Source organism: Tsukamurella sp. M9C (assembly GCF_020169415.1).
Taxonomy (GTDB): domain Bacteria; phylum Actinomycetota; class Actinomycetes; order Mycobacteriales; family Mycobacteriaceae; genus Tsukamurella.
On record NZ_JAIULG010000002.1, the window covers coordinates 114,367 to 169,319 of the forward strand.

Here is a 54,953-nt window from a genome sequence, read left to right on the forward strand (position 1 = left end):
CGAGGCCGTCCGCGCCGCGGGCCTCGACCCGCAGACCGACTTGATCCCCGTCGTCCCCGGCGCGCACTACCTGTGCGGCGGCGTGGTCACCGACCTGCACGGCGCGACCGGCGTCCCCGGTCTGTACGCCGCGGGCGAGGTGGCCCGCACCGGCCTGCACGGTGCGAACCGCCTCGCCTCCAACAGCCTGCTCGAGGCGCTCGTGATGGGCCTGCGGGTGGCGACCGCCGCGCAGACGGCGCCCGCGCTGCCGGGCGGCCCCGTCCGCGAGATCGCGCCGCCGCACGCCCGTGCGGAGCGGGACGCCCTGCAGGACGCCATGACCCGATCCTGCGGCGTCCGGCGCACCGTCGACGGCCTGTTCGGCCTGACCGCGCTGCTGGCGGATCCCGCCTTCGTCGCGGACGCGCCCGCGGTATCGTCCCGGGACCGGGAGGACGCCGTGCTGACCGCGGTCGCCCGGCGGATGGCGGGGCAGGCCCTGGCCAGGCAGGAATCCGTGACCGAGGTAGTGGAGGTACGTCCGTGACCGAGCTGACGCTGGAGCCCGACCGCGCCGAGGTGGTGCGGCTCATCCGCACCGCCCTCGACGAGGACCTCCGCTACGGCCCGGACGTGACCAGCGAGGCCACCGTGCCCGCGGGCGCGACCACGCTCGCCAAGGTCATCAGCCGCGAGCACGGGGTGCTGGCCGGCATCCCCGTCGCGGAATGGGTGCTCGACGAGGTGGTCGGCCCCGGCAACTACCGGGTACCCGCGAAGATCGCCGACGGCACCGTCATTGCGCCGGGCGACGTGGCGATGGCCATCGAAGGCCCGACGCTCGCCCTGCTCACGGCCGAGCGCACCCTGCTCAATGTCGTCACCCACCTCTCCGGCATCGCGACCGCGACGGCCGCCTGGGTCGCCGAGGTCGAGGGCACCGGCGCGAAGATCCGCGACAGCCGCAAGACGCTCCCCGGTATGCGCGCGCTGCAGAAGTACGCCGTCCGCGCGGGCGGGGGCGTGAACCACCGGATGGGCCTCGGCGACGAGGCGCTGATCAAGGACAACCACGTGGTCGCCGCCGGATCGGTGACCGCCGCGATCGAGGCCGTGCGGCGCCGCGCGCCCGGCGTCCCGCTCGAGGTGGAGGTGGACTCGCTCGACCAGCTCGAGGAGGCCTTCGCGCTCGGCGTCGACCTCGTACTGCTCGACAACATGCCGCTGTGGATGACGCAGTCCGCCGTGCAGCGCCGGAAGAAGCTCGCGCCGCGCACGAAGCTCGAGTCGTCGGGCGGGCTCTCCCTCGACGTCGCGGCGGACTACGCCCGGACCGGCGTCGACTACTTGGCCGTCGGGGCGCTCACGCACTCGGTGCGGGCTCTCGACCTCGGTCTCGACCTCTGAGCCGATCGCCCAGCGTCGCGGCCGGCGACCAGCGGCGGGCCAGCCCGCCGCCGGCGAGGACCGTCGCCGCGAGCACGACCATGACCGGGTACTGCACGACCAGTTGGTCTGCGGCCCAGTAGAAGCCGAGCAGTCCCGTCGCGACGAAGGCCGTCGCCCGCGGCAGGAGGCCGATCAGCGCGGCGACGCCCAGGGCGACTTCGGTGAGCGGCACCAGGATCCCGAAGATCGTGGCGAAGCGGCCCATGACCTCGGTGGCGAACCAGACGAACGCGCCCGGCACGCGGGGATTCCCGGTCGCACTGCCGACCACCAGGAGGATGTCGCTCCGGCCGAATCCCGCGTGGTACTTCACGTACCCCTCGTGCAGCCACGCCGCGCCGAGGGCGATCCGAGCGACGACGACGGTCACCGTCGCCGCCCGGGTCGCGGTCGGGGTCATCGCCCGAGCTGCGCGGCGCCGAAGACGGCGAGCGCCTTGTCGCAGTGCACGACCAGGTGCGTGTAGTCGGCGGCCGCGACGCCCTCGGGGAGCGTGAACCGCTGCGCGGCCTTGTCGTAGGCGATCGCGCCGAGGCGGACCCCGCCCTTCACATCGGCCTCGGTGGTGCCCTTGGTCAGGTACAGGTGCAGGTCCGGGCCCTCGTCCGAGGAGAAGCCCGCGAGCTCGACGGTGCCGCCCGTGATCGTCGCGGTTCCGGCGACGTTCTTGCCGTTGAGGCCGGCGAACATCCCCGTGACCGCCGCGGTCGACGGCGCGGACATCGGCATGGACATCTGCGTGGACATCGACATCGGGGCCGCTGTGCTCGTCATCGGCTCGGCCGACATGTCCTTCGAACCGCCGCACGCGGTCAGGGCCAGGCCCAGGGCGACGGTGGCGACGGCGCCGGTGAGGTGGGAAGCGCGCATGATGGGACTCCTTACTCGTGACATGACCGGCGGCTGGGGCGCCGGCTCGTGATCGAGTCAAACGCCGGTCGCCGACGGGGAGAAGGAGAGTGTCAGCGCCGTAAGGGCACCTTTCAGTTCCGTAAGGAACGGCGCGCTCGCCGCCGCCGCGCCTACGCTCGGACTCATGCACGAGGGGTCACGGGTGATGGTCGTCGAGGACGATCCGGCGGTCCGCACGGTCGTCGCCGACCACCTGCGGCTCGCGGGATGCCTCGTCGCCCAGCACCGCGACGGGGCGCAGGCGTGGGAGGCCTTCCAGGCCGAGCGGCCGGATCTCCTGGTGCTCGACCGCATGCTCCCGGGGCTCAGCGGCGACGAGCTGTGCCGGCGGATCCGCGAGGTCTCCGCGGTGCCGATCATCATGCTGACGGCGCTCGACGGCGTGGACAACCGCATCGACGGGCTGGAGAGCGGCGCCGACGACTACCTCGCGAAGCCCTTCTCCCTCCGCGAACTGCAGCTGCGCGTCAACGCCCAGCTGCGCCGCAGCGCGCCGTCCGAGGCCGGCCTGGTCTTCGAAGCCGGGCCGTTCCGCATCGACGCCGCGCACCGCCGGGTGTGGGTCTCGGGCCGCGAGATCCCGCTGACCACGCGGGAGTACGAGCTGCTGCTCTACCTCGCGCGGAACCCGGACCGGGTGATCAGCCGCGACGAGATCCTGCGCGAGGTGTGGCGTTGGGGCTTCGGCGATCCGTCGACGGTGACGGTGCACGTGCGCCGCCTGCGCGAGAAGATCGAGGAGGATCCGCGCAATCCCGCACACCTGCGGACCGAGTGGGGCGCCGGGTATCGATTCGGGTGGGACCGATGATGCTCGACGGTGCCGCGCTCGCGCAGATCGCGGCGACCGCGCTGGCGGTGACGGTCGTCGTCACCCTCGTCACGCTCGGCGTGCTCCGGCTGAGCCGCCGCGCGAGCATCGGCGTCCGGGCGGCGGTCGCGATCGCGGGCGCCCTGGTCTCGGTGGTGGCGTCCACTCTCGCGATCGCGCTGCAGATGTACCTGTCGCGGCACGACCTCACGGTGCTGCTGTGGGTGATCGGCACGTCCGCGGTGTTCAGCGTGATCGCGACGCCCTTCGTCGTGGGGCGCGCCGTCGGGTCGTCGATCGACGCCCTGCGCACGGCGACCCGACGGGTCGGCGACGGCGACGTGGTCGAACCCACCCGCACGGGGCTCGCCGAGCTCGATGCGGTCTCGGCCGAGCTCGCCGAGACCTCGCGGCGCCTGGAGGAGTCGCGGGCCCGCGTGGCCGAGCTGGACGCCGCCCGCCGCCAGTTCTTCGCCTGGATCTCGCACGACCTGCGGACGCCGCTCGCCGGCGTGCGGGCCCTCGCGGAGGCACTCGACGAGGGCACCGCCCCCGATCGCGCGGCCTATCTCACCGCGCTCCGCGGCAAGGTGGAGACGCTCAACGCGATGATCGCCGACCTCTTCGAGCTCTCGAAACTGCAGACCGGGACTCTGCAGATCCATCCCGAGCCGGTGGTCCTGCTCGACCTGATCAGCGACGCGGTCGCGGACTGTCGCGCCGAGGCCGAGCGGCGCGGGATCACGATCGCGCAGGACGGCATCGACGGGCATCTCGTGCACGTCGATCCGCGGGAGCTCACCCGCGTCATCGGCAACCTGCTCGCCAACAGCCTGCGGCACGCGCCCGAGAACAGCGAGGTGGTGGTGCGGGCCGACCGCGTCGACGAGCGCCTGGTGCTCAGCGTCATCGACCAGGGCCCGGGTGTGGCCGCCGAGGACCTGGGGCGGATGTTCGACGTGGGCTGGCGCGCCGACGCCGCCCGGTCCGCCGAGCTCGACGGTGCGCCGCCCGGTGCGGGCCTCGGCCTCGCGATCGTCCGCGGCATCGTCGAGGCGCACGGCGGCACCGTCGTCGCGCGGAGCACCGACGCCGGCTTCCGGCTGGACCTGACGCTGCCGGTGGTCGGCGGCTGACTCAGCCGCTGGCCAGGCTCACGACGAGGTTGATCGTCGTCGCGAGGATGCCGTTCGCGAAGACGAAGGAGAGCAGGGTGTGGCGCAACGTTTCGGCGCGGACGTCGCTGGACGTGATCGCGGTGTCCGAGACGCAGTAGGCGGTCCCGAAGGACAGTGAGATGTACGCGAAGTCGGTGTACCGCGGCGGCTGGGTCTGGTTGAAGTCGATGCCGCCGGGCGGCGGGGTGTCGTAGTAGGTCTGCGCGTACCGCAGCGTGAACAGCAGGTGCATCATGAGCCAGGAGAGGATCGTCGTGCTGAGCGCGAGGCCGCCCAGCGCGAGCCTGCCGTTCGGCGTCGCCGCGTGGGCGTCCGCCATGACGATCGCCACGGCGATGAGGCTCGCGAGCGCGCAGGTCATGGTCAGGAAGTTCCCCAGGCGGCGCTGCGGGTCCTCTTCGGTCGAGTGGGCCGCGGTGGTCTCCGCGTCCATCGGCGAGATGGTCAGCCAGACCCAGACGACGTAGATCCCCGCCGCGGCCGCCCAGCCCGCGGCGGGCGCGTGGCGCCACGAGTCGAGCAGACCCACCGCGACGGCGACCCCTCCGCCCACCAGGACCATGACGGTGGCGCGGATCCTGGCCACCGCTGCTCGTCGCCCCGCCACGGCCGGCCGGCTGTCTTCTGAACCGGTTGCAACTGCATCGTTCGGCATGGGGGAATCTAAGCACCGGATCGCGACTTCCGTACCCCGCGCGGAGAATCCGGCGGGGCCCCGGGGCCGGATACCGGTCGGCGCGGCCGGAGCGCACAATGGAAAGCATGATCGTGAACGCATATGGAGCCGTGTCCGCAACCGAGCCGCTCGCGCCGATGACGATCGAGCGCCGCGATCCCGGTCCGCACGACGTGCAGATCGCCGTCCGGTATGCGGGCATCTGCCACAGCGACATCCACACCGTGCGCAGCGAGTGGGGGCCCGCCCGGTACCCGGTGGTGCCCGGCCACGAGATCGCGGGCGAGGTCACCGCGGTCGGCTCGGACGTCACGAGGTTCGCGGTCGGCGACCGCGTCGGTGTCGGCTGCTTCGTGGACTCCTGCCGCGAGTGCGCGGCGTGCCTGCGCGGCGAGGAGCAGTACTGCGAGCGCGGCATGGTCGGCACCTACAACGCGAAGGGCCGCGACGGCCTGCCCACCCAGGGCGGCTACTCGACGGGCATCGTCGTCGACGAGAACTACGTGCTCCGGGTACCCGAGAGCATCGACTACGCCGCGGCCGCGCCGCTGCTGTGCGCCGGGATCACGCTGTTCAGCCCGCTGCGGCACTGGAACGTCGGCCCCGGCAGCAAGGTCGCGATCATCGGCCTGGGCGGCCTCGGCCACATGGGTGTCAAGCTCGCCGCGGCGATGGGCGCCGAGGTGACCGTGCTCAGCCAGTCGCTGAAGAAGATGGAGGACGGGCTGCGCCTCGGCGCGCAGCACTACTACGCGACGTCCGACCCCGACACCTTCAAGGTGCTCCGCAACCGGTTCGACGTCATCATCAACACCGTCTCCGCGAACCTCGACATGCACCCGTACTTCGGGATGCTGGCCGTCGACGGCACGCTCGTCGAGGTCGGCCTGCCGGAGCACCCGGTCCCGGTCAACGTCTTCGACCTGACCCGCAACCGTCGCTCCTTCGCGGGATCGATGATCGGCGGGATCGCCCAGACCCAGGAGATGCTCGACTTCTGCGCCGAGCACGGCATCGGCTCCGAGATCGAGCTCATCTCCGCCGATCAGATCAACGAGGCCTACGAGCGCGTGATCGCCTCGGACGTCCGGTACCGCTTCGTGATCGATACCGCGACGATCGAGGCGCCCGCCGCGGTCTGATTCAGAGCTGATTGATCCGGATCAGGTTGCCCGCCGGGTCGCGGAAGGCGCAGTCGCGCACGCCGTAGTCCTGGTCCATCGGCTCCTGCACCACGTCCGCTCCCGCGCCGGCGACGCGCTCGAACAAGCCGTCCAGGTCGTCGGTCGACAGGGTGACCGCTGTGTAGGCGCCCTTGGCGATGAGGTCGAGCACCGTCTGGCGCTCGTCGTCGGTGATGCCGGGGTCCATGGCCGGCGGGTGCAGCAGGATCGACGTCTGCGGCTGGCCCGCCGGTCCGACGGTGAGCCACCGCAGGTCCTGGTATCCGACGTCCTTGCGCACCTCGAAGCCGAGGAGGTCGCGGTAGAAGCCGAGAGCGGCCTCGGCGTCGGTGTGGGGCAGGTAGGCGAGCGAGATCGTGAGGTTCATGCGGCCCACGTTATTGCGGCGGGGCGTGCGGTGCTTCTCGATTCCTGACCGGTCGCATCACCTGGCGGGCGAGGCACGCGGGAATGCCCTCGGCGGCGGCGCTGTGGTCGCGCTGGTACACGCTCGGCGGAACGCCGACGAGCTCGGTGAACCGCGTGCTGAACGTGCCGAGGGACGAGCAGCCCACCGCGAAGCAGGCGTCGGTCACCGAGACGTCGCCGCGGCGCAGCAGCATCATCGCCCTCTCGATCCGGCGGGTCATCAGGTACGAGTACGGCGCTTCGCCGTAGACGCGCTTGAACTCGCGGCTCAGATGCCCGGCCGAGAGATGCGCGCCGCGGGCCAACTCTTCGACGTTCAGCGGCTGCGCGAACTCGCGGTCGATGCGGTCGCGGACCCTGCGCAGGACCGCGAGGTCCCGCGCCCGCTGCGCGGGATCAGGACTCCGGGCGCCACTTCTTGGCGTACTCATCCACGTACTCCTGCCCGGTGAGGGCCTGGATCTCCTGCATCAGGCGGTCGGTCACCGAACGCTCGAGCTGGTGCCGCTCGTCGGGATCCGACGGGATGTCGTACTCGATCGGCTCGATGGGCTTGGCGAACTTCACCTGCACCTTCTCGGCGTGCCAGCTGAAGGGTCCGGGCGGCGAGACCTTGTCTGTGCCGATGACGCCGACAGGGATGATCGGGACGTTCGCCTCGAAGGCGATCCGGACCAGGCCGGTGCGTCCGCGGTAGAGCCGGCCGTCGGGGGAGCGGGTGCCCTCGGGGTACATGCCGACGAGGCGGCCCTCGGCGAGGAGCTTCTTCGCCGTGTTGAGCGCGGCGGTCGCGGCGTCGCCGCCCGCGCGGTCGACGGGCACCTGGCCGGTCTGCGTGTAGAAGAACTTCTGCAGCTTGCCCGAGACGCCGGGAGCGGTGAAGTAGTCGCTCTTGGCCAGGTAGGAGATGCGGCGCGGCACCACCAGCGGCACGAACAGCCAGTCCGCGATGGACATGTGGTTGCCGGCGATGAGCGCCGGACCGTCGACCGGGATGTTCTCCAGCCCCTCGACGGTGGGCCGGTTCACCAGCCGGATCGTCGGTCCCACCGACACGTGCTTGATCAGCCAGTACAGGAGGCCCTGGTCGCCGTGGTTGGTCTCAGCCATGGCGGACAACTTACCGGACCGTCAGGTGCCGCAGAGCGGTGAAGCGCGGCGCGGGACGGGCGTGTGACCGCACTCATAGCGGCGGCCGCCGTCCGGTTCGCCGGGGTGCTGCCCGGCCGGAAACCCGGTGGCGCCGGACCCATAGAATGGGGCCATGTCTGATCTGCAGCTGAGCCGTCTCGACCTGCGCGGTCGCCGCCCGTCGCTCGCCGAGCTGCGCGCGGCGCTCCCGCGCGGTGGCACCGATGTCGACGCGGTGGTGCCGCAGGTGCGGCCCATCGTCGACGCGGTCGCCGAGCGCGGCGCCGAGGCGGCGCTCGAGTTCGGCGCGAAGTTCGACGGGGTCCGCCCGGCCACCGTCCGGGTTCCGGCTGGGGCACTGGAGCGCTCGCTCGCCGAGCTCGACCCGGCGATCCGCGAGGCCCTGGAGACCGCGATCAGCCGGGTCCGCATGGTGCACTCCGACCAGAAGCGCGTCGACACCGTCACCGAGGTCGTTCCCGGCGGCACCGTCACCGAGCGGTGGATCCCCGTCGACCGCGTCGGCCTGTACGTGCCCGGCGGCAACGCGGTGTACCCGTCGTCCGTCGTGATGAACGTGGTTCCGGCGCAGATCGCCGGCGTGGGCTCCCTGGTGGTGCTCTCGCCCGCGCAGAAGGACTTCGACGGGCTGCCGCACCCCACCATCCTCGCCGCGTGCGCGCTGCTCGGGGTCGACGAGGTGTGGGCCGTCGGCGGCGCGCAGGGCATCGCGCTCGCCGCGCACGGCGGCACGGATCTCGACGGTGCCGAGCTCGCCCCCGTCGACCTCATCACCGGCCCCGGCAACATCTACGTCACCGCCGCGAAGCGGCTGTGCCGCGGCCTGGTCGGCATCGACGCGGAGGCCGGGCCCACGGAGATCGCGATCCTCGCCGACCACACCGCCGACCCGGTGCACGTCGCGGCCGACCTCATCAGCCAGGCCGAGCACGACGTCATGGCGGCGTCGGTGCTGGTCACCACCTCGCCGGAGCTCGCGGACCGGGTCGACGAGGCGCTGACTGCCCAACTCGAGATCACCCGCCACCGCGAGCGCGTGGACACCGCGCTGCGCGGCCCGCAGTCCGGCACCGTCCTGGTGGACGGGATCGACGAGGGCCTCGCGGTGGTCAACGCCTACGCGGCGGAGCACCTGGAGATCCAGACCGCGGACGCCCGCGAGGTCGCCGGGCGGGTGCGGGCCGCCGGCGCGATCTTCGTCGGCCCGCACTCGCCGGTGAGCCTCGGCGACTACGCCGCCGGCAGCAACCACGTGCTGCCCACCGCCGGCTGCGCGCGGCACAGCTCGGGCCTGTCGGTGCAGACCTTCCTGCGCGGCGTGCACGTCGTCGAGTACGACGAGGCCGCGCTCAAGGACATCGCCGGCACCGTGATCACCCTGGCCAACTCCGAGGACCTCCCGGCGCACGGCGAGGCGGTGCGGCTGCGGTTCGAGTCGCTGAAGGGCGGCCGCGCGTGAACCCGCTGCCCGGTGAGGCCGTGAGCCTCGACCAGCTGCCCATCCGGGACACGTTGCGCGGCAAGGAGCCCTACGGTGCGCCGCAGCTGCCCGTGGCCGCGGCGATGAACACGAACGAGAACCCGCACCCGCCGAGCCCGGCACTGGTCGCCGACATCGCCAAGGCCGTCGGCGAGGCCGCCGCCGCGATGAACCGGTATCCGGACCGCGACCTGGCCGCGCTGCGGAACCGCCTGGCGGAGTACGTGACCGAGCGCACCGGCACCGTCGTCGGGCCGCAGAACGTGTGGGCCGCCAACGGCTCCAACGAGATCCTGCAGCAGGTGCTGCAGGTGTTCGGCGGGCCCGGGCGCACCGCGATGGGGTTCGTGCCCAGCTACTCGATGCACCCGATCATCTCGGACGGTACCGACACGCACTGGATCCCGGGGAAGCGCACCGCGGACTTCGCGCTCGACGTGGACTACGCCGTCGGCGCGATCGACGAGCTGCGTCCCGACGTCCTGTTCCTGACGAACCCGAACAACCCGACGGGGCATCTCATCGCCGAGGACGACCTGATCCGGTTGATCGAGGCGGCGCCGGGCATCGTCATCGTCGACGAGGCGTACGGCGAGTTCAGCGCCGGGCCGTCGGCGGTGCGGCTGTTGGACCGGTTCGCCGGGAAGCTCATCGTGAGCCGCACCATGAGCAAGGCCTTCGCCTTCGCGGGCGGGCGCGTGGGCTACCTGGTGGCCGCGCCGGCCATCGTCGGGGCGATCCAGCTCGTGCGGCTGCCGTACCACCTGTCGGTGTTCACGCAGGCCGCGGCGATCGCCGCGATCGACCATCGCGCGGAGACGCTGGCGTCGGTGGCGCACCTGTCGGCCGAGCGCGACCGGATCTCCGCGCGGCTGCGGGAGCTCGGCTACGACGTGATCGAGTCGCACGCCAACTTCATCCTGTACGGCGGCTTCGCGGACGAGGCCGCCGCCTGGCGCACCTACCTCGATGGCGGGGTCCTGGTGCGCGACATGCACATCCCGGGGCACCTGCGCGTGTCGGTGGGGCTGGACCACGAGAACGACGCCTTCCTCGCGATCAGCGAGAAGCTGGCGCCCGAGCAGAAGTGAGTGACCGCATGACCGATCGCATCGCCCGTATCGAGCGCACCACGAGGGAGTCCTCGATCGTGGTGGAGCTCAACCTCGACGGCACCGGCGTCACCGACATCGCCACCGGCGTCCCCTTCTTCGACCACATGCTCACCGCGTTCGGTCAGCACGGCAGCTTCGACCTCACGGTGCAGGCCAAGGGCGACATCGAGATCGACGCCCACCACACCGTCGAGGACACCTCGATCGTGCTCGGCCAGGCGATCGGCGAGGCGCTGGGGGACAAGAAGGGCATCCGCCGCTTCGGCGACTGCTTCATCCCCATGGACGAGACGCTCGCGCACGCCTCCGTCGACGTCTCCGGCCGGCCCTACGCAGTGCACACCGGCGAACCGGAGTACCTGGTGCACTCCGTGATCGGCGGCTACCCGGGCGTCCCCTACTCGACGGTGATCAACCGCCACGTCTTCGAGTCGCTGGCGATGAACGCCCGGATCGCGCTGCACGTGCGCGTCCTGTACGGCCGCGACCCGCACCACATCACCGAGGCGGAGTTCAAGGCCGTCGCCCGCGCCCTGCGCGCAGCCGTGGAGCCGGACCCGCGGGTCACCGGCGTCCCGTCGACCAAGGGCACGCTCTAGCGGATCCCACGCGCCGGGCGCCGCGCAGGCGTCCGGACCCGCTGCGGCGACCCCGTCCTTTCGGAGGGCGAGGCCGCAAACAATTTTGTAGGATCAACAAAATTGTTCGCGGGAAGTCGGGAGTGCGGATGTCCAAGGTTCGAGGCGTCAGCGCCGTCAGCATCGTGATCGTCCTCCTGGCGGGCCTGCTGGCCTGCGGGTCGCCGGACCGCTCGGGGAAGGACGCAGGGCAGCAGAAGCCGGTTTCGGTATCGGTGGACGTCACCAATCTGCCGCAGCGCATCATCGGGGTGAAGCAGTCGATCCCCGTCAGCGCGGGCGAGGTGACCCTGCTCTACCCGCAGTGGCTCCCGGGCAATCACTCACCGTCCGGTCCGATCGACAAGATCGCCGGCATCTCCTTCTCCGGTGGTGGGAAGAAGCTGGAGTGGAAGCGTGATCCGCTCAATGTCTACGCGCTCAAGGTGACGGTGCCCGACGGCGTCGACACCCTGGACGCGGCGTTCTCGTACCTCACGCCCACCGACAGCACCCAGGGCCGCGTCGTGATGACGCCGAACATGCTCAACCTGCAGTGGAACGCGGTCGTCCTGTACCCGGCGGGGAAGCCCGCGAGCGAGATCCCGTTCACCGCGAGCGTCACCTACCCACCCGGATTCGAGGCCGGCACCGCGCTGGACGTCTCCGGCCGACGCGGCGACACCGTCGACTACCGGACGGTTCCGCTCGACGTGCTCGTCGATTCGCCGGTCTACGCGGGCCGCTTCCACAAGCAGATCGACCTGGCCCCGGGCGCCGAGGTCCCGGTGCGGCTCCAGGTCTTCGCCGACGCGCCGGAGCAGCTCGAGGCCAAGCCCGAGCACATCGAGCAGCACCGGGCGCTCGTCGCGCAGGCGATCAAGCTGTACGGATCGCAGCACTACGATCACTACGACTTCCTGCTCTCGCTCTCCGATCAGCTCAGCTCCAACGGGCTCGAACACCAGCGGTCCAGCGAGAACGGCGAGCCGACCGACTACTTCACGGGGTGGAACCCCGCGGTGGGGAGCGACGATCTGCTCGGCCATGAGTACACGCACTCGTGGAACGGCAAGTTCCGGCGCCCGGCCGACCTGTGGACGCCCGACTTCAACACGCCCATGCAGGACAGCCTGATGTGGGTGTACGAGGGTCAGACCCAGTACTGGGGCAACGTGCTGACCGGTCGGGCGGGGCTGCGGCCGGCGGAGGTCTCCCGCGATGCGCTGGCATCCGTGGTCGCCACGTACACCGACGGCCGCCCGGGCCTGAGCTGGCGGAGCCTGCAGGACACCACGAACGATCCGATCATCGCGCAGCGCCGCACCAAGCCGTACCGGTCCTGGCAGCTCAGCGAGGACTACTACCAGGGCGGTCAGCTCGTGTGGCTGGGCGTGGACGCGCGCATCCGCGAACTGACGGGCGACACGAAGTCGCTCGACGACTTCGCCCGCGCCTTCTTCGGCGTCGACGCCGAGACGTGGAAGACGCAGAACACCTACGACTTCGACAAGGTCGTCGCGACGCTGAACGGTGTGGTCGCCGACGACTGGGCGACGTACCTGCGCGATCGCCTCGACGGCAAGGAGTCGTTCGCCTCGAGCGTCGAGAAGACAGGGTGGAAGTTGGTCTACGACAACAACCCCGGCCCCTTCTTGGCGGCGCAGATGAAGGCGGCGGAGGGTGCGGCCAACTACACCTACTCGATCGGCCTCAACGTGTCCGCGGCGGGCAAGGTCACCGATGTGCGGTGGGACGGACCCGCGTTCAAGGCGAAGGTCGGGACGGGGATGACGGTGCTGTCGGTCAACGACGCCGCGTACTCCCAGGCCACGATGCAGACCGCGATCGAGGCGGCCAAGACGAACCCCGCCCCGATCCGGCTGCAGGTGAAGGACTTCGACCAGACGCGGACCGTCGAGATCGACTACCACGGCGGCCTGCGGTACCCGCACCTGCAACGGATCGAGGGCACCCCGGACTACCTCAGCCGGATCTTCGCGAGTCGTCCGTAGCCGGGGAGCCGGAGGTCAGGCCTCGCCGCGGCGGAGCAGGCGACCGTGGGGGGTCTCGAAGTCGATCTTCTCGCCGCGGAGCCAGGTTCCGCTGACCACGCCGGCGAGGGCGCGGCCGTCGTACGGTGAGATCGCGTTCTTGTGGTGCAGGTGGTGCACGTCGACGACCTGCGCGGCCTCCGGCTCGAAGATCGCGAAGTCGGCGTCGAAGCCGAGGGCGATGCGGCCCTTGCGGGTCATGCCGGCCAGCTTCGCCGGGTTCGCCGACATCCACTCGAGGACCTGCTCGAGGGAGATCCCGCGCTTCTTGGCCTCGGTCCAGATGAGCTGCAGGCCCAGCTGCAGCGACGCGACGCCGCCCCAGGCCACACCGAAGTCGCCGTTCTCGACGTCCTTGAGGTCGATCGTCGAGGGGGAGTGGTCGGAGACGATGCAGTCGATGGTTCCGTCCAGCAGGCCCTGCCACAGGAGTTCCCGGTTCGAGGCCTCGCGGATCGGCGGGCAGCACTTGAAGGCGGTGCCGCCGTTGGGGATCTCCTCGGCGAGCAGCGTGAGGTAGTGCGGGCAGGTCTCGACCGTGAGCTTGACCCCGTCGCGGCGGGCGGTCGCGATCATCGGCAGCGCGTCCGACGAGGAGAGGTGCAGGATGTGCGCCCGCGCCCCGGTCCAGCGGGCGCGCTCGATGACATCGGCGATGGCCACGTTCTCCGCGCCGCGCGGGCGGGAGGCGAGGAACTTCGAGTACTTGTCGCCCTCGGGCTCCGGTGCGTGGTCGATGGCGCGCGAGTCCTCGGCGTGCACGATCATCAGCGAGTCGAACGTGGCCAGCTCGGCCATGTCCTCCTCCATCTCATCGGCGGTGAGGTGGGGGAACTCGTCGACACCCGAGTGCAGCAGGAAGCACTTGAAGCCGAACACGCCGTCGTCGTGCAGCCCGCGCAGCTCGCCCTTGTTGCCCGGGACGGCACCGCCCCAGAAGCCGACGTCGATGTGGGCCTTGGGGCCGGCCACCTCGCGCTTGATGCGCAGGGCCTCGCGGTCGACGGTGGGCGGGATGGAGTTGAGCGGCATGTCGACGAGCGTGGTGACGCCACCCGCGGCAGCGGCCTTGGTGGCGGACTCGAAGCCCTCCCACTCGGTGCGCCCGGGCTCGTTGACGTGTACGTGCGTGTCGACGAGGCCGGGGATCATCACCTGATCGTCGGTCAGCTCGACGACCTCGCGGCCGGTCAGGCCGTTGCCGAGCGGCTCGATGGCGACCACCCGGCCGTCCCGGATGCCGACCTCGCGCGCTACCGTCCCGGCGGTCGTGACGATGCGGCGGCCGCGGACCACCAGGTCGTACTCGGCGGTGTCGGTGCTCATGCAGGTTCTCCTTCGCTAGAAATTCCGAGTCGCGGAATTTCGTCTCGATCCTGGGGCCACACTAGGTGTGACCTGCGCCACTCGTCAAGATCGGTGTTTCCGGTGTGTAGCGATCATATTCCGACATGCGACATGGCCCTTGACAGAGTGACTGAGATAGGTCTTACTTATCGCTACCAGTGGAACACCATTTCCGCACAACGGAAAAGATTCGAGCGGTCAGCCAGCAAGAACGAAGGCCCAGCATGACAGAAGAACTCACCCCCCGCGTCGCGGCGCAGGCGAATCCGATCCGGCTCGGTGACGCGGACGTCGCCGACGTTCCCGACGTGGACGCGCTGAACCGGCTCAGCGCCGGCCTCTACAACCAGGACCTCGCGCCGACGAAGCGGGCGGGCCGCACGTGGGGCGGCTACAACATCTTCACCCTGTGGGCGAACGACGTGCACAGCCTCGGCAACTACGCCTTCGCGATCGGCCTGTTCGCGCTGGGCCTCGGCGGGTGGCAGATCCTGCTGGCCCTCGGCCTCGGCGGCGTGTTCCTGTTCGTCCTGCTCAACTTCTCCGGCTTCATGGGGGAGAAGACGGGCGTTCCCTTCCCGGTCATGAGCCGCATCTCCTTCGGCATCCGCGGGGCGCAGATCCCCGCGCTGATCCGCGGTGTCGTCGCGATCGCCTGGTTCGGCATCCAGACCTACCTCGCCTCGGTGGTGCTGCGCATCATGATCGTCGCGGTCGCTCCGGGCGCGGCGACTCTCGATGAGAACCGCTTCCTCGGACTCTCCACCCTCGGCTGGATCTCCTTCCTGGTCCTGTGGGCGATTCAGCTCGTCATCGTCAGCTACGGCATGGAGATGATCCGCAAGTACGAGGCCTTCGCGGGGCCGGTCATCCTGGTCACCATGGCGGCTCTAGCCGTCTGGATGCTCAGCAAGGCCGATTGGTCCATCGCGTGGACCACGCCGGAGTCCACGACGGGACTCGACATGTGGCTGCAGATCGTCGGTGGCGCCAGCCTCTGGGTCGCGATCTACGGCACCTTCGTCCTCAACTTCTGCGACTTCACCCGCAACGCGACGTCCAAGAAGTCCATCGTGCGCGGCAACTTCTTCGGCATCCCGCTCAACATGCTGCTGTTCGGCGCCATCGTGATCACGCTGGCCGGCGCCCAGTTCAAGATCAACGGACAGGTCATCGAGTCGCCCGCCGACATCGTCCAGACGGTGCCGAACACGCTGCTGCTCGTCCTCGCGTGCCTCGCGCTGCTCGTGCTCACCGTGGCGGTGAACCTGATGGCGAACTTCGTCGCCCCGATCTACGCGCTCAACAACCTGTTCCCGAAGCACCTGAACTTCCGCAGTGCGGGCCTCATCTCGGGCGTGATCGGGCTGGTCATCCTGCCCTGGAACCTGTACAACTCGCCCGCCGTCATCACGTACTTCCTCGGCGGCCTCGGTGCTCTGCTCGGCCCGCTGTTCGGCATCGTCATGGCCGACTACTGGCTGATCCGCAAGTCGAAGGTCAACGTGCCCGACCTGTACTGCGACCTGCCCGACGCGCCGTACTTCTACAAGGGTGGCGTGAACCCGCGTGCCGTCGTCGCGCTCGTTCCCACTGCCGGCGCCGCGCTGCTCATGGCCTTCGTGCCCGCCTTCCACGTGGTCTCGAACTACTCGTGGTTCATCGGAGCCGGCCTCGGCGCGCTCGTCTACCTCGTGGTGGCCGACCGCAAGGGCCCGTTCGTCGACGTCTCCGGCGAGCCGATCGCCGTCCCCAGCAAGCACTAGGAGTCCCGCGATGCGCATTCTCGTCGCCAACGTCAACACCACGGAGTCCATGACGGCCGCGATCGCCGAGTCGGCGCGCTCCGCGGCCTCTCCCGGCACCGAGATCGTCGGGATCACGCCGCGCTTCGGCGCGGACTCGTGCGAGGGGAACTTCGAGTCCTACCTCGCCGCGATCGCCGTCATGGACGCGATCACGCGCTACGAGGGTCCCTACGACGCGGTGATCCAGGCGGGCTACGGCGAGCACGGCCGCGAGGGGCTGCAGGAGCTGCTGGAGGTGCCCGTCGTGGACATCACCGAGGCTGCGGCGTCGACCGCGATGTACCTGGGCCACAAGTACTCCGTCGTCACGACTCTCGACCGCACGGTCCCGCTCATCGAGGACCGGCTCAAGCTGGCCGGACTCGACGCCCGCTGCGCGTCGGTGCGCGCGTCGGGTCTCGGCGTGCTCGAGCTGGAGTCCGAGCCCGAGCGGGCCGTCGAGGCCATCGTCGCTCAGGCGCGGGAGGCCGTCGAGCGCGACCACGCCGAGGTCATCTGCCTCGGGTGCGGCGGCATGGCGGAGCTGGAGGAGAAGGTCTCCGCCGCGACGGGCGTCCCCATCGTCGACGGGGTGCGCTCCGCCGTGACGATCGCCGAGGGGCTCGTACGCATGGGCCTGAAGACCTCCAAGGTGCGCACCTACGCCCCGCCGCGGCCCAAGGTCGTGACGGGCTGGCCCTTCCAGAACTGAAGCTCCTATCGGGTAGTCGTTCGAGAAGCAGGACGGCCGCGCCACATTCCGGCGAAGGGATGCACATGACCACGACTGAGGCGCCGAAGAAGAAGCGCTGGTACAGATCCCTGTTCGTCCAGGTGTTGATCGGCATCGCAGCCGGAATCGCCACGGGCATCTTCTTCCCGGGATTCTCGGACCACCTCGCTCCGCTGGGCCAGGGCTTCATCAAGCTCATCAAGATGCTGGTGTCGCCGCTGATCTTCCTCGTGGTGGTGACCGGTATCGCCAAGGTCGGCAGTATGGCCGCTCTCGGCAAGATCGGTGCGAAGGCCCTGCTGTGGTTCACGGTGTGCACCACGTTCGCGCTCGCGCTGGGGCTCGTGGTCGGCAACGTCGTCCGCCCGGGCGAGGGCCTGAACATCGACCCGTCGACCCTCGACGCGAGCGCGCTCGATGAGAAGACGCACGGCGAGACCCTGCCGGGCGGCGTCGACTTCGTCATGAACATCATCCCGACCTCCGTGGTCGACGCCTTCGCGAAGAACAACCTGCTCCAGGTGCTGTTGTTCGCGGTCCTCTTCGGCGTGGCGCTCGCGGCGATCAGCGAGAAGGTCCAACCCGTCCTGCTCGAGGTCATCGACCAGGCGATGCACGTGATCTTCCGGATCGTCAGCTACATCATGTATCTGGCGCCGATCGGTGCGTTCGGCGCGATGGCCTTCACCGTGGGGAACTACGGCGCCGACTCGCTCAAGTCCTTCGGCATGCTGGTGCTCGCGTGCTACGGCGCCGCCGTCGTCTTCATCCTCATCCTCGCGGTCGCGGTGCGCCTGATCACCGGTGTGAGTACGTGGAAGTTCCTCAAGTACTGCCGCGAGGAGTTCATGCTCGCGCTGGGCACGGGGTCGTCCGAGGCCGTGATGCCGTCGATCATCAAGAAGCTGGACGCGGCGGGCTGCGACCGATCGGTGGTCGGTCTGGTGATCCCGACCGGCTACTCGTTCAACCTGGACGGCGCGGCGATCTACCTCTCGCTGTCGATGATGTTCCTCGCGCAGGCGGTCGGCGTGGACCTCAGCGTGGGGCAGCAGATCACGATCATGGGAATCCTGATCCTCAGTTCCAAGGGGATGGCCGGCGTCCCGGGCTCCGCGTTCGTGGCGTTGTCCGCCACGGCCGCTGCGGTCGGTGCCTTCCCGGTGGCCGCGGTCGCCCTGCTCCTCGGCGCCGACCGCCTCATGGACTCGATGCGTGTGGCGACCAACCTGCTGGGCAACTGCCTCGCCACCTTCGTCATCGCGCGGTGGGAGGGCCTGCTCGACACGGAGAAGATGAAGGCGGTCCTGGAGGGCACGCTCGTCGTCGACGATCCCGACGACGTGCGCGCGCACCCCGGCCACGGCGCGGCCGCGTTCCCGCCGCGTGCCGATGCCGTAGCGCCGGCCGCGGCCGGCGCCGAGACGACCGTCGATGCCGAAGGGGCGAAGAATGTCTGACACCACCGCTCCGGCTGGTCCCGAGGCCACGGTCGCGATCCTCGGCAGCTGGGGCTATTACGGGCTCCTCGACGACGCCCGCGCATACCCGGTGGACACGCCCTACGGCGCGCCGTCGGACGACGTGGTGATCGGGAGCGCGCACGGCCGGCGCGTCGCGTACCTGACGCGGTCCGGCCGCGAGCGGACCATCCCGCCGCACAAGATCAATCACCGCGCCAACATCTGGGCGCTGCACCACCTCGGCGTGCGGCACATCCTCGCCGCCACGCCCGCCGGAGCCTTCGACCCCGCGGTGGGCGTCGGCACCGTCGTCGTCCCGGACCAGCTCGTCGACCGGACCGGGCGCACCGACGACACCTTCCACGACGACGAGGACGTCCGGGTCTCGTTCGCGCAGCCCTTCTCCGAACCGACCCGCGCCGCCGCGATCGACGCGCTCCGCGACCAGCGCTGGGTCGTCGCCGATGGCGGTGTGGTCGTGGCGATCCGCGGCCCGCGCTTCTCGACCGCGGCCGAGTCCCGCTGGTACGCGGCGCAGGGCTGGGACGTCGTGTCGACCACCCCGTACCCGGAGGCGGCGCTGGCCCGCGAGCTCGGCATGGGCTATGCCTGCGTCGCGCTGGTCACCGATCACGACGTCATCGCCGAGACCCCGTGGCCCGTCAGCCAGGAGCGGGTCCAGGAGGAGCTCGACGCGAACACCCTGCGCCTACGCGAGGCGCTCGTGCGTGCCGCGGCGACCCTGTCCTGACCGACGGACCTCCACGCCACAGGGAAGTGCCCCTCCCGGAATCCGGGAGGGGCACTTCACGTATCGGCTCGCTACAGGGCGATCTGGCGGTTGACGTCCTTGTAGAGCAGGTAGCGGAAGTTCGACGGTCCGCCGGCGTAGCAGGCCTGGGGGCAGAAGGCGCGCAGCGACATGTAGTCGCCCTCCTGCACCTCGACCCAGTCGCCGTTGAGGCGGTAGACGGCCTTGCCCTCCAGGACGTACAGGCCGTGCTCCATGACGTGGGTCTCGGCGAACGGGATCGACGCGCCCGGCTCGAACGTCACGATGTTGCAGTGCATGTCGTACGCCAGGTCCTGCGGATCGAGGATCCGGGTGGTGCGCCACTTGTTGTCGGTGCCCGGCATCGGCGAGGGCTCGATGTCGCGCTCGTTGCCGACGGCGACCTTCGGCGTGTGCCCGGCGAGCGGCTCGTAGCGCTTGCGGACCCACTGGAAGACGGCGGCACCGTCGGACGTGTTGGCTACCGACCAAGACGTGCCCGCGGGGATGTACGCGTAGCCGCCCTCGGTGAGGGTGTGCGCCTCGTCGTCGATCGTCACCTGCAGGGTGCCCTGCGTGACGAGGAGGAAGCTCTGGACCTCGGGCTGCGGCTCCGGCGCCTCCGAGCCGCCGCCGGGGGAGACCTCGACGATGGACTGCGCGAAGGTCGTCGAGCCGCCCGCGACGGGGCGGTTGAGCACCCACGCGCGGGTGTTGGTCCAGCCCGGGAAGACCGAGGTCACGATGTCGCGCATGACGCCGCGCGGGATCACGGTGTAGGCCTCGGTGACGATGGCGCGATCCGTGAGCAGGTCCGTCTGCGGCGGGTGGCCGCCCTGCGGCGAGTAGTAGACGGGGGCGGACGAGCTCATCGGGTCTCCTCGGGCTGGGTGATGGTGGGGCGGTTCAGGGCGAGGTCGCGCACCGTCTCGACGGTGACCTCGGCGGCGGACGCGACCTCGGCGGCGGTGACCGCCCCGCAGGTCACGCCGCGATGGATGAAGGACGCGAGCGCGCGGGCCGTCGCCGGCTCGTCGAGGATCGCGGAGTCGATGCGGTGCACGTAGTTCCGCAGCCGGGTCGCGGCGGCGGGGAAGCCGTCGCGGTAGAAGGCGTAGGTCGCGAGGAACCGCGTGACGAGCTGAGCCGGGTGCAGATCCCAGCCCTGGTAGATGCCGCGCTCGAGGTGGCGGCGCACCAGCCGCGCGTGCAGGCGCCAGGCGTCGGCCACGTGGGCGGGATCGCCGATCGGCAGGATGTTCGTGGAGCCGTCCGAGAGGTGCACGCCCGTTCCGGCGACGGCCAGCTGCATGACGTTCTTGGCGTGGTCCGCGGCGGGGTGTTCCATCGACTGGTACTGCGCGGCGATGCCGAGCGAGGCGGAGTAGTCGTAGGTGCCGTAGTGCAGGGAGGTGACCCGCCGGTCGGCGGCGTGCAGCAGGGTGGCGACGGGTGCGGTGCCGTCGGCCCCGAGGATCACCTGGGGCGTCTCCACCTGCACCTCGAAGCGGAGCCGGCGCTCGCCCAGGCCCAGTGCGGTCTCGAGGCCGCGGCTCGCGTCGACCATCGCCTCCACCTGGCCGGCCGTGGTCACCTTCGGCAGCGTGATGGTGAGTCCCTCGGGCAGCGGGCCGGCCGCGACGAGACCGCTGACGAACAGGTCGAGGGTCCGAAGTCCGCGGGCGCGGGTGGGCGCCTCGAAGCACTTGAAGCGGATGCCGATGAACGGGGCCGTCGACCCGTTGGCCACGGCCTTCGTCACCGCGTCGACGGCGCGGGCCACGTCGGCGTCCTCGGCGTCGTCGCCGCGGTCGCCGTAGCCGTCCTCGAAATCGAGCCGGATGTCCTCGATCGGCTCCTCGGTCAGCTTGCGCCGCACCAGATCCGGGAGATCTCGGTCGTCGAGGCCCAGGGTGCGGGCGACCTCGTCCAGGCCGCCGGCGGCGTCGGCCGCCGCGAAGGCCTGCTCGCCCCACTCCCGAGTCGTCTCGGGTGTGAATCGGTCGGCCGGCAGGTAGACGGTGTGCACGGGCTGCCGGCGACCGTCGTCTCCGGGGAATTCGCGGGCCAGGAGCGCATCGGTGTCGGCCAGGCGGCGATCGATCGAGGCCAGGGCGTCGTCGGAGAGCGAGCGGCTGGGCATGGGTCCTCCGTCAGAGCTGAATGGAAAAGAAATTCCGTATGGTGGAGTCTACGCCGGTCCTTTGCTTCGCACAAGGATATTCGCGACGTCGTCCGACCGCTTCGCCCTAGGCCGCGACCTCGTCCCCGCCGATCCACACGCGCGCGACGTCCGCGGGGGTGGCCAGGGAGAAGATCTTCGCGAGGGCGTTCTCCGCCGAGGCCGCGTGCCGCAGGCACACGTCGAGCGGTTGGCCGTTGTGGGGGCGCACCAGGATGGCGTCGAACTGGCTCCCTGTCGAGAGGTCGCCGACGTCGTCCAGGCCGAGCGCGCTCGCGCCCGCCCGGGTGGCGAGGTACAGCAGGTGGGCGGCGGTGAGCGGCACCCCGTCGGACATCAGGAGCTGCTGCATGAAGTACGCCTGCAGTCCCTCCTTGAACAGGGAGAAGCCGCTGCCCGCGCCCACGTCCGAGCCGAGGGCCACCTGGACGCCGTGTTCGAGGTGGCGCCGCAGTGGGAACGATCCGCTGGCGAGAGCCGAGTTGGACGTCGGGCAGTGCGCCACCGCGGCGCCCGCGCTCGCCAGCAGCGCGAGCTCGGGATCGGTCGGATGCGCGTTGTGCGCCAACACCGAGCGCTCGTGGATGAGCCCGTGGCGGTGGTAGGTGTCGAGGTAGTTCGGCGATCCGGGGAACTGCTCGATCACGGCGGCGATCTCGGCGGGGTTCTCGTTGATGTGGGAGGTGAACCACAGGCCCGGGACGTCCTGCATGAGCGCGGCCCCGCTGGCGAGCATAGCGGGCGTGGTGGAGTACGAGAACCGGGGCGTGACCGCGTATCGCAGTCGACGGTGCCCGTGCCAGCGCTCCGCGAGCTTGCGGCCCTCGTCGTACGTCCGTTCCGGCGTGCTGAGCAGCGGCTCGGGCAGGTTGTGGTCGCTGGTGACGAGTCCCGCGGTGACGCGCACCCCGACCCGATCGGCCTCGGCGAAGAGGGCGTCCACCGCATCGGCGAAGTGCGAGCCGAAGACCAGCGCAGTGGTGGTTCCCGCGGCGGTGAGGCCCGCAAGGAATTCGCCGGCGATGGTGCGGGCGTACTCCGGATCCTCGAGCTTGCACTCCTCGGGGAGCGCGCACTGGTCGAGCCAGTCCAGGAGCGGCATCCCGAGGCCGCCGATGGCGCGGACCTGCGGGTAGTGGACGTGGGTGTCCACGAAGCCGGGGAGGAGGACGCCGTCGCGGACGTCGACGACCTCCGCCTCGGGGTAGTTGTCGGCGATGGTCCGGAAGTCGCCCCGATCGACGATCTTCCCGTCCTGGACCGCGAGGCCGGCATCGTCGGCGGAGCGGAGAGTGCCTCCGGCGAAGGGACTTTCGGGCGTGTCGAGCACCTGGGCGCGGTAGATGATCATGCGGGGTCTCCTTGAACGGCTGAGGGGAACCGGACGAGCAGGTCGGCGGCGACGCTCACGGCGATGGTCGCCGGATGTTTGCCGCCCAGGGCGCTCAGCCCGATGGGGGATTGGATGGTGTCGATGGTCGCGGCGTCGTGTCCGGTGTCGGCGAGCATGGCGCGGAAGCGGGTCCACTTCGCGGCGGAGCCGATGAGGCCGACGCTGCCCAGGCCCGGCGTCCGCAGGACCTGGTCGCACAGGCTGAAGTCCTCGGCGTGATCGTGGGTCATGATCAGCACGTGGCAGCCCGCGGGCAGATCCTCGAGGACCTCCTCGGGCAGCATCGAGTGCCGCAGGTGCACGGTGGCCTCACCGGGCTCCAGGGCGCCGGCGGCCTCGATCTGCTCGGGGCGCGAATCCGTCAGGTACAGCTCGACGTCGTGGCGGGACAGGATCCGCGCGAGTTCGAGGCCGACGTGGCCCACCCCGAAGATCGCGACCGCCGGTACCACCGGGAGCGGCTCGAACAGGAGAACCACCTCGCCTCCACAGCATTGGCGCCCGTGTTGATTGCGGGCCTTGTCGTTGAGGCGCAACGTGAGCGTCTCGGGCGTCGCGACCGCGTCCCGGAGCATCTCCCGGGCCCGGTCGATCGCCGTCAGTTCGAGATTGCCGCCGCCGATCGTGCCGAATTCGCCGTCGGCGGTGGCGATCATCTTGGCGCCCGCCTCGCGCGGAGCGTGCCCGCGGACCCCGATCTGAGTGATCAGGACCGCGGAGACGCGTTGCCGACGCAGGCGGGCGGCGTCGCCCAGCCAGGTCATGGCGGGCTCAGCCGAGAGGCGCGGGGGCCGGCGCCGCGGAGGCGGTTCCGGCCGCCGGGACGGGGGTCCGACGGTGACCGTTCCGCTCGGGACCGGCGGAACGCGCGGCCTCGACCGCCCAGTACACCGCCTCCGGCGTCGCAGGGGAGGCCAGCTCCACGGCGGTCCCGGGCGGGCCGAACGCGGCCGCCGCCTGGCGCAGCGCCTCGCGGACGGAGAAGGCGAGCATGAGCGGGGGCTCGCCGACGGCCTTCGAGCCGTAGACGGCACCGTCCTCGTGCGCCTTGTCCAGCAGCGAGACCCGGAAGTCGGGTGGCATCTCGGAGAAGCTCGGCAGCTTGTACGTGCTCGCCGACTGTGTGAGCAGGCGGCCGCGGGTGGGGCGGTCGCTCTCGTCCCAGCGCAGATCCTCCAGCGTGAGCCAGCCGGCGCCCTGCACGAACCCGCCCTCGATCTGGCCGATGTCGATCATCGGCGAGAGGGAGTCGCCCACGTCGTGGACGATGTCCACGCGGCGCAGGCGGTACGCGCCGGTGAACCCGTCGACCTCGACCTCGCTCGCCGCCACCCCGTAGGCGAAGTACTTGAAGGGCACGCCCTGCATCGCCTTGGCGTCCCAGTGCAGTCCCTCCGTCCGGTAGTAGCCGGAGGCGGAGAGCTGCACCCGCTGGAAGTAGGCGGCGTGCACGACCTCCTCCCAGCTGAGCTTCTGCGCGGAGGCGCCGAGCCCGCTGATGGTCCCCTCGCTGAACCGCACGTCGGAGGGATTCGTGCCGATGAGTGACGCGGCGACGCCGGCGAGGCGGTCGCGGATCTGCTCGCACGCGTTCTTCACCGCGCCGCCGTTGAGGTCGGCGCCGGAGCTCGCGGCGGTGGCGGAGGTGTTGGGCACCTTGTCCGTCCGCGTCGGAGCCAGGCGGACGCGCGACAGGGGGACGCCGAGCGTGGTCGCGGCGACCTGCAGCATTTTGGTGTGCAGCCCCTGCCCCATCTCGGTGCCGCCGTGATTGATCAGGATGGAGCCGTCCTTGTAGACCAGCACGAGGGCGCCGGCCTGGTTGAAGGCGGTGAGGTTGAAGGAGATCCCGAACTTGACCGGAGTCAGGGCGAGGGCGCGCTTGACGTTCGGGTGCGTCGCGTTGAACGCGGCGATCTCCGCCTCGCGGGCCTCGACCTCGCCGGTGGTGATGACCTGCTCCCACGCGGTCCGGACGCGGTCGGCGTGGCGGACGGGCTGGCCGTACGGCGTCGTCTGGTCGTCGCCGTAGAAGTTGCGGCGCCGGAGTTCCCGCGCGGACAGGCCGAGGCGCGGGGCGCAGGTGCCGAGGATGTCCTCGATGACGAGCATGCCCTGCGGCCCGCCGAAGCCGCGGAACGCGGTCTGCGAGGTCTTGTGGCACTTCGCGATCCGTCCGTGCACCGCGATGTTGGGGATCCAGTAGGCGTTGTCGATGTGGCACAGCGCGCGAGCGAGCACCGGCTCGGAGAGGTCGAGGCTCCAGCCGCCGTCCGCCGTGAGGGTGGATTCGAGGGCGGTGATGAGGCCGGCCGCGTCGAAGCCGACCCGCCAGGTGGCGTGGAAGCCGTGCCGCTTGCCCGACATGGTCATGTCCTGCGTGCGGTCCAGCCGCAAGCGCACCGGCCGACCCGTGAGTGTGGCGCCGAGTGCGGCGATGGCGGCGAAGCCGTGCGGCTGCATCTCCTTGCCGCCGAACGCGCCGCCCATCCGCAGGCACTGCACCGTCACGGCATTGCTGGGCAGGCCCAGCACGTGCGCCACGATGTCCTGCGTCTCCGACGGGTGCTGGGTGCTGGACTGGACGAAGATCTGGCCGCTCTCGTCGACCTGGGCCAGGGAGGCGTGAGTCTCCAGGTAGAAGTGCTCCTGGCCCGCGAACTCGAACTCGCCGGTGTACACGTGCACCGCGTCGGCGAAGCCGGCGTCGAGGTCGCCGCGTCGGACCGTGGGACGGGCACCGTGGAAGCTCTCCGCCCTGATGGCGTCGCCCAGCGAGATGAGAGAGGGGAGCGGCTCGAGCTCGAGCTTCACCGCCGCGGCGCCCAGTCGGGCCGCCTCCAGCGTCTCGCCGAGCACCCAGCACACCGCGTGCCCGAAGAACATCACCTCGTCCTCGGGGAACAGCGGCTCGTCGTGCTTGACGCCGGCGTCGTTCACGCCGGGGACGTCGGCGGCGGTCAGGACGCGGACGACGCCCGGTACCCGCAGCGCGGGAGCGGTGTCGATCGAGAGGATCCGGGCGTGGGCGCACTCGGCCTGGACGGGGTGCGCATGCAGTGCGCCGGGCGTGCGGCCGACGAGATCGTCCGTGTAGAGGGCGGCACCGCTCACGTGCAGGGCCGCGCTCTCGTGCGGGACGTCGAGCCCGACGACGGGGTTCGCGGGGCGCTCGGACAGGTGGCTCATGACAGCTCCTCTCGGGCCGTGGTCTCGGCGTGGAGCTTCTCGAGCGAGCGGCCCAGCATGGCCACCCGGTAGCGCCCGGAGGCCCGGTGATCGTCCATCGGGGTGCCCTCCGCGCGCAGCACCTCGGCGGCGGCGCGCACGGTGTCCTCGGACCAGGGGCGCCCGACGAGTGCCTGCTCGGTCGCGGTCGCACGGAGCGGGGTCGCCGCCACGCCGCCGAGCCCGATGGCGGCGCGGGTGACCGTGCCGGCGTCCACGGTCAGCGCGAAGGCGACCGCGACGCTGGAGATGTCGTCGAAGCGGCGCTTGGCGATCTTGTGGAACGCGGTGAGCGGGCTCAGCGGCAGAGGGATCCGGACCGCCTTGATGAGCTCGTCGGGGCGGCGCACCGTCGCGCGGTAGCCGGTGAAGTAGTCCGCGAGCGGGACCGTGCGCTCGCCGTCGCGCGAGGCCAGGACGAGGCGGGCCTCGAGTGCGAGGAGCGCGGGCGGGGTGTCGCCGATCGGCGAGCCGGTCCCGAGGTTGCCGCCCAGCGTCGCGGCGTTGCGGATCAGCCGGGACGCGAACTGCGGGAAGACCTGGGCCAACAGGGGGACGCGCCCACCGAGGCGGCGTTCGATCTCGGACAGCGTCAGCGCCGCGCCGATCTCGAGTTCGTCCTCCTCCCAGCGCAACTCGCGGAGCTCGGGCAGGCGGTCGATGGCGACCACGAGGGGCTCGCGCCGTCCCTTGAGGTTGACGTCGACGCCGAAGTCGGTGGATCCGGCGACGAGGACGGGGGAGTCCTCGCCGGCGAGCAGGTCGAGGACTTCGCCGAGTCCGGCGGGCCGGACGAACCGTCCCTGCGGACCGTCGACCACGGTCGGGGCGGCGGCGGGGGCTGCTGCAGCACGTCGGGCGGCGAGTGGATCGTCGGCCGCGGGTTCCGCGGGCAGGCCGTAGGCGGCGTCCCGGATCGGCCGGTAACCCGTGCAGCGGCACAGGTTGCCGGAGAGAGAGTGCAGGTCGAAGCCGTTGGGGCCGTGCTCCTCGTCGTGGGCGGGGCAGGCGTCGCTTCCGGTTTCCGGTGCGTCGGCCGCGGCCCGGTCGGGCCGGTAGTACTCGGCCGCCATGCTGCAGATGAAGCCGGGCGTGCAGTAGCCGCATTGCGATCCGCCGCGGAGCGCCATGGCGGTCTGGACCGGGTGCAGGTCGTCCGGCGCGCCGAGTCCTTCGGAGGTGATCACCTCCTGGTCGGCGAGGGCGGCTGCGGGGGTGAGGCAGGCGTTGATCGCGGTCCAGCGTGTGCGGTCGGCCGGGGAGTCGGCGTCGCCGGGGCGGGCCACGAGGATCGAGCAGGCGCCGCACTCACCCTCGGCGCAGCCCTCCTTCGCGCCGGTAAGGCCCTGGTCGCGAAGCCAATCGAGGGCACTCGTGTGTGCCGGGCCGGTGAAGGGTCGGGATCGACCGTTCACGGTCACATGACATCCGGTCAGCGTTTCGGTCACCGCTGCATCCCTACTGAACCGCGGCATGCGGTTCCGACAGGCATGGTTTGCGAGGCTGAGCTGGACCGCTGGTTTTCCATGCGAACACGATCCAGTGCATTTCATGATAGGTGACGGGGGTCACATCGGGAAGAGCTTTTCGGAATCTTCTTTCCGCATCACGGAGTGTGATGCGGGAGCCGTTCCGGCTCGGCCCTGCGTCGTTGCAGGTCAGCCGCCGATCAACGCGGTGATCGGTCCTCGGACGAAGTAGAGGATGAATCCGATCGAGACCGCCCACAGTAGCCAGTGCGCCTTCTGACCGCGACCGCTGAGGAGGCTCAGGAGGGCCCACGTGATGAAGCCGACACCGATGCCGTTGGCGATCGAGTAGGTCAGCGGCATGGTGACGATGGTGAGGAAGGCGGGCAGGGCCACCGAGAAATGGGTGAAATCGATCTCCCGGATCTGTGCCACCATCATCGATCCGACCACCACCAGGGCCGCCGCGCCGACCTCCATCGGGATCACGCCGATGAGCGGCGCGAAGAACATCGATCCCAGGAACAGCACGCCGGTCACGCAGGCGGCCAGGCCGGTGCGCGCGCCCTCCGCGATGCCGGACGCCGAGTCGACGAAGACGGTGTTCGACGAGCCGGACGTCGCGCCGCCGGCGACCGCGCCCATGCCCTCGATGACGAAGGCGGACCGGATGCGGGGGAAGGTCCCGTCGGGCTGGCCGACGCCGGCCTGGCGGGCGAGGCCGGTCATCGAGCCCATGGCGTCGAAGAAGTTGGTGAAGACCAGCGTGAACACCAGCATCGTGGCCGCCAGCGCACCGACCCGCTCGAACGCCCCGAACAGGTCGAACTGTCCGACGAGGCTGAAGTCGGGCAGCGCGACGATCTGGCTGGGCAGCTCAGGAGCGCTGAGGTTCCAGCCCTTCGGGTCGGGGTGCGTCGGGTCGCCGACGGTGCCGAGCTTGGCGAAGTGCTGCACGACGATCGCGGCGAGGGTCGCGACGACCATACCGATGAGGATGGCTCCGGGGACGCGGCGGGCGATGAGCACGGCGATCAGCAGCAGGGCGAAGATGAAGATCGCGGTGGGAAGCGTTTCGATCGAGCCGTCGTGGCCGAGCTGGACCGGCGGGCCGGCCGGGGTGCGCGTGACGAAACCCGAGTTCACGAACCCGATGAAGGCGATGAACAGGCCGATGCCCACCGTGATCGCGGTCTTGAGCTCGGCCGGGACCGCCCGGAAGATCGCCGTCCGGATGCCTGTGGCGCCGAGTACGACGATGATCACGCCGTTGATGATCACCAGGCCCATCGCCTCCGGCCACGTGACGTCCTTGACGACCGCGACCGCGAGGAAGGAGTTCATGCCGAGGCCGGCGGCGAGCGCGAAGGGGAGGCGCGCGACCAGGCCGAAGAGGATCGTGATGACGCCCGCCGTCAGGCCCGTTACGGCGGTGACCTGGACGAATCCGAGCTTGCCCTCGAGCGCATCGGACGAGCTGCTCAGGATCAGGGGGTTCAGTACGACGATGTAGGCCATCGCCACGAAGGTGACGAGGCCGCCCCGGATCTCCCGGGGGATCGTCGAGCCGCGGCGGGTGATCTCGAAGAAGCGGTCCAGGAACTGCGAACTCGCCGGGCTCTCGACGCGTTCGTCGGCCCCGTTCTGTTCTTGCTGGCTGGTCATGGTGGTCCTCTCGGTCCGAAACGCCGGGCGGGGCCCGTCGCGTTCAGGCGCTCCGGGGAGCGGCGGCGAAGTGGGGCTGATCGAAGGCGACGCGTGGTGGCGATCGCGTGGGGCTCCGCAGATTTGCGTTCCGCCCATCGGAAATGTGATTCCGATCACGTTGAGTGAAGCATGCGGCCTGGGGGCTGTCAAGCAGAAGTTCTGCGCGATTCTCGCCGACTTCCGCCGGGCGACAACACTTGCCGGACGAGACCGGTGGATCGAGGGGGCATCTACGCGAGCCGAGGCTCCGAGAGCTGTTCCGTATCGTGGCGGATGACTTTCGGTCAGCAGGCGTGGTTCAGCTGCCTTGTCCGCAGTGGATCGAAATCAATACCGCAATACGGAACGCAGGATGGAATTGTGAGCGTACCGTCGGGATTGGAACAGCAAACGATCAGACGTTCGGGGAGGCGATCATGGCGGGGAAGTCCACCTCCGGTGTGCAATCTGTGGAGCGCGCTTTCGAGTTGCTCGAGCTCATGGGGCGCGCCGGCGGCGAGTGCTCGCTGAGCGAACTGTCCGCGGGCACGCCGCTCCCTCCACCCACGATCCACCGCCTACTCCGCACGCTCGTGGGTATCGGCTACGTCCGGCAGCTGCCCAATCGGCGCTATGCACTCGGGCCCCGGCTGATCCGGCTCGGTGAGGTCGCGAACCGGCAGCTCGGTGCCGTGGCCGTGCCCGTGCTCCAGGCGCTGGTCGACGAGCTCGAGGAGACCGCGAGCCTCGCGGTCCTCGACGGCGACATGGTCATCTACACGGGACAGGTTCCTTCGCAGCACAGCATGCGCACCAACAACGAGGCCGGTCGCCGGGTCAACCTGCACAACAGTGGCGTCGGCAAGGCGGTGCTCGCCGAGCTCGACGACGCGCGCATCGTCAAGCTCGTCGGGCAGGCCGGTATTCCCGCGCCGACCGCGAACAGCGTCAGTACGTTGTCCGGCGTCTTCGCCGAGGTGGAGAAGATCCGTGCCCGCGGCTACTCGATCGACGACGAGGAGCAGGAGGTGGGGGTTCGCTGCTACGCCATGGCGGTGCCCGGCGCCCCGACCCCGATGGCCGTGGGCATCTCGGGCCCGGTCTCGCGGCTCAGCGCCGACTTCGTCGACCGCGCGATCCCCGCCCTGCAGCGGGCCACCGGCATCATCTCCGACGCCCTGATCGGCGCCCGCGAGATCTGACGATCAGTCGAGCCACTCGATGACGGCCGGACGCCGCGCCGACGCCGCCGCGGAGAAGTCGCGGAGCGCGAGGAAGTGTCCGGTGATGTTTCCGCGCGGGTCGAACGGGACCTCGGCGTCGAAGAACGCCGCGGCCGGCACGATCGCCGTCGTCATGCGGTCGAGTACGGAGCGTGGTCTCCAGGCGGCAACGGACTTTCCGTCCCGGTGAGCCGAACCGGAATGGATCCCGGCGCTGCGCAGTTGTGCAGGGCATGGCGAAAGTAGTGGTGGCACAGGCGTTCGGAGGGCCGGAGGTCCTCGAGGTGATCGAGCGGGAGCTGCCCGCCCCGGGGCCGGGCGAGGTGGTCGTCGAGTTCCGGGCGATCGGCGTCAACCCCATCGACTACAAGCTCTATAGCGGAGCGTTCGGCGACGATCCGTCCACGCTGCCGCAGACCGTCGGGAGCGAGGGTGCGGGGGTGGTGACCGCAGTCGGTCCCGACGCCGTCGGACCGCGCGGCCCGATCTCCGTCGGCGACGAGGTCGTCGTCTACCGGGGAGACGGCGTCTACGCCTCCTCGGCGATCCAGTCGGCCCAGGCGGTGCTCCCGAAGCCCGCGGGCCTGGGCTGGGAGGACGCCGCCGGGCTGCTGCTCACGGGCGCGACCGCGTGGGACGCCGTCGAGCGCATCGGCGTCGCCGCCGGCGACACCGTGCTGATCCACGGCGCAGCCGGCGGGGTCGGGTTGCTGGCGGTGCAACTCGCGCGGCTCCGCGGCGCCACCGTGATCGGCACCGCACGGGCCGCCAATCACGAGTACCTGCGTGGCCTCGGTGCTACCCCCGTCGAATACGGCGACGGGCTCGCGGACCGAGTGCGCGCGCTGGCGCCGGACGGCGTGAGCGCGGCCATCGACACCGTCGGCACCGACGAGGCGGCGGACGTCTCGCTCGACCTCGTCGCCGACCGGAAGCGGATCGTCACCATCGCGGGATTCGGCCGCGCAGTGCAGGACGGCTTCCTCGCGATCGGCGGGCCCGACCCGGACAGTGCCCGCATTCGCGACGAGGCCCGCGGCCCGCTGCTGGACCTCGCAGGCGAGGGAAAGCTGGTGAACGCGGTCGCCAAGACGTTCCCGCTCGACGACGCCGCGCGGGCGCACACCGAGCTGAAGGCCGCGCACCCGATCGGGAAGTTCATCCTGATCCCGTAGTACTACGGTGCGCCCGCCAGGTGTTCGAGCAGAAGTGCCGCCCATTGGGCCTCGTCGTGTCCGCCGGAGTAGACGGTGTGCTCCACGTCGTGGCCCGCGCGGTCGGCGGTGGTCGCGAGGTCGGCGACTGCGGGGGTGAGTTCCTCCTCGAAGGCCCCGGACGCCAACCGGATCGAGAACGCTCGGGACGGGCAGGCGGCGATCAGGTCGTGGATCCAGTCCTGTCGCGCCGCGACGTCCGCGGGCCGGCCCGTGAGGCCGGGGCGCCACCAGACGGAGGGGGAGTACGCGAGTACCTCGTCGACGAGCCCGGGGTGCCGCGCCGCGAACGCGAGTGCGGCCAGGCCGCCGAGGCTCTGCCCGGCGATCGTCACCCTGCCCGGGGAGTCCAGGCGTTGTAGCGCAGCGGGAAGGATCTCGTCCGTGATCGCCGCGAACAGCTCGTCATGGGCGCCGAGGAACCGGAGCCGCTCCGCGGGGTCGGCGGGGGAGTCGATGCCGAGCACGGCGCACCGTCGGCCCGAGGCGGCGAGGACGTCGGGCAGGCGGAACCGGTCGAGCCACGCGTCGGCGTCGAAGGCGATGAGCAGTTCCATCGACCCTGGGCCGGACGGTGCGGACAGTCGGTACCGGAGGGGCTCCGGGCCCAGGTCGATGGTGCGGTCGAGCGCCGTGGACGTCGCGGCCGCGGGCGCGGTCCAGGCGTCGAGCCGGGGTGCGTCCGGCCCGGCCAGGAGCGATCCGAACGGCGAGCCGGCCAGCGCCGCAGCGTTGTGCGGGTCGATGCGTGCGCGGCGGAGCAGCTCGCGCGGGGGTGGGATCTCGGGCCCTGCGTGGCCCGCGGCGCGCAACGGGAGCACGCGGTAGGTGGCCAGCACGTCGCGCGGCACCGCGAGCTCGGCGAACCAGAGGTCGCTCGCGGCCCGGCGCCGCATCATTCCGAGGGCGACGTGCCGCTTGTCGGTGAGACGGTTCACCCAGAGGTACGCGCCCCCGGTCGGGTCGTCGGGAGCAGGGCGCCACGTGAACAGCGCCCGGACCCGCGTCGGGTCGTCGGGGTCGTCGGTGAGCAGTGGGCTGGTGAGCGACCGCAGCCCTGCCATCGCTATGGCCGAGACAGGTTCCGTCCCGTGGACGATGCAGCGTCGCAGCGCATCTGCCGACGGCTCCGAGCGGATCGTCACGTCTGCGGTCCCGGCTGCGTCGCGGGCTCCGCGTTCCGAGGCTCGACTCGGGCGCCCCGGCGGATGTAGTAGGCCGCAATGAAGGCCGTGGCCCCGAAGACGGCGCAGAGTACGGTGCCGACGACGTCGTTCGAGTGCTCCTGCTTGCGGACCATCCGTGTCCCTGCGTAGTCATACGGGGACGGATCGGCTGAGATCCCGCGCTGGCGTGCGGCACGTTGGGCTTCGAAGCGGGAGGCGGGCGCACCGGCGGGCGCGTACAGGTCGAACGCCGAGCCCGCCTCCGAGAGCACCATCCAGCAGGTGTCGGCCGGCCCCATGCTCCGGCCCTCACAGCGCACCGCTCCGCCGGACCCCCGCGCGACGTCAGCGCCCAGGGTGATCGCACCCCAGGTGGCGACGATGCCCATCATGACCAGCAGAACCGGCAGTACCTTCACTGCAAGGCGGTCGTTCTCCGCCGCGAGTTCGGCGCGATAGGCCCGCGCCTCCTCGCTGCCCTCGTCCGCCCTGTCGAAGACCCCCATGCGGCAAGCGTAATACTGCGATGCACCGCCTCTGCGGGGCCGATTAGGCTGGGGAGCATGAAGAAGGTGGCGATCCTCGACTACGGCTCCGGCAACATCCGGTCGGCGCATCGCGCGATGGAGCGCGCCGGGGCCGAGGTCACCGTGACCGCGGACGCGAAGACCGCCCTCGCCGCCGACGGCCTCCTCGTGCCGGGCGTCGGCGCCTACGAGGCGTGCATGGCGGGCCTCAAAGCGGTGCAGGGCGACCGGATCATCGGCGAGCGGCTCGCGGGCGGCCGGCCGGTCATGGGCATCTGCGTGGGCATGCAGATCCTCTTCGAGAAGGGGATCGAGTTCGGCGTCGAGACCGAGGGCTGCGGGGAGTGGCCCGGCACCGTCGAACGCCTGCAGGCGGAGGTCGTGCCGCACATGGGGTGGAACACCGTCGAGGTGGCCGAGGGCTCGAAGCTGTTCGCGGGTACCGACGCCGACACCCGCTACTACTTCGTGCACTCCTACGCCGCCCAGACGTGGGAGCTGGACATCGCCGACCACATCCGCGCCCCGAAGGTCACCTGGGCCGACCACGGAGGCCGGTTCGTCGCCGCCGTCGAGAACGGGCCGCTGTGGGCCACGCAGTTCCACCCGGAGAAGAGCGGAGACGCGGGCGCGGTGCTGCTGAAGAACTGGGTGGACACGCTGTGAGCGGCCGACGGGGCCTCTCGCTCGGGCGGCTCGCGCTGTTCTCGCTCGGCGCGGCGGTCGCTGTGCTGGCCGTCGTGGTCATCCTGCTCAACGTGCTGCGTCCGAGCCCGTGGGTGAGCCTGCTCATCGTCGCCGTCGGCCTCGTGGGGGCGGTCGCCGCGATGGGGATCGTCTCGAACCGCATCGTCGGGCGCGCCGTCGAGGACCAGCAGGACCGGGAGCCCGGAAAGTCGGATGACACGACGCACTAGGCTGGTCGCGTGAGTCTGGTACTTCTTCCCGCAGTCGATGTCGCCGAGGGCCGGGCCGTGCGCCTGGTGCAGGGGGAGGCCGGCAGCGAGACGGCCTACGGGTCGCCGCGCGACGCCGCCCTCGCCTGGCAGAACGACGGGGCGGAGTGGGTGCACCTCGTCGACCTCGACGCCGCCTTCGGCAAGGGCAGCAACCGCGAGCTCCTCGCCGGCGTGATCGGCGAGCTGGACGTCAAGGTCGAGCTGTCGGGCGGCATCCGCGACGACGACTCCCTCGCGGCGGCGCTCGCGACGGGCTGTGCCCGCGTGAACCTCGGCACCGCGGCCATCGAGAACCCGGAGTGGTGCGCCAGCGCGATCGCCCGTTACGGCGACAAGATCGCCGTCGGCCTCGACGTCAAACAGCTCGACGGCCAGTGGCGGCTGCGCGGCCGCGGCTGGGTCACCGACGGCGGCGACCTGTGGGAGGTCCTCGAGCGGCTGAACAACGACGGCTGCAGCCGCTACGTCGTCACCGACGTCTCGAAGGACGGCACCCTCACCGGCCCGAATCTCGACCTCCTCGCCGCCGTGGCCGCCGCCACGGACGCGCCCGTCGTCGCCTCCGGCGGCATCTCGGCGCTCGAGGACCTGACCGCGATCGCCACCCTCGTCGAGCAGGGTGTGGATTCCGCGATCATCGGCAAGGCCCTCTACGCCGGGCGGTTCACCCTCCCCGAGGCGCTCGCCGCGGTGTCGCGCTAGTGGCCGCCCTTCCCGCCGGTTTCACGGCCGATCCCGACCGGCTCCTCGCCCTGGCGAGCGAGGCGCTCGACGTCGTCGCACCCCGCTTCATCGAGGGCGTCGGCGCGCCCGCGTCCGTCGCGAAGGGCCCGGCCGACTTCGCCACCGATCTCGACCTCGAGCTCGAGCGGCGCATCACCGCGGCCGTCGCCGAGGCCACCGGCATCCCGGTGCACGGCGAGGAGTACGGCGGGCCCGCCGTCGACGAGGGCACCGTCTGGGTCCTCGACCCCATCGACGGCACCTTCAACTACTCCGCCGGCTACCCGGCCACCGGCACCCTGCTCGGCCTGCTGCACGACGGTAAGCCGGTCGCCGGCCTCGCGTGGTTCCCGCTCGTCGGCGACGCTTTCGCCGGCCACGTCGCGGGCCCCGTCCGCAACCGCGGCGAGGAACTGCCGCCGCTCGGCCACGCCGGCCTGGACGACGCCATGATCGCCGTCGGCAGCTTCAGCCGCGGCAGCAACGGGCACTTCCCCGGCGACTACCGCTACGCGATCCTCGGCGAGGTCTCGCGCCGCGTCGCCCGCGTGCGGCAGTTCGGCTCGACGGGCGTCGACCTCGCCTACACCGCCTCGGGCGCGCTGGGCGGCGCCGTTGTCTTCGGCCACCACGCGTGGGACAACGCCGCCGGCGCGGCGCTGGTCATCGCGGCCGGCGGCCGGGTGACCGACCTGTCCGGCGAGGACTGGCACGTCGGCTCCGACTCCGTGCTCGCGGGCGCCCCCGGCGTCTACGACGAGCTGCTTGCCATCGTGCGGTCGGTCGGCGCACCGTCGGACTACCGCGGCGAACCCGGGCACTCCGGAACCCTGAGCTACTAGAGAGATTCGAAGGAGGCCGATCCGATGACGGTGGCCGTGCGCGTGATCCCGTGCCTGGACGTCGACGACGGGCGCGTCGTCAAGGGCGTCAACTTCCAGAACCTGCGCGACGCGGGCGATCCCGTCGAGCTGGCCGCCGCGTACGACGCGCAGGGCGCCGACGAGCTGACCTTCCTCGACGTCACCGCGTCGAGCTCCGGCCGCGGCACCATGCTGGAGGTGGTGCGCCGCACCGCCGAGCAGGTCTTCATCCCGCTCACCGTCGGCGGCGGCGTCCGCTCTGTCGAGGACGTCGACACCCTGCTCCGCGCCGGCGCCGACAAGGTCTCCGTGAACACCGCCGCGATCGTCCGCCCCGAGCTGCTCCGCGAGCTCTCGAACCGGTTCGGCAGCCAGTGCATCGTGCTCTCCGTCGACGCCCGCACCGTGCCGGACGGCGACGAGCCGACACCGTCGGGCTGGGAGGTCACCACGCACGGCGGCCGCAAGGGCACCGGCATCGACGCCATCGAATGGGCCCGTCGCGGTGAGGAACTCGGTGTGGGGGAGATCCTCCTCAACTCCATGGACGCCGACGGCACCAAGGCCGGCTTCGACCTGCGGATGATCGCCGCGGCCCGCGCGGCGGTGCACATCCCGGTCATCGCCTCAGGCGGCGCGGGCGTCGTCGAGCACTTCGCGCCGGCCGTGGAGGCGGGCGCCGACGCCGTGCTCGCTGCGAGCGTCTTCCATTTCGGGGACATGACGATCGGGCAGGTCAAGGACGAGATGGCGGGACACGGACTGGTGGTGCGACGGTGACGGGACTCGATCAGGGCATCGCGGCCCGGCTCAAGCGCAACGCCGACGGCCTCGTGGCCGCGATCGCCCAGGAGGAGGGCACCGGCGACGTCCTCATGATGGCCTGGATGAACGACGAGGCCCTCGCGAACACGCTCGCCACCCGCAGGGGCACGTACTACTCGCGGTCGCGGCAGCAGCTGTGGGTGAAGGGCGAGACCTCGGGGCACGTGCAGGAGGTGCTCGACGTGCGTCTCGACTGTGACGGCGACACCGTCCTGCTCACCGTCCGGCAGACCGGGCCCGCGTGCCACACCGGCACGCACTCCTGCTTCGACGGGGACCTGCTGCTCGGCCGGGAGTGACCGTCAGCCGCTGAGCGTGCGGAGGAAGGCCAGCGTCTCCTCGACGTGCGCCACCGCCCGCAGCTCGCCCACCACGATGTGCAGCACGGTCCCGTCGGCGTCGATGAGGAAGGTCTGTCGGCGTACCGGCGCCATCGCGAACTTGCCCCGTTTGACGTCGTACTCGGCGGCGACCGCTCCGTCGGCGTCGGTGAGCAGCGGGAAGCCCGGCTCCATGACGTCCGCGAAGGCCTGTGTGCGCACCAGCGGGTCCATGCTGATCCCGATCCGGGCCGTGCCGCGGCGGTCGAACTCCTCGCCCGCGTCGCGGAATCGTCCGACCTCCGCGACGCACACCGGCAGGCCCGCCGTGAGGTAGAAGAAGACCGCCGCGCGGCCGTCGCCGCGGAGCTCGGAGAGGGTGCGGACGGTGCCGGTGCGGTCGGGAAGGGCGAAGTCCGGGGCCTGCTGGCCGATGCGCATGACCACGAACCTACCGGCGCTGGGATAATGGCAGGCGATGAGTACCGCACAGCAGCCGAACCTGCAGCCCGACGGCGCGACCACCAGCCTGGACGAGTTCCGCGCGCTCGCGGACCGGCACCGCGTGGTGCCGGTCATCCGTACGGTGCTCGCCGATGCCGAGACCCCGCTGTCGGCCTACCGCAAGCTCGCCGGCGGGCGCCCCGGCACGTTCCTCCTCGAGTCCGCCGCCGCGGGCCAGTCGTGGAGCCGGTGGTCCTTCGTCGGCGCGCCCGCGCCCGCCGCGCTCACCGTCGTCGACGGAGCCGCCACCTGGATCGGGAAGGCGCCCGCCGGCGCACCGTCGGGCGGCGACCCGCTCGAGGCCCTGGGCGAGGTGCTGCGGCTGCTGAGCTCGGAGCGGATCGAAGGGCTGCCGCCGCTCAACGGCGGCATGGTCGGCTACCTCGCCTACGACGCGGTGCGGCGCCTGGAGCGGCTGCCGGACACCACCGTCGACGACCTGCACCTGCCGGAGATGGTGTGGCTGCTCGCGACGGACCTCGCCGCGATCGACCACCACGAGGGGACGATCACCCTCATCGCCAACGCGGTGAACTGGGACGGCTCCGCCGACCGGGTGGACGAGGCCTACGCGGACGCCGTCGCGCGGCTCGACGCGATGGAGGCCGCGCTGGCCGCGCCCCTCGCCTCGTCGGTCGCGTCCTTCACCCGGCCCGAGCCGGAGTACACCGCCCAGCGGACCGTCGAGGAGTACAGCGCGATCGTCGAGAAGCTGGTCGGCGACATCGAGGCCGGTGAGGCCTTCCAGGTGGTGCCGAGCCAGCGCTTCTCCGTGCCGTCCGACGCGGACCCGATCGACGTCTACCGGGTACTGCGGGCCTCGAACCCCAGCCCGTACATGTACCTCGTGCAGGTGCCCGCGCCCGACGGCTCCGTCGCCTTCTCCATCGTCGGCTCCAGCCCCGAGGCGCTGGTCACCGTCGCCGACGGGACCGCCACGACGCACCCGATCGCCGGCACCCGCTGGCGCGGCGCGTCCCCGGAGGAGGACCTGCTACTGGAGAAGGACCTACAGGCCGACGAGAAGGAGAACAGCGAGCACCTGATGCTCGTCGATCTCGGCCGCAACGATCTCGGCCGGGTGTGCACGCCGGGGACCGTCCGGGTCACGGACTACCGGCGCATCGAGCGCTACAGCCACGTGATGCACCTGGTGTCGACGGTCTCCGGCGATCTCGCGCCCGGTAAGCAGGCGCTCGACGCGGTGGCCGCGTGCTTCCCCGCCGGCACCCTCACCGGGGCGCCGAAGGTGCGCGCGATGGAGCTCATCGACGAGGCCGAGATCACCCGCCGCGGGCTCTACGGCGGCATCGTCGGCTACCTCGACTTCGCCGGCGACGCCGACACCGCGATCGCCATCCGGACCGCCGTGCTCAAGGACGGCACCGCCTACGTCCAGGCCGGCGGCGGCGTCGTCGCCGACTCGGTCGGGGAGTACGAGTTCAACGAGTCGCGGAACAAGGCATTGGCCGCGCTGAAGGCCGTCGCCGCGGCGAACACCCTGCGCGGCGTGGCGGAGGAGGCACGATGAACGGCAAGCGGAACCTCGCGATCGCCTCGGTCCTGCTCGCCGCGGCTGCGGGCGCGGTGTGGGGCTCGGGACGGATGTCGTGGATGGGGGTGACCATCGCCGACGGGCTCTCGCCCGAGCGGACCATGGAGGTCGCCGGGAACACCTGGGCACCCGCGCTCTCGGCGCTGTGGCTGGTCTTCCTCGCGGCGATCGCCGCGGCGCTGGCGCTGAAGAACTGGGCCCGCGGGGTCGTCGCCGTCATCGTCGCGGTCGCCGCGATCGGCGCCGCCTACCCGGCGGTCACGGTGCTGACGCAGGAACCCGACATCGGCTACCTCGAGAAGATTCTGCGCGACGCCCCGGGCGGCGGCGACGCCGGCACCGCCGTCATGGGCAACAAGGACTACATCTCCCAGGTCGACCCGACGACGGCGGGCCCGTGGGTCGCGATCCTCGGCGCCCTCCTCGCGGTCGGCGCGGCGGTGCTGCTCATGCGCGGGCTGCGGGGCGGCGGCATGGGATCGAAGTACGTCTCGCCCGCCGCGCGCCGCGCCGAACTGGAGCAGCGCGTCTTCGACGACACCGCCGCGGAGCCGGCCTCCGAGCGCGACCTGTGGGACGCGCTCGACGGCGGGGACGACCCCACCGAGGCGGGCGGCGCCCGTCCCGACGCGGGCGAGGGGGCCGGACCCGAGCGCCCACGGACCGAGGGCTAATGTTGGAGCACGCTCGACGACCCACGAAAGGCCTCCAGCCGTGACTTCACCCACTGCTCTCGACTCCATCATCGAGGGTGTGCGCGCGGACCTGGCGGCCCGTGAGGCCATCGTCGACCTGGCCACCATCAAGGCCGCCGCCAAGGCCGCGCCGCCCGCCGTCGACGCGACCGCCGCGCTCCGCGAACCCGGCATCGCTGTGATCGCCGAGGTGAAGCGCGCCAGCCCGTCGAAGGGCGACCTGGCCGGCATCGCCGACCCCGCCGAGCTCGCCTCCGAGTACGAGGCCGGCGGCGCCCGGGCGATCAGCGTGCTCACCGAGGAGCGGCGCTTCAAGGGGTCCCTGGCGGACCTCGACGCGGTCCGCTCCCGGGTGCGGATCCCCGTGCTCCGCAAGGACTTCATCGTCACGCCGTACCAGATCCACGAGGCCCGCGCGCACGGCGCCGACATCGTGCTGCTCATCGTCGCCGCGCTGGAACAGCCGGTCCTCGTCTCGCTGCTCGACCGCATCGAGTCGCTCGGCATGACCGCGCTCGTCGAGGTGCACACGGAGGACGAGGCGGACCGCGCGCTCGAGGCCGGCGCGACCGTGATCGGCGTGAACGCCCGCAACCTCAAGACCCTCGAGGTGGACCGCGACTCCTTCGCGCGGATCGCCCCCGGACTGCCCTCCTCGGTGATCAAGATCGCCGAGTCGGGCGTGCGCGACAGCCGCGACCTGCTGACCTACGCGGGCCAGGGCGCCGACGGGGTCCTCGTCGGCGAGGGGCTGGTCACGGCCGGCGATCCGCGGACGGCAGTCGCCGACCTCGTGACCGCCGGCTCGCACCCCAGCTGCCCGCGCCCCGCGCGCTAGTCCCGCGCGCCCCGGCGCTCCAGCTCGCGCAGCGCGATCTGGATCGCGCCGCGCACCGGATCGACCGTGAGGACCCGCAGGTCGGAGATGCCGCGCATCCCCAGGTGATGCCGCACCCGGCGCTGTAGCGCCGGCTGATGCACGGCGAGGCCGCCCGCGAGCACGACGGGGCCCGCCGAGCCGATCCGCTCGGCGACCGAGACGGCGATGTGGGTGAGTGCGATCGCGGCCTGGTCGACGATGTCGGTGCTCACCGGGTCGCCCGACTGGGCGAGCTCGAAAACCACCCGGGCCCGGCCCGCCCAGTACCGCCGCTCCTGCTGCGCGTAGAAGTGATCCAGCAGTTCGTCCGGGTCCTGCAGGCCGCAGTCGGCGGCCAGCTGCTGGCCGAGGTGATCGGCGGGCTCCTCGCGGTCGAGGCGGATCAGGGTGCGGCGCACCGCCTCCTTCGCGACCCAGTAGCCGCTTCCCTCGTCGCCCAGCAGATAGCCCCAACCGCCCGCGCGGGCGTGCTTGTCGCCCGCTCGGCCCCACGCGACGGCGCCGGTACCGGAGATGACCGCCACCCCGTCGCGCACGCCGGCCGCAGCGAGGATCAGCTGGCTGTCGTGCACCACCCGGATCCGGGCGCCCGGGATGCGCTCGGCGAGGAGTGCGGTGAGCGTGGCCGCGCCGGCCGGGGTCTCCACCCCGGCGGCGCCCGCGCACACCGCGCCCACGTCGTGGACGCCGAGCCGGCCGAGCGCGATGTCGAGCTGGCGACCGGCCTCGTCGCGGCCCACGGACGAGATGTTCGCGCTGCCGGCGAGCGCCTCGGCGACCACCACGCCGTTCTCGGCGCGGACGGCCTGCGTCTTGGAGCCTCCGATGTCGAGGCCGATCACCGCGGTGCTCACTGGGACACGGCCCCCGTCTTGTCGGCGTCGGTGGGCCAGGTGCCGTTGTTCTGCCAGTAGTGCTGGATGTCCTCGAGCTTGCGGCCCTTGGTCTCCGGTGCGAACTTGAGCACGAACAGGAAGGCGACGACGGTCAGGGCCCCGAAGACGGCGAAGGTGCCGGTGCCGCCGAGCAGTTGGCTGTTGAGCATCGTCAGCGTGACCTGGGCGACGATGGCGTTCGCCACGAGGTCCGAGGTCAGCATCGCCGACGAGCCGTAGGCGCGGAGCCGGGCGGGGAAGGCCTCGCCGGCGTACACCCACACCAGGGAGCCGAAGCCGAACGAGAAGCCGATCACGACCAGCACCAGGCCGGCGAAGCCGACGACGCCCGCGGTCTCGTGGTTCTTGAAGTCGCCGTCGGCCATCTGGTAGGCGAGGATCATCACGGCGAAGGCGAGGATCATGGTGCCGATGCCGCCGAGCAGGATGGGGCGGCGGCCGAACTTGTCGACGGTGAAGATCGAGACGACCACGGCGAGCAGGCCGAAGAGCTGCACGAAGGCGGGCAGCATGTACTTGCCGAAGTTCCCCTCGTAGCCCATCGACGCGAAGATGTCCGGGCTGTAGTAGATGATCGCGTTGATGCCGGTGATCTGGATGAAGAAGCCGAGGACGACGACGAAGAAGGTGGCGCGCAGGTAGGGCTGGCGGAAGAGCTGGCTGAGCTTGCCGCCCGTCTCGTCGGAGAGCTGGGCGCGCATCTCATCGAGTTCGGCCTCGATGCCGGCGGCGGTGGAGTCGGGCTCGACGGAGATGAGTGCGGCGCGGGCCTCGTCCTCGCGACCGCGGGTCATGTACCAGCGGGCGGTATCGGGAAGGCGCACGAGCAGGAGCGTGACGATGATCGCGGGCACGGCGGCGACGCCGAGCATCCACTTCCACGAGGTGGTGCCGAGGCCGGCGAGCAGGTAGCCGAGCACGTAGCCCAGGATGATGCCCACGATCGTGGCGAACTGGTAGGCCACGAGCATCGCGCCGCGGCGCTTCGCGGGCGCGGATTCGGCCACGAAGACCGGGACCACCACGACCGAGACGCCGACGGTGAGGCCGAGCATGAACCTCGCGAACAGGAGGAGGGGCACGGTCGGTGCGAGGGCGCCGAACAGGGCGAAGATCGTGTAACCGGCGCCGACGGCGATCATCGCCTTCTTCCGGCCGACCTTGTTGGCGAACCAGCCGCCGACGATCGCGCCGAGGATCTCGCCGACGACGACGACCGTGGCCAGCGCCTGGGTCATCCCGTCGCCGAGGCCGAAGTCCTGCCGGATGAAGTCCTTCGCCGCGGCGATGTTCGACGTGTCGTAGCCGTAGATCACGCCGAGGCTCGCCGCCGCGACGCCGACGAGGACCGCGCTCGATTTCGCAGCCTGCGTACTGCTCATGTCATCTCCTTGAAGTCGGCTCCAAGTGGTCTACACCATTTGGAGTAGGCTAAGAGTGGCATAGACCACTTTGACCGTCAAGGGGTAATGTGGAACACATGACGCTCCCTCGTTCGTCGCACACCGAGCCGCCGCGCTACTTCCGCGCCAAACTCGAGCTGCAACGCCGCATCGGCGACCTCGGGCACGGGGACACCCTGCCCGCCGAACGCCGGCTCGCCGAGCAGCTCGGCGTTTCGCGCACGACCCTGCGCAAGGCACTGGCCGAGCTGTCCGCCGAGGGGGTGCTGCGCCGCGAGCACGGCAGCGGCACCTACGTCGCGCCGCCCAAGATCGTCCGGGTCCGACAGCTCACCTCGCTGAGCGAGGACTTCGGCGTCGACGGCAAGCAGGTGAGCTCACAACTGCTCTCGTGCGACCACATCACTGCGGACGCGGAGACGCAGGTGGCCCTCGAACTCCCGCGCGGGGCGCGCGTGTACCGCGTCACCCGGCTGCGCATCGTCGACGACGAGCCGCTGGCCATCGAGATGGCCCACCTGCGGGGCCCGCTCCGCGGACTCGCCACGCGTCTCGAGGAGCAGGCGTCGCTGTACCGCGTGCTCCGCGAGCAGTACGCGCGATCGATCACCGCGGTCGAGGACACCGTCGAGACGGCGCTCGCCTCGCCGTCCGAGGCGGAGCTGCTCGGAGTCACCGCCGGGCACCCCCTGCTCATGGTGCACCGCCTGGGCCGGGACGCCGAGGGCCTCGCCCTCGAGTGGACCCGCAGCATCTACCGCGGCGACCGGTTCAAGTTCGTCGCCCGCGCGACGAGCCCGGCCGCGACGCTGGACGTCGCGGCCGGGCCGTCGGAACTCTGAGGACGCTCCCGCGTCACTTGTCGGTGATCGGCAACCCCGGCGGGTTGATTTCCGACGCGGGCACGGCCTCGGCCTCGAGTCCCCACCGCTGCAGCACCTTGGCGTAATCACCGCTGCGGATCGTTGACTCCAGGGCCGCCTGCACGGCGCGGATGATGCCGCTGTCCTTCTTCGTCGTCGCGCCGATGAGCCCCTGCAGTGTCGAGCCGGCGCCGGACACCCGGCCGACGATCTTCGTCGCGTTCGGGGTGCCCTTGGTCTGCGCGACGTGGAAGGCCGAAATGGGGTTCGGGCCGAAGTAGGCGTCGATCTGGCCCGACGCGAGCGCGGCGTAGGTACCGGTGTTGTCCTGGTAGTTCTTGATCGAGATGCCCGGCTTGCCCGCGGCGCGCAGATCCGCGTCGTAGCGCTGCAGGATCCGCTCCTGGTTCGTACCGGACCCGACGGCCACGGTCTTCCCGGAGAAGGAATCCCCGCCCGCGAAGGTGAACGTGGAGGACTCCTGGACCTCGACGGCGAGGTCGTCCTTGCGGTACGTGGCGAAGTCGTACTTCTGCTTACGCGCCTCCGTGACGGTGATGTTCGAGACGCCCAGGTCGAACTGGCCGCTGTCGATGCCCAGGAACAGGCCCTCCCACGAGGTGTTGGACTCCTCGAGCTTGAGGCCGAGGGCGCCGGCGATGAGGTACGCGATGTCCGACTCGTCACCGATGAAGACGCGCTCGTCGTCGGTCGCGGGGAAGTAGAACGGCGCATTGCCGGCGCCTGAGCCGTGCGCGACTCGGAGCACTCCTCGATCGCGGACCGCCTGGGGGAGTAGGGCCGCCGCCGCCTCGTCCTTCGCCGGCACGATCCGGTTCTGTTTGCTGGTCAGGTTGAGTTGCTGCCCTGCTGCGCCGGTCACGCTCGCGGTCGTCGACTCGGTGGTCTGCCCGCCGCAGCCCGCCAGCACCGAGCCCGCGAGAGCGAGGGCCGCGACGAGGGCGGGCAGACGATGTCGAGCGGAACGGGTGGTCATGCGGTCTCCTTGGTGGTCCAGTGGGCGAGGAAGGTGCGGGTGCGATCGGTGGCAGGGCGGTCGAGTACGGCGGTCGGCGTCCCGACGGCGACGACGCGGCCCCGGTCGAGAAAGACGATCCGATCCGAGATGCGGCGGGCGAGGGCCAGTTCGTGGGTCACGACGACGAGGGTCCGGCCCTCGGCAGCGAGCTCGGCGATGACGGCGTTCACCTCGCCGACCAGCTCGGGGTCGAGCGCGGAGGTCGGCTCGTCGAACAGGATCAGATCCGGGTCGAGGGCGAGGGTGCGCGCGATCGCGACGCGTTGCTGCTGGCCGCCGGAGAGCTGACCGGGGTAGTGGCCGGCGTGCGCGCCGAGCCCGACCCGGTCGAGCAGATCGCGGGCCCGGGCATCGGCCTCGGTCCGGCTGCGGCCCAGCGTCAGGCGCTGCGGTCGCGCGACGTTCTCCGCGGCGGTGAGGTGTGGGAACAGGTTGAACTGCTGGAAGACGAAGCCGATGCGGGCGCGCTGACGGCGCAGCTCGCGCTCGGGCAGCGCGACGAGGTGATCGCCGCGCCGCCGGACGCCGATCAGGTCACCGTCGACCCGGACGACCCCGGAGCTCGGCTCCTCGAGATGGTTGAGCAGCCGGAGCAGCGTCGACTTGCCGGACCCGGACGGTCCGATGATCGAGACGACCTCGCCCGGCGCGACGGTGAGGTCCACGCCGCGGAGCACCTCGTCGTGGCCGAAGCGTTTCGACAGGCCGACGGCCTCCAGGCGCGGACGCGGAGCGGTGGCGGTCATGTGGACTTCTCCTTCTTCGCGGGTTTCGTGGCCCCGTAGCCGCGCGCGAGGCGCTTCTCGAGGTAGTGCTGGCCGATCGACAGGACGGTGGTGAGCACGGCGTACCAGGCGACGGCGACGAGCAGCAGCGGAATGATCCGGCCGTTGCGGCCGTACACCACCTGAACCTGGTAAAACAGGTCTGGCAGCGCCAGGATGAAGACCGCTGTCGTGCCCTTGAGCAGGCCGATCACCTCGTTCGCGGCGGGCGGCACGATGGTGCGCAGCGCCTGCGGCAGCGTGATCCGCAGCAGGTGTGCGGCCGGCGGGATCCCGAGCGCGCGGGCCGCGTCGTGCTGGCCCTCCGAGACACTGAGGATCCCGGCCCGCACGATCTCCGAGCCGTACGCGGCCTGATTCAGGACGATGCCGATCACCGCTGCGGTGTACGGCGACAGCAGGTCCTTCGTCGGGGAGTCGACGAAGGTCGGCCCGAACGGGATGCCGAGGCCGAGCGTTGGGTACAACGCCCCGAGATAGCCCCAGAACAGGATCTGCACGATGAGGGGGATCGACCGGAACAGCCAGATGAAACCGAAGCTGAAGGCTGCGAGCACCCGATTGCCGGACAGCCGGGCCAGGGCGAGCGCGCCACCGAGGAGGAAGCCCAGGACCGCACCGATCACGGTGAGCTGGATCGTGAACCAGAGCGCCTCGAGGATCGTCGGACTGAACAGGTAGGCGCCGAAGGTGGGCCAGTCGAAGCGGGGGTTGGTGACGGCCGAGACCGCGAGCTGCGCGAACAGGACGGCGGCGACCGCGACCGCGATCCAGCGGCCCCATTGCACGCGGTGCCGAACGGGCAGTCCGGCGAGCTCGGCGAGCTCGGGATCGGTGGCGGCCGGCTGCGGCCGGGTGAGGGCGAGGGTCATGACTCTCCGGTCGGTCGGGCGGGCGGCTGGACGAGGAGCAGTGGGATCGACGCGCGGAGCCGGAACCCGAGCCCCTCGTACACCGCTCGGGCGCCGGTGTTCTCGGCGGACGTGTGCAGGAACGGGACGTCGCCGCGGGCACGGATGTGGTGCCCGACGGCGCGGACGAGGCGGGTCGCAAGTCCCCTGCCGCGGTGGGCGGGGTCTGTACACACCGCGCTGATCTCGGTCCATCCGGGCGGGCGCAGGCGTTCCCCGGCGAGCGCGATCAGCCGACCGGAGTCGTCCCGCAGGCCCAGGTAGAGCCCCAGTTCGACGGTGCGTCGCTCGAACGGCCCCGGGCGGGTGCGCTCGACCAGATCGAGGATCTCGTCGGCGTTCCGGGGGCCGAGCACCTCGGCCTCCTCGTCGGGCGCCGTCGCGAGGGCGGCGCCGTCGTACTGGACGAGCGGGATCTCGTCGACGATCCGCCACCCCGCGGGCAGCGGCCCGCGCACGCCGCGGAGGGAGAGCGGCGTGCCAGGGACGGCGAGACGGGCCAGGGCCGCGAAGTCCTCGGTGGTCGGCCGCGGCGGGTGGCCGACGAAGCGTGCGACGTCCGGCCGGTAGCGGACGACCGCCCCGTCGCCGAGGCGGAAGCGGGCGTGCGCGCCGTACAGGGAGGCCCGCACGGGATCGTCGAGGACATGGCCGAGCGTGGTGGTCATGCCCGGAAACACTCGTCGCGGAAACGGATTCGCGGAACGTTTGGCGTCGCTGTGATTCCACTTTGACGGAGTAGGGATAATCGTTCCTGTGAGCCTTCCTGAAGCCAGTACCGGACTGTCCGAACGATCGGCCTTCGAGCCGGACGGGACCGGTCATTGGGGTGCGTGGGGCGGTCGGCACGTGCCCGAGGCGCTCATGGCGGTGATCGAGGAGGTCGCGGCCGAGTTCGAGAAGGTCCGGAGCGATCGGGAGTTCCTCAGTGAGCTCGACCGGCTGCAGCGGCAGTACACGGGTCGGCCGTCGCCGCTGTACCCCTGCGTGCGCCTGAACGAGTACGCCGGCGGCGCGCAGATCTATCTCAAGCGCGAGGACCTCAACCACACCGGCAGCCACAAGATCAACAACGTCCTGGGGCAGGTCCTCCTCGCCAAGCGGATGGGCAAGCCGCGGGTCATCGCGGAGACCGGCGCCGGACAGCACGGGGTCGCGACCGCCACCGCGTGCGCCCTGCTCGGCATCGAGTGCGTCGTCTACATGGGCAAGGTCGACACCGACCGCCAGGCGCTCAACGTCGCGCGGATGCGGCTCCTCGGCGCCGAGGTCGTCGCGGTCGCCTCGGGTTCGGCGTCGCTCAAGGACGCCATCAACGAGGCCCTGCGCGACTGGGTCAGCAACGCCGACACCACCTACTACTGCTTCGGCACCGCCGCGGGGCCGCACCCGTTCCCGTTGATGGTGCGCGACCTGCAGCGGATCGTCGGCATGGAGGCGCGCGAGCAGATCCTCGAGGCCGAGGGCCGCCTGCCGGACGCGGTCTTCGCGTGCGTCGGCGGCGGCTCCAACGCGATCGGCATCTTCCACCCCTTCATCGCGGACGAGAGCGTGCGCCTGATCGGTTGTGAGGCCGCGGGCGACGGTGTCGAGACCGGACGGCACGCCGCGACCTTCACCGGCGGCAGCCCCGGCGCCTTCCAGGGCTCGTACTCGTACCTGCTCCAGGACGAGGACGGCCAGACCATCGAATCGCACTCGATCTCGGCCGGATTGGACTACCCGGGCGTCGGGCCCGAGCACGCGCAGCTCAAGCAGGACGGCCGCGCCGAGTACATCCCGATCACCGATGCGGAGGCGATGGAGGCGTTCGCCCTGCTGTGCCGCACCGAGGGCATCATCCCGGCGATCGAGTCCGCGCACGCCGTGGCCGGCGCGCTCGAGCTGGGCCGGGCGATGGGGCCGGACGCCCTGATCGTGGTCAACCTGTCCGGCCGCGGGGACAAGGACGTCGACACCGCGGGGAAGTGGTTCGGCCTCCTCGACGACCACGGGGACGTGGTCGGGCAGAAGGTCGTCGGCGAGGACTTGAACACCGAGCTGCGGGACGCGCAAGCGCGCGCGGCGACGAACACGGGGGAGAGCAAGTGAGCGCACTGGCACCGGTCTTCGAGCAGTGCCGCGCGGAGAACCGCGCCGCGTTGGTGACCTACCTGCCCTGCGGGTACCCGACCAAGCAGGGCGGGCTCGACACCGTCGTCGCCATGGTCGAGGCCGGCGCGGACATCGTGGAGCTGGGCATCGCCTACAGCGACCCGGTCATGGACGGCCCCGTCATCCAGCGCGCGGCGGACGACGCCCTCCGGGGCGGCATCCGCGTGCGCGACGTCTTCGCCTACGCGGAGGCCGTCGCCGCCGCGGGCGCTGCGCCCGTGGTGATGACCTACTGGAACCCCGTGCTCAAGTACGGCGTCGAGGCCTTCGCGCGGGACCTCGCGGCCGCCGGCGGCAAGGGCCTGATCACCCCGAACCTCATCCCCGACGAGGCCGACGAGTGGATCGCCGCGGCCGATCGGTACGGCCTGGACAAGATCTTCCTCGCGGCACCGTCGTCGACGCCGGAGCGGCTCGCGATGACGGCGAAGGCCTCGTCGGGCTTCCTCTACGCGGCGTCGACGATGGGCGTCACCGGCGCGCGCGATGCCGTCGACAACGTCGCGCCGGAGCTCGTCGCGCGTATCCGTGAGGTCTCCGACATCCCCGTCGGCGTAGGGCTCGGCGTGCGCTCGCGCGCGCAGGCGGCGGAGATCGCCGCCTACGCCGACGCGGTGATCGTCGGCTCCGCTCTGGTCAGCGCCGCCGGTCGATCGATCGACGCCGTCCGCTCGCTGACCGCCGAGCTCGCCGCCGGTGTCCGCCGCGCCTGACCGACCGGCGCCCGCCGGGCGCGGGCCCCACCGGACGTCCTGGCGGCGACTACTGCGGCGCGGCGGGCGAATTCTGCTCGACGGCCGTGCCTGGCGCAGCGCCGGGCAACAGGAATACACGTACATGACGACCGCGATCCGGTACCTCCACGGAGAGCGCACCCTGCGGATCGCCGTCGCCCTGCTCGCGATGATGATGCTCCCGTTGGCCCTGGTGATGCAGTTCAACCCGATGGGCCCGCAGGGAGTCCCGGCGCGGGTGGTGCATCTGAGCGTCGCGGTGATCGGCTTCCTCCTCGGGGTGCGATGGCTCGTGGGGCGATGGCCGTCGGCCCGGGAGGCCATGTGGTTCCTGTTCCTCTCCGACCTGTTCATCGGCATCGCCGTCGCCGTCCTGTCCGACCCCACCGCACGGATCTGCGGCACGATCCATCTCGCGATGGTGGGGCTGTTCGCGGCTTTCTTCCTCGGCTGGCGGATCCTGCTGCTGCACTGCGTGTACGCTCTGTTGCTGATAGCCGGACTGACCGGGCACGCGATCCTCACCGAGGGGCGGACCCTCGTGGACCTGTACGTCTACACCACGCCGGCGATCACCACCGTGGTCGGCCTCCCCGTGGTGATCCAGGTGGTCGTCGAGCTCGGCCGGCACGGCGCCGCCAATATCACCCAGGAGTGGAACGTCGACAGCCTGACCGGTGCGTACAGCCGGCGCGGCATGAATCTCGCGATCCGCAGGACCGCGCGCCGGGCGACGGACGACGGGGTTGTGTTGGTCGGTGCGCTGGACCTCGACGGGTTCAAGCAGTTCAACGACACCCGCGGCCACGGGGCCGGCGATCAGCTGCTGCGCGACGTCGTCGACCGGCTCAAGACGGTGCCGCGCGTGCTCGTCGGTCGTTTCGGCGGCGACGAGTTCGGGATCGTCGCGTTCCGGGGCGGTTCCGAGGACGCGGCGCGCACCCTCGGCGAGCTCAGGGCGCTCCTCCGTCCGCGCGATGCTACGGACGACGGCAGGATCCCCGGCAGCCTCGGCATCGTGATCGCGCCCGGTAGCGACCGGTCGCGCGTCGACGATCTCGCGCTCGACGCCGACGCGGCGCTGTACGAGGCCAAACGTTCGGCGACGTCCGCGGTCGTCGTGCGTGACCTGGCCCAGCGCTGAGCGAGAGGCCGGGCATCCGAGTCCGTGCCGCCACCAGTACAGGCACCCCGGTAATGACCGGAACTAAGCGTTGACCGCTGATGCGCGGCGATCTGCGGGCCCGTGGTGGAGAGCGGTCGATTTACCGCACCCCGCCGCCGGGAATCCGGCGTGGCGCGCGACTCGAGTGGAAGCCCTCGATTAGCGCGCAGCGGTTCCTGCGCGCGGTGCGGCGCCGGCTCACCGAGCGCGATCGCTGGCGGGACGCCGGGCGCGAGCACTTCGCGATGGCGCAGTACTGGCTGCGACTGCATGGCGGCGGGCTCGCGCTGAGGGTCGCGGTGGGCGGTCTCGCGCTGATGATGGTGCCGCTGTGCATCGGGATCCTGTTCTCCGAGGGCCGGCCCACGACGCCCATCGCCATGGTGGTCTTCGTCGCCGCCTCCAGCGGCAGCGCCGTGCTGGGGGCCTGGTGGCTGCGACTGCGGAATCCGAGGGCGCCGGACGCCATCCGGTTCGTGGCGACCGCGGATCTGTGCCTGTTCGTCGGCTGTATGGCCCAGTCCGGCATCGCGCGGATCAGCGGCACCATCCACCTCGGCACGGCCACCTGTCCGGCGATCAACTCCTCGTCGACACGGGCAAGGCGCTGCACGACGGGCTCCCGAGACGATCGTGTCCCGGATGGGCGGCGACGAATTCGTCGTGGTGGCGCTGCGATCGTCGCGCGCCGCCGCCGACATCGTGGTGGCAGGCATGCGCGTCCTGGTCGTCGGAGACGGAACCAGGGAGTGGCCCGTCGCCGGCAGCGCCGGCGCCGTGGTGCTCCCGCAGCTGAGGCCCGGCGGGCTCGCGGCCGCCGTCGCCGAGGCGGACCGGGCGCTCTACGAGGCGAAGGCCGATCGATCCCGACGCATCGTGGTCCTCGAGCGCGAGAGCGACGCCGCCCCCGGAGAGGCACCGGGCGATTCCGCGCCATGACGCGGTGATCGGCGTCACCACCAGGGAAACGAAGGTGAGAACCGGACCTCCGGACCGGTAGGCTGGACCGTTGTGATCACCGCGACCGACCTCGAAGTGCGCGCCGGCGTCCGCACCCTGCTGACCGCGCCGGGCGACCAGTTGCGCGTGCAGGCGGGCGACCGGATCGGCCTCGTCGGCCGCAACGGCGCCGGCAAGACCACGACGATGCGCATCCTCGCCGGCGAGGGCGAGCCCTACGCCGGGAAGATCATCTCCTCGGGCGACGTGGGATACCTGCCCCAGGATCCGCGCGAGGGCGACCTGAACGTGCTCGCCAAGGACCGCGTCCTCTCGGCCCGCGGCCTCGACCAGATCGTCGCGCAGATGGCCAAGCAGCAGGTGCGCATGGGCGAGCTGGTCGGCGACGAGCTGGACACCGCGGTCCGCAAGTACGGCAACCTCGAGGAGCGCTTCTCCTCGCTCGGCGGCTACGCCGCGGAGTCCGAGGCCGCCCGGATCTGCAACAGCCTCGCGCTGCCCGAGCGGGTGCTCGAGCAGCCGCTGCGCACCCTCTCCGGCGGTCAGCGCCGCCGCGTCGAGCTGGCGCGCATCCTGTTCGCCGCGTCGGACGGCTCCGGCGGCAAGTCCGACACCACGCTGCTGCTGGACGAGCCGACCAACCACCTCGACGCCGACTCCATCGGCTGGCTGCGCAGCTTCCTGCAGAACCACGACGGCGGCCTCATCGTGATCAGCCACGACGTGGACCTGCTGTCCGACGTCGTCAACCGCGTCTGGTTCCTCGACGCAGTGCGCGGCGAGGCCGACGTCTACAACATGGGCTGGAAGAAGTACATCGACGCCCGCGCCACCGACGAGCAGCGCCGGCGCCGCGAGCGCGCCAACGCCGAGAAGAAGGCGGGCGCCCTGCGCGTCCAGGCCGCGAAGATGGGCGCCAAGGCGACCAAGGCCGTCGCCGCGCAGAACATGCTGCGCCGCGCCGAGCGCATGATGAGCGAGCTCGACGACGTGCGCGTCGAGGACAAGACGGCGCGGATCAAGTTCCCCGCGCCGGCGCCCTGCAGCAAGACGCCGCTGATGGTCAAGAACCTCACCAAGACCTACGGCTCGCTGGAGATCTTCACCGGCGTCGACTTCGCGATCGACAAGGGCTCGCGCGTCGTCGTCCTCGGGCTCAACGGCGCGGGCAAGACGACCCTGCTCAAGCTGCTCGCTGGCGTCGAAACGCCGGACACGGGCGGGCTCGAGCCCGGCCGCGGCCTCAAGATCGGCTACTTCGCGCAGGAGCACGACACCCTCGACGACGAGGCGTCCGTCTGGGACAACATCCGGCACGCATCGCCGGACGCGGGGGAGCAGGACCTGCGCAGCCTGCTCGGCGCGTTCATGTTCACCGGCCCGCAGCTCGAGCAGCCCGCGGGCACGCTGTCCGGCGGCGAGAAGACCCGCCTCGCCCTTGCCGGGCTGGTCTCCTCGGCCGCGAACGTGCTGCTGCTCGACGAGCCGACCAACAACCTGGACCCCGTCAGCCGCGACCAGGTGCTCGAGGCGCTGCGCTCATACGAGGGCGCCGTCGTCCTGGTCACGCACGACCCGGGCGCCGCCGAGGCGCTCAACCCGGAGCGCGTGATCCTGCTGCCCGACGGCACCGAGGACCACTGGAACGCCGAGTACCAGGAGCTCATCGAGCTCGCCTGACCTCGGTGCCCGACGGCGCCGTTGTGGACGCCCGTCAGGGGAGGATCGAGTCGACGTAGCCGCCGTCCACGCGGACGGCGCCGCCGGTGGTCGCCGAGGCGAGCGGCGAGCTGAGGTAGACCACCATGTTGGCGATCTCCTCGGGCTCGATGAGGCGCTGGATCAGCGACTGCGGGCGGTGCAGGCGCATGAACTCGCGCTGCGCCTCCTCCCACGGCAGGTCGCGGCTCACGAGCTGGTAGACGAAGTCCTCCACGCCGCCGGTGTGCGTCGGTCCGGCGATGACCGAGTTCACGGTGACCCCGGTGCCCGCGGCCGCTTTGGCGAAGCCGCGGGACGCGCCGAGCAGCGCGGTCTTCGAGACGCCGTAGTGGATCATCTCGGCGGGGATGACGATCGCCGAGTCACTGGCGATGTTGAGCACGCGGCCCCAGCCGCGGTCGATCATGCCGGGCAACAGCAGCCGGGTCAGACGCACTGCGGCGAGCACGTTGACGTCGAAGTAGCGGCGCCACTCGTCGTCGGTGACCTCGAGCGGGTCCTCGGCGCCGAACACCCCCAGGTTGTTGACCAGCACGTCGACCACGCCGAGTTCGGAGACCGCGTGCCCCGCCTCGACCTCGACGGTGACGTCGGCGACGACGGGCACGAGCTCGGCGCCCGGCACCTCCTCCCGGATCGCGGCGATGGCACCGTCGACCCGGCCCTCGGACCGGCCGTTGATCCCGACCCGCGCTCCCGCCCGCGCCAGGCCCACGGCGATGGCGAGGCCGATGCCCTGGGTGGATCCGGTCACGAGGGCGGTCCGCCCGCTCAGGTCGATACGCATGCTTTCGACACTAGCCGCGGGACGGTCAGGCGCGCTCCGCGTAGACGAGGTCGTTGTTCTCGTAGCCCATCGGCGGGCCGATGAACTTCCCGCCGCAGGTGACGAGGATCAGCGTCTCCGGGCCGTCGAGCCGGTTGAGATCGTCGGTCGGGAGGACGCCCTTGTGCACGGACGCGGTCCGGGTGACCCGGTAGGCGACCTGTGCGCCGTCCTTGCCGGTCAGCGTGACGGAGTCGCCCCGAGCGAGTCCGGAGAAGCGCTTCGCGTAGCCCGCGCCCTGCCGGGCGTCGTCGACGTGCCCGGTGACGACGACCGAGCCGGCGCCCGATCCCGGCAGCGCGGAGTCGACCCACCAGCCGAGCCGGTTCACGTCCGTCGGCGGATACAGGGCGCCCTGGGAATCGGTGGCGACGGCATCGATCGGGGCCTGCGCCCCGTCGACGGTGACGGCGACCGGTGTGGTCGGCTCCGCCGCCGTCGCGCTCACCGGGGGCCGCAGGTCGCTCTGCGCGCTCGGGTTCGACGACGGTGCCGCCGCCGTCCCCTCGACGGTGCTCCCGCAGCCCGCGAGGGCGAGCACCGCCGCGGCGGCGACGAGGAGCGAGGACGTGCGGCGCGGCATCAGAGCGTCCGTCCGGACGGGATCGACGCGATCGGGACGCGGACGCCGGGGTTACGGACCACCGGGCCGGCGCCGATCCTCGAGTTCGTCACGCGGACGAGGAACTGCGGCGTCAGGCGCACGTCGAATGCGACGGCCGCGGCGTCGCGGACGTAGCCCGCGGGGGCGGCGGTCTCGATGGCGCGGTAGCAGCCCGACGGCAGTGAGAAGGCGGCGACGCCGTTCTCGCCGGTGGTAACGGCGCGGACGGCCTCATCGGAGCCGCAGCGGGCGATGACGAAGGACGCGCCCGCGAGCGGGGCACCGGTGACGCGGTCGGTCTTGACCAGGGTCCCGTTGGTCTCGACCTCGCCGGGCGGGATCGTGACGCCGCAGCGGAA

At 71.1% G+C, this 54,953-nt stretch carries 57 protein-coding genes (2 of these 57 only partly in view); 30 read left to right on the top strand and 27 right to left on the bottom strand.

Annotation, left to right across the window (positions count from 1 at the left end):
• Window positions 1–529 carry the 3' portion of an L-aspartate oxidase gene (nadB, locus tag LB823_RS01830; RefSeq protein ID WP_224645053.1) on the top strand. It extends 947 nt beyond the left edge of the window, so only the last 529 of its 1,476 coding nucleotides appear in the window; its start codon lies beyond the left edge, outside the window; the stop codon is at window positions 527–529.
• Complete coding sequence (gene nadC / locus LB823_RS01835) at window positions 526–1,389, top strand: carboxylating nicotinate-nucleotide diphosphorylase (RefSeq protein WP_224645054.1); 864 nt, start codon at window positions 526–528, stop codon at window positions 1,387–1,389. Before nadB ends, nadC begins: the two co-directional genes overlap by 4 nt.
• On the opposite strand, the gene LB823_RS01840 is transcribed toward nadC, so the two are convergent.
• Window positions 1,346–1,831, bottom strand: a complete 486-nt coding sequence (locus LB823_RS01840) for a hypothetical protein (protein ID WP_224645055.1) — start codon at window positions 1,829–1,831, stop codon at window positions 1,346–1,348. The genes nadC and LB823_RS01840 overlap by 44 nt on opposite strands.
• Window positions 1,828–2,301: a DM13 domain-containing protein gene (locus LB823_RS01845; RefSeq protein WP_224645056.1), complete on the bottom strand. Its 474-nt coding sequence runs from the start codon at window positions 2,299–2,301 to the stop codon at window positions 1,828–1,830. The genes LB823_RS01840 and LB823_RS01845 overlap by 4 nt, the downstream gene beginning before the upstream one ends.
• 166 nt (window positions 2,302–2,467) lie before the next feature.
• Between LB823_RS01845 and LB823_RS01850 the strand changes: the two genes are divergently transcribed.
• Both LB823_RS01850 and LB823_RS01855 read left to right on the top strand, forming a co-directional pair.
• Window positions 2,468–3,154, top strand: coding sequence for a response regulator transcription factor (locus LB823_RS01850; RefSeq protein ID WP_224645057.1), 687 nt, complete (start codon window positions 2,468–2,470; stop codon window positions 3,152–3,154).
• Entirely contained in the window at window positions 3,154–4,290 is a 1,137-nt protein-coding gene (locus LB823_RS01855) for a sensor histidine kinase (RefSeq protein ID WP_374201264.1), read from the top strand. The genes LB823_RS01850 and LB823_RS01855 overlap by 1 nt, the downstream gene beginning before the upstream one ends.
• Window position 4,291: 1 nt before the next feature.
• On the opposite strand, the gene LB823_RS01860 is transcribed toward LB823_RS01855, so the two are convergent.
• Window positions 4,292–4,918, bottom strand: a complete 627-nt coding sequence (locus LB823_RS01860) for a DUF1345 domain-containing protein (RefSeq protein WP_224645059.1) — start codon at window positions 4,916–4,918, stop codon at window positions 4,292–4,294.
• Between the two features lie 167 nt (window positions 4,919–5,085).
• On the opposite strand from LB823_RS01860, the gene LB823_RS01865 reads away from it, so the two are divergent.
• A complete protein-coding gene (locus tag LB823_RS01865) occupies window positions 5,086–6,150 on the top strand; it encodes an NAD(P)-dependent alcohol dehydrogenase (protein ID WP_304941259.1) in 1,065 nt (354 codons plus the stop codon).
• Window position 6,151: 1 nt separating this feature from the next.
• Here LB823_RS01865 and LB823_RS01870 read toward each other — a convergent pair whose 3' ends face one another.
• Genes LB823_RS01870 through LB823_RS01880 form a run of 3 tightly spaced genes read right to left on the bottom strand, consistent with a single transcriptional unit; the run spans window position 6,152 to window position 7,710 of the window.
• Complete coding sequence (locus tag LB823_RS01870) at window positions 6,152–6,559, bottom strand: VOC family protein (protein ID WP_224645061.1); 408 nt, start codon at window positions 6,557–6,559, stop codon at window positions 6,152–6,154.
• A gap of 10 nt (window positions 6,560–6,569) precedes the next feature.
• On the bottom strand, window positions 6,570–7,031 hold the full coding sequence (locus tag LB823_RS01875) for a helix-turn-helix transcriptional regulator (protein ID WP_224645062.1): 462 nt from the start codon (window positions 7,029–7,031) through the stop codon (window positions 6,570–6,572).
• The gene (locus tag LB823_RS01880; protein WP_224645063.1) at window positions 6,997–7,710 is read right to left on the bottom strand and encodes a 1-acyl-sn-glycerol-3-phosphate acyltransferase; all 714 of its coding nucleotides are present in this window, start codon (window positions 7,708–7,710) and stop codon (window positions 6,997–6,999) included. The genes LB823_RS01875 and LB823_RS01880 overlap by 35 nt, the downstream gene beginning before the upstream one ends.
• Window positions 7,711–7,864: 154 nt before the next feature.
• Here LB823_RS01880 and hisD point away from each other — a divergent pair, with 154 nt between their 5' ends.
• The 4 genes from hisD to LB823_RS01900 all read left to right on the top strand — a co-directional run bounded on the left by hisD (window position 7,865) and on the right by LB823_RS01900 (window position 12,979).
• Window positions 7,865–9,211: a histidinol dehydrogenase gene (gene hisD, locus LB823_RS01885; RefSeq protein ID WP_224645064.1), complete on the top strand. Its 1,347-nt coding sequence runs from the start codon at window positions 7,865–7,867 to the stop codon at window positions 9,209–9,211.
• Window positions 9,208–10,323: a histidinol-phosphate transaminase gene (locus LB823_RS01890; protein ID WP_224645065.1), complete on the top strand. Its 1,116-nt coding sequence runs from the start codon at window positions 9,208–9,210 to the stop codon at window positions 10,321–10,323. Before hisD ends, LB823_RS01890 begins: the two co-directional genes overlap by 4 nt.
• Window positions 10,324–10,331: 8 nt before the next feature.
• Window positions 10,332–10,946 (top strand): imidazoleglycerol-phosphate dehydratase HisB, encoded by a 615-nt coding sequence (hisB, locus tag LB823_RS01895; protein ID WP_224645066.1) that lies wholly within the window; start codon window positions 10,332–10,334, stop codon window positions 10,944–10,946.
• 128 nt (window positions 10,947–11,074) lie between these two features.
• Window positions 11,075–12,979, top strand: coding sequence for a M61 family metallopeptidase (locus tag LB823_RS01900; RefSeq protein ID WP_224645067.1), 1,905 nt, complete (start codon window positions 11,075–11,077; stop codon window positions 12,977–12,979).
• Window positions 12,980–12,994: 15 nt separating this feature from the next.
• Here LB823_RS01900 and allB read toward each other — a convergent pair whose 3' ends face one another.
• A complete protein-coding gene (gene allB, locus LB823_RS01905; protein WP_224645068.1) occupies window positions 12,995–14,344 on the bottom strand; it encodes an allantoinase AllB in 1,350 nt (449 codons plus the stop codon).
• 245 nt (window positions 14,345–14,589) lie between these two features.
• Here allB and LB823_RS01910 point away from each other — a divergent pair, with 245 nt between their 5' ends.
• The 4 genes from LB823_RS01910 (at window position 14,590) to LB823_RS01925 (ending at window position 19,099) form a co-directional block, all read left to right on the top strand.
• A complete protein-coding gene (locus LB823_RS01910; RefSeq protein WP_224645069.1) occupies window positions 14,590–16,131 on the top strand; it encodes an NCS1 family nucleobase:cation symporter-1 in 1,542 nt (513 codons plus the stop codon).
• A 10-nt stretch (window positions 16,132–16,141) separates the two neighbouring features.
• Entirely contained in the window at window positions 16,142–16,864 is a 723-nt protein-coding gene (locus LB823_RS01915) for an aspartate/glutamate racemase family protein (RefSeq protein WP_224645070.1), read from the top strand.
• Window positions 16,865–16,929: 65 nt separating this feature from the next.
• A complete protein-coding gene (dctA, locus tag LB823_RS01920; protein WP_224645071.1) occupies window positions 16,930–18,345 on the top strand; it encodes a C4-dicarboxylate transporter DctA in 1,416 nt (471 codons plus the stop codon).
• Window positions 18,338–19,099 carry an MTAP family purine nucleoside phosphorylase gene (locus LB823_RS01925; RefSeq protein WP_224645072.1) on the top strand — a complete coding sequence of 254 codons (762 nt, stop codon included), beginning with the start codon at window positions 18,338–18,340 and terminating at the stop codon, window positions 19,097–19,099. The genes dctA and LB823_RS01925 overlap by 8 nt, the downstream gene beginning before the upstream one ends.
• Window positions 19,100–19,170: 71 nt before the next feature.
• Here LB823_RS01925 and LB823_RS01930 read toward each other — a convergent pair whose 3' ends face one another.
• From LB823_RS01930 to LB823_RS01960, 7 genes are all read right to left on the bottom strand, one after another.
• Window positions 19,171–19,992 carry a bifunctional allantoicase/(S)-ureidoglycine aminohydrolase gene (locus LB823_RS01930; protein ID WP_224645073.1) on the bottom strand — a complete coding sequence of 274 codons (822 nt, stop codon included), beginning with the start codon at window positions 19,990–19,992 and terminating at the stop codon, window positions 19,171–19,173.
• Window positions 19,989–21,263, bottom strand: coding sequence for an aldolase/citrate lyase family protein (locus LB823_RS01935; protein WP_224645074.1), 1,275 nt, complete (start codon window positions 21,261–21,263; stop codon window positions 19,989–19,991). Before LB823_RS01935 ends, LB823_RS01930 begins: the two co-directional genes overlap by 4 nt.
• 106 nt (window positions 21,264–21,369) lie before the next feature.
• Entirely contained in the window at window positions 21,370–22,653 is a 1,284-nt protein-coding gene (gene guaD / locus LB823_RS01940; protein ID WP_224645075.1) for a guanine deaminase, read from the bottom strand.
• Entirely contained in the window at window positions 22,650–23,459 is an 810-nt protein-coding gene (gene xdhC, locus LB823_RS01945; RefSeq protein ID WP_224645076.1) for a xanthine dehydrogenase accessory protein XdhC, read from the bottom strand. The genes guaD and xdhC overlap by 4 nt, the downstream gene beginning before the upstream one ends.
• A 7-nt stretch (window positions 23,460–23,466) precedes the next feature.
• The gene (gene xdhB, locus LB823_RS01950) at window positions 23,467–25,884 is read right to left on the bottom strand and encodes a xanthine dehydrogenase molybdopterin binding subunit (RefSeq protein ID WP_224645077.1); all 2,418 of its coding nucleotides are present in this window, start codon (window positions 25,882–25,884) and stop codon (window positions 23,467–23,469) included.
• The gene (locus tag LB823_RS01955; protein WP_308011412.1) at window positions 25,881–27,338 is read right to left on the bottom strand and encodes an FAD binding domain-containing protein; all 1,458 of its coding nucleotides are present in this window, start codon (window positions 27,336–27,338) and stop codon (window positions 25,881–25,883) included. Before LB823_RS01955 ends, xdhB begins: the two co-directional genes overlap by 4 nt.
• Window positions 27,339–27,581: 243 nt before the next feature.
• Complete coding sequence (locus LB823_RS01960; RefSeq protein WP_224645079.1) at window positions 27,582–29,057, bottom strand: NCS2 family permease; 1,476 nt, start codon at window positions 29,055–29,057, stop codon at window positions 27,582–27,584.
• A gap of 458 nt (window positions 29,058–29,515) precedes the next feature.
• Here LB823_RS01960 and LB823_RS01965 point away from each other — a divergent pair, with 458 nt between their 5' ends.
• Window positions 29,516–30,280 (top strand): IclR family transcriptional regulator, encoded by a 765-nt coding sequence (locus LB823_RS01965; RefSeq protein ID WP_224645080.1) that lies wholly within the window; start codon window positions 29,516–29,518, stop codon window positions 30,278–30,280.
• Between the two features lie 3 nt (window positions 30,281–30,283).
• On the opposite strand, the gene LB823_RS01970 is transcribed toward LB823_RS01965, so the two are convergent.
• Complete coding sequence (locus LB823_RS01970) at window positions 30,284–30,436, bottom strand: hypothetical protein (protein WP_224645081.1); 153 nt, start codon at window positions 30,434–30,436, stop codon at window positions 30,284–30,286.
• Window positions 30,437–30,534: 98 nt separating this feature from the next.
• Between LB823_RS01970 and LB823_RS01975 the strand changes: the two genes are divergently transcribed.
• The gene (locus LB823_RS01975) at window positions 30,535–31,476 is read left to right on the top strand and encodes an NADP-dependent oxidoreductase (RefSeq protein WP_224645082.1); all 942 of its coding nucleotides are present in this window, start codon (window positions 30,535–30,537) and stop codon (window positions 31,474–31,476) included.
• A 2-nt stretch (window positions 31,477–31,478) separates the two neighbouring features.
• On the opposite strand, the gene LB823_RS01980 is transcribed toward LB823_RS01975, so the two are convergent.
• Together LB823_RS01980 and LB823_RS01985 are read right to left on the bottom strand one after the other, a co-directional pair.
• Window positions 31,479–32,579 carry an alpha/beta hydrolase-fold protein gene (locus LB823_RS01980; protein ID WP_224645083.1) on the bottom strand — a complete coding sequence of 367 codons (1,101 nt, stop codon included), beginning with the start codon at window positions 32,577–32,579 and terminating at the stop codon, window positions 31,479–31,481.
• 77 nt (window positions 32,580–32,656) lie between these two features.
• Entirely contained in the window at window positions 32,657–33,187 is a 531-nt protein-coding gene (locus tag LB823_RS01985; protein WP_224645084.1) for a hypothetical protein, read from the bottom strand.
• A 57-nt stretch (window positions 33,188–33,244) separates the two neighbouring features.
• Between LB823_RS01985 and hisH the strand changes: the two genes are divergently transcribed.
• From hisH to hisI, 6 genes are read left to right on the top strand one after another with little or no spacing between them, the layout of a single operon-like run.
• A complete protein-coding gene (gene hisH / locus LB823_RS01990; protein ID WP_224645085.1) occupies window positions 33,245–33,874 on the top strand; it encodes an imidazole glycerol phosphate synthase subunit HisH in 630 nt (209 codons plus the stop codon).
• Entirely contained in the window at window positions 33,871–34,125 is a 255-nt protein-coding gene (locus LB823_RS01995; protein WP_224645086.1) for a hypothetical protein, read from the top strand. The genes hisH and LB823_RS01995 overlap by 4 nt, the downstream gene beginning before the upstream one ends.
• 9 nt (window positions 34,126–34,134) lie before the next feature.
• The gene (gene priA, locus LB823_RS02000) at window positions 34,135–34,869 is read left to right on the top strand and encodes a bifunctional 1-(5-phosphoribosyl)-5-((5-phosphoribosylamino)methylideneamino)imidazole-4-carboxamide isomerase/phosphoribosylanthranilate isomerase PriA (RefSeq protein ID WP_224645087.1); all 735 of its coding nucleotides are present in this window, start codon (window positions 34,135–34,137) and stop codon (window positions 34,867–34,869) included.
• A complete protein-coding gene (locus LB823_RS02005; RefSeq protein WP_224645088.1) occupies window positions 34,869–35,732 on the top strand; it encodes an inositol monophosphatase in 864 nt (287 codons plus the stop codon). Before priA ends, LB823_RS02005 begins: the two co-directional genes overlap by 1 nt.
• Before the next feature lie 24 nt (window positions 35,733–35,756).
• Complete coding sequence (hisF, locus tag LB823_RS02010) at window positions 35,757–36,533, top strand: imidazole glycerol phosphate synthase subunit HisF (RefSeq protein WP_224645089.1); 777 nt, start codon at window positions 35,757–35,759, stop codon at window positions 36,531–36,533.
• The gene (gene hisI / locus LB823_RS02015) at window positions 36,530–36,877 is read left to right on the top strand and encodes a phosphoribosyl-AMP cyclohydrolase (RefSeq protein ID WP_224645090.1); all 348 of its coding nucleotides are present in this window, start codon (window positions 36,530–36,532) and stop codon (window positions 36,875–36,877) included. Before hisF ends, hisI begins: the two co-directional genes overlap by 4 nt.
• 3 nt (window positions 36,878–36,880) lie before the next feature.
• On the opposite strand, the gene LB823_RS02020 is transcribed toward hisI, so the two are convergent.
• Window positions 36,881–37,339, bottom strand: coding sequence for a peroxiredoxin (locus LB823_RS02020; RefSeq protein WP_224645091.1), 459 nt, complete (start codon window positions 37,337–37,339; stop codon window positions 36,881–36,883).
• Between the two features lie 37 nt (window positions 37,340–37,376).
• Here LB823_RS02020 and LB823_RS02025 point away from each other — a divergent pair, with 37 nt between their 5' ends.
• Genes LB823_RS02025 through trpC form a run of 3 tightly spaced genes read left to right on the top strand, consistent with a single transcriptional unit; the run spans window position 37,377 to window position 40,490 of the window.
• Window positions 37,377–38,933, top strand: a complete 1,557-nt coding sequence (locus LB823_RS02025) for an anthranilate synthase component I (protein WP_224645092.1) — start codon at window positions 37,377–37,379, stop codon at window positions 38,931–38,933.
• Window positions 38,930–39,631, top strand: a complete 702-nt coding sequence (locus tag LB823_RS02030; protein ID WP_224645093.1) for a TIGR02234 family membrane protein — start codon at window positions 38,930–38,932, stop codon at window positions 39,629–39,631. Before LB823_RS02025 ends, LB823_RS02030 begins: the two co-directional genes overlap by 4 nt.
• Window positions 39,632–39,671: 40 nt before the next feature.
• Entirely contained in the window at window positions 39,672–40,490 is an 819-nt protein-coding gene (trpC, locus tag LB823_RS02035) for an indole-3-glycerol phosphate synthase TrpC (protein ID WP_224645094.1), read from the top strand.
• Here trpC and LB823_RS02040 read toward each other — a convergent pair.
• Window positions 40,487–41,386, bottom strand: coding sequence for a BadF/BadG/BcrA/BcrD ATPase family protein (locus tag LB823_RS02040; protein WP_224645095.1), 900 nt, complete (start codon window positions 41,384–41,386; stop codon window positions 40,487–40,489). The genes trpC and LB823_RS02040 overlap by 4 nt on opposite strands.
• A complete protein-coding gene (locus LB823_RS02045) occupies window positions 41,383–42,810 on the bottom strand; it encodes a sugar porter family MFS transporter (RefSeq protein WP_224645096.1) in 1,428 nt (475 codons plus the stop codon). The genes LB823_RS02040 and LB823_RS02045 overlap by 4 nt, the downstream gene beginning before the upstream one ends.
• 98 nt (window positions 42,811–42,908) lie before the next feature.
• Here LB823_RS02045 and LB823_RS02050 point away from each other — a divergent pair, with 98 nt between their 5' ends.
• The gene (locus tag LB823_RS02050; protein WP_224645097.1) at window positions 42,909–43,673 is read left to right on the top strand and encodes a GntR family transcriptional regulator; all 765 of its coding nucleotides are present in this window, start codon (window positions 42,909–42,911) and stop codon (window positions 43,671–43,673) included.
• A 13-nt stretch (window positions 43,674–43,686) separates the two neighbouring features.
• On the opposite strand, the gene LB823_RS02055 is transcribed toward LB823_RS02050, so the two are convergent.
• From LB823_RS02055 to LB823_RS02070, 4 genes are read right to left on the bottom strand one after another with little or no spacing between them, the layout of a single operon-like run.
• Entirely contained in the window at window positions 43,687–44,691 is a 1,005-nt protein-coding gene (locus tag LB823_RS02055; RefSeq protein ID WP_224645098.1) for a transporter substrate-binding domain-containing protein, read from the bottom strand.
• Complete coding sequence (locus LB823_RS02060; protein WP_224645099.1) at window positions 44,688–45,479, bottom strand: amino acid ABC transporter ATP-binding protein; 792 nt, start codon at window positions 45,477–45,479, stop codon at window positions 44,688–44,690. The genes LB823_RS02055 and LB823_RS02060 overlap by 4 nt, the downstream gene beginning before the upstream one ends.
• Complete coding sequence (locus LB823_RS02065) at window positions 45,476–46,390, bottom strand: amino acid ABC transporter permease (RefSeq protein ID WP_224645100.1); 915 nt, start codon at window positions 46,388–46,390, stop codon at window positions 45,476–45,478. The genes LB823_RS02060 and LB823_RS02065 overlap by 4 nt, the downstream gene beginning before the upstream one ends.
• Window positions 46,387–47,097, bottom strand: a complete 711-nt coding sequence (locus LB823_RS02070; protein ID WP_224645101.1) for a GNAT family N-acetyltransferase — start codon at window positions 47,095–47,097, stop codon at window positions 46,387–46,389. The genes LB823_RS02065 and LB823_RS02070 overlap by 4 nt, the downstream gene beginning before the upstream one ends.
• Before the next feature lie 88 nt (window positions 47,098–47,185).
• Here LB823_RS02070 and trpB point away from each other — a divergent pair, with 88 nt between their 5' ends.
• From trpB to LB823_RS02095, 5 genes are all read left to right on the top strand, one after another.
• Window positions 47,186–48,520 carry a tryptophan synthase subunit beta gene (gene trpB / locus LB823_RS02075; RefSeq protein WP_224645102.1) on the top strand — a complete coding sequence of 445 codons (1,335 nt, stop codon included), beginning with the start codon at window positions 47,186–47,188 and terminating at the stop codon, window positions 48,518–48,520.
• Window positions 48,517–49,296 carry a tryptophan synthase subunit alpha gene (gene trpA, locus LB823_RS02080; protein WP_224645103.1) on the top strand — a complete coding sequence of 260 codons (780 nt, stop codon included), beginning with the start codon at window positions 48,517–48,519 and terminating at the stop codon, window positions 49,294–49,296. The genes trpB and trpA overlap by 4 nt, the downstream gene beginning before the upstream one ends.
• Before the next feature lie 124 nt (window positions 49,297–49,420).
• Complete coding sequence (locus LB823_RS02085; RefSeq protein ID WP_224645104.1) at window positions 49,421–50,461, top strand: diguanylate cyclase; 1,041 nt, start codon at window positions 49,421–49,423, stop codon at window positions 50,459–50,461.
• A 654-nt stretch (window positions 50,462–51,115) separates the two neighbouring features.
• Window positions 51,116–51,421 (top strand): diguanylate cyclase domain-containing protein, encoded by a 306-nt coding sequence (locus LB823_RS02090; RefSeq protein WP_224645105.1) that lies wholly within the window; start codon window positions 51,116–51,118, stop codon window positions 51,419–51,421.
• A gap of 72 nt (window positions 51,422–51,493) precedes the next feature.
• Complete coding sequence (locus tag LB823_RS02095; RefSeq protein WP_224645106.1) at window positions 51,494–53,122, top strand: ABC-F family ATP-binding cassette domain-containing protein; 1,629 nt, start codon at window positions 51,494–51,496, stop codon at window positions 53,120–53,122.
• Window positions 53,123–53,156: 34 nt separating this feature from the next.
• Here the strand turns inward: LB823_RS02095 and LB823_RS02100 are convergent, their stop codons facing one another.
• The 3 genes in view from LB823_RS02100 to LB823_RS02110 are tightly spaced (at most 25 nt apart) and all read right to left on the bottom strand, a layout consistent with a single transcriptional unit that may run on beyond the window.
• Window positions 53,157–53,951: an SDR family NAD(P)-dependent oxidoreductase gene (locus LB823_RS02100; protein ID WP_224645107.1), complete on the bottom strand. Its 795-nt coding sequence runs from the start codon at window positions 53,949–53,951 to the stop codon at window positions 53,157–53,159.
• Window positions 53,952–53,976: 25 nt separating this feature from the next.
• Entirely contained in the window at window positions 53,977–54,573 is a 597-nt protein-coding gene (locus LB823_RS02105) for a class F sortase (protein ID WP_224645108.1), read from the bottom strand.
• Window positions 54,573–54,953: the end of a prealbumin-like fold domain-containing protein gene (locus LB823_RS02110; protein ID WP_224645109.1), read on the bottom strand. Its footprint extends 774 nt past the window's final position; 381 of the gene's 1,155 nt are visible here — the last part of the coding sequence; its start codon lies beyond the right edge, outside the window; the stop codon is at window positions 54,573–54,575. The genes LB823_RS02105 and LB823_RS02110 overlap by 1 nt, the downstream gene beginning before the upstream one ends.

Excerpts from the sequence above, each read along its gene's own strand:
- LB823_RS02085 (WP_224645104.1), top strand. The coding sequence starts at position 49,421 with ATGACGACCGCGATCCGGTACCTCCACGGAGAGCGCACCCTGCGGATC.
- LB823_RS01845 (WP_224645056.1), bottom strand. The coding sequence starts at position 2,301 with ATGCGCGCTTCCCACCTCACCGGCGCCGTCGCCACCGTCGCCCTGGGC.
- LB823_RS01925 (WP_224645072.1), top strand. The coding sequence starts at position 18,338 with ATGTCTGACACCACCGCTCCGGCTGGTCCCGAGGCCACGGTCGCGATC.
- LB823_RS02020 (WP_224645091.1), bottom strand. The coding sequence starts at position 37,339 with ATGCGCATCGGCCAGCAGGCCCCGGACTTCGCCCTTCCCGACCGCACC.
- LB823_RS02045 (WP_224645096.1), bottom strand. The coding sequence starts at position 42,810 with ATGAGCAGTACGCAGGCTGCGAAATCGAGCGCGGTCCTCGTCGGCGTC.
- guaD (WP_224645075.1), bottom strand. The coding sequence starts at position 22,653 with ATGATCATCTACCGCGCCCAGGTGCTCGACACGCCCGAAAGTCCCTTC.
- hisF (WP_224645089.1), top strand. The coding sequence starts at position 35,757 with ATGACGGTGGCCGTGCGCGTGATCCCGTGCCTGGACGTCGACGACGGG.
- hisB (WP_224645066.1), top strand. The coding sequence starts at position 10,332 with ATGACCGATCGCATCGCCCGTATCGAGCGCACCACGAGGGAGTCCTCG.
- allB (WP_224645068.1), bottom strand. The coding sequence starts at position 14,344 with ATGAGCACCGACACCGCCGAGTACGACCTGGTGGTCCGCGGCCGCCGC.
- LB823_RS01935 (WP_224645074.1), bottom strand. The coding sequence starts at position 21,263 with ATGCCCAGCCGCTCGCTCTCCGACGACGCCCTGGCCTCGATCGATCGC.
- hisH (WP_224645085.1), top strand. The coding sequence starts at position 33,245 with ATGAAGAAGGTGGCGATCCTCGACTACGGCTCCGGCAACATCCGGTCG.
- xdhC (WP_224645076.1), bottom strand. The coding sequence starts at position 23,459 with ATGACCTGGCTGGGCGACGCCGCCCGCCTGCGTCGGCAACGCGTCTCC.
- LB823_RS01915 (WP_224645070.1), top strand. The coding sequence starts at position 16,142 with ATGCGCATTCTCGTCGCCAACGTCAACACCACGGAGTCCATGACGGCC.
- LB823_RS01980 (WP_224645083.1), bottom strand. The coding sequence starts at position 32,579 with ATGGCAGGGCTGCGGTCGCTCACCAGCCCACTGCTCACCGACGACCCC.
- LB823_RS01855 (WP_374201264.1), top strand. The coding sequence starts at position 3,154 with ATGCTCGACGGTGCCGCGCTCGCGCAGATCGCGGCGACCGCGCTGGCG.
- LB823_RS01870 (WP_224645061.1), bottom strand. The coding sequence starts at position 6,559 with ATGAACCTCACGATCTCGCTCGCCTACCTGCCCCACACCGACGCCGAG.
- xdhB (WP_224645077.1), bottom strand. The coding sequence starts at position 25,884 with ATGAGCCACCTGTCCGAGCGCCCCGCGAACCCCGTCGTCGGGCTCGAC.
- LB823_RS01985 (WP_224645084.1), bottom strand. The coding sequence starts at position 33,187 with ATGGGGGTCTTCGACAGGGCGGACGAGGGCAGCGAGGAGGCGCGGGCC.
- LB823_RS01850 (WP_224645057.1), top strand. The coding sequence starts at position 2,468 with ATGCACGAGGGGTCACGGGTGATGGTCGTCGAGGACGATCCGGCGGTC.
- LB823_RS01900 (WP_224645067.1), top strand. The coding sequence starts at position 11,075 with ATGTCCAAGGTTCGAGGCGTCAGCGCCGTCAGCATCGTGATCGTCCTC.
- LB823_RS02105 (WP_224645108.1), bottom strand. The coding sequence starts at position 54,573 with ATGCCGCGCCGCACGTCCTCGCTCCTCGTCGCCGCCGCGGCGGTGCTC.
- LB823_RS02050 (WP_224645097.1), top strand. The coding sequence starts at position 42,909 with ATGACGCTCCCTCGTTCGTCGCACACCGAGCCGCCGCGCTACTTCCGC.
- hisD (WP_224645064.1), top strand. The coding sequence starts at position 7,865 with ATGTCTGATCTGCAGCTGAGCCGTCTCGACCTGCGCGGTCGCCGCCCG.
- LB823_RS02055 (WP_224645098.1), bottom strand. The coding sequence starts at position 44,691 with ATGACCACCCGTTCCGCTCGACATCGTCTGCCCGCCCTCGTCGCGGCC.
- LB823_RS01960 (WP_224645079.1), bottom strand. The coding sequence starts at position 29,057 with ATGACCAGCCAGCAAGAACAGAACGGGGCCGACGAACGCGTCGAGAGC.
- LB823_RS01930 (WP_224645073.1), bottom strand. The coding sequence starts at position 19,992 with ATGAGCTCGTCCGCCCCCGTCTACTACTCGCCGCAGGGCGGCCACCCG.
- LB823_RS01880 (WP_224645063.1), bottom strand. The coding sequence starts at position 7,710 with ATGGCTGAGACCAACCACGGCGACCAGGGCCTCCTGTACTGGCTGATC.
- LB823_RS01970 (WP_224645081.1), bottom strand. The coding sequence starts at position 30,436 with ATGACGACGGCGATCGTGCCGGCCGCGGCGTTCTTCGACGCCGAGGTC.
- LB823_RS02025 (WP_224645092.1), top strand. The coding sequence starts at position 37,377 with ATGAGTACCGCACAGCAGCCGAACCTGCAGCCCGACGGCGCGACCACC.
- LB823_RS02065 (WP_224645100.1), bottom strand. The coding sequence starts at position 46,390 with ATGACCCTCGCCCTCACCCGGCCGCAGCCGGCCGCCACCGATCCCGAG.
- LB823_RS01965 (WP_224645080.1), top strand. The coding sequence starts at position 29,516 with ATGGCGGGGAAGTCCACCTCCGGTGTGCAATCTGTGGAGCGCGCTTTC.
- LB823_RS01865 (WP_304941259.1), top strand. The coding sequence starts at position 5,086 with ATGGAAAGCATGATCGTGAACGCATATGGAGCCGTGTCCGCAACCGAG.
- LB823_RS02030 (WP_224645093.1), top strand. The coding sequence starts at position 38,930 with ATGAACGGCAAGCGGAACCTCGCGATCGCCTCGGTCCTGCTCGCCGCG.
- LB823_RS01840 (WP_224645055.1), bottom strand. The coding sequence starts at position 1,831 with ATGACCCCGACCGCGACCCGGGCGGCGACGGTGACCGTCGTCGTCGCT.
- LB823_RS02070 (WP_224645101.1), bottom strand. The coding sequence starts at position 47,097 with ATGACCACCACGCTCGGCCATGTCCTCGACGATCCCGTGCGGGCCTCC.
- LB823_RS02100 (WP_224645107.1), bottom strand. The coding sequence starts at position 53,951 with ATGCGTATCGACCTGAGCGGGCGGACCGCCCTCGTGACCGGATCCACC.
- LB823_RS01910 (WP_224645069.1), top strand. The coding sequence starts at position 14,590 with ATGACAGAAGAACTCACCCCCCGCGTCGCGGCGCAGGCGAATCCGATC.
- LB823_RS02060 (WP_224645099.1), bottom strand. The coding sequence starts at position 45,479 with ATGACCGCCACCGCTCCGCGTCCGCGCCTGGAGGCCGTCGGCCTGTCG.
- LB823_RS01975 (WP_224645082.1), top strand. The coding sequence starts at position 30,535 with ATGGCGAAAGTAGTGGTGGCACAGGCGTTCGGAGGGCCGGAGGTCCTC.
- dctA (WP_224645071.1), top strand. The coding sequence starts at position 16,930 with ATGACCACGACTGAGGCGCCGAAGAAGAAGCGCTGGTACAGATCCCTG.
- LB823_RS01875 (WP_224645062.1), bottom strand. The coding sequence starts at position 7,031 with ATGAGTACGCCAAGAAGTGGCGCCCGGAGTCCTGATCCCGCGCAGCGG.